Here is a 56,784-nt window from a genome sequence, read left to right as displayed (position 1 = left end):
GCCCGCCCGAATCTGCCAGACGACACTAGACCTGTGGGAGCGGGCTTGCCCGCGATGGCAGTGGGTCAGTCAGCACAGTATTGGCTGGCCTGACGCCTTCGCGAGCAGAGCTCCCTCCCACGGGTTTGTGGTGTCAGGTACATCTCGGCCCGGCACCGGCCCTGTAGGAGCGCGCTTGCCCGCGAAGGCGTCGGCTCAGTCAGCACAATATTGACTGGACTGACGCCATCGCGAGCAGGGCTCCCTCCCACAGGTTTTGTGGTGTCAGGCACATCTCAGCCCGGCACCGGCCCCGTAGGAGCGCGCTTGCCCGCGATGGCGGTGGATCAGTCAGCACAGCATTGGCTTGCCTGACGCCTTCGCGGGCAAGCCCGCTCCCACAAAATCGAAGTCATCCTGCTGATTTCGATACAGCACTTACCCCTGTAGCAGTCCGGCTTGCCGGCGGTGGCGTCCTTGAGGTCGCTGACGCTGGCAAGCCAGGCTGCTACGGAGGCGTCCTGCCCAGCCCGGATCTGCCAGACGACACCAGGCCTGTGGGAGGGAGCCCTGCTCGCGAAGGCGGTGGATCAATCAGCACGATGTCGGCTGAACGGACACCCTCACGAGCAGGTCCCCCTCCCCCGAATCATTCCGTCACGAATGTGGCGTCGCCTGACAAAACTGCTAACGTGTGCCGCCATCACCCCTCTCGATATCCGCAAGACACAAGGACAGTCATGTTTGAATTCATCTACCTGGCAGTGCTGATCGGCGCGGGCGGCACCGCGTTGCTGGACCTCTGGAACATTCTGCTCAACCGCGTACTCGGCCTGCCGACGCCACCCTGGCATCTGGTCGGACGCTGGTTCGCCGGGATGCGTGAAGGGCACTTCGTGCATCAACGCGGCATCGGCAATTCGCCGGAAGTGAAGGATGAGCTGCGCATCGGCTGGACCATGCATTACGTGGTCGGCATCGTCTTCGCCGCCGTGCTGTTGCTGATCTGGGGCAAGCAATGGGCGCACTCACCCACCTTTATGCCTGCGCTAATCGTCGGACTGGTCACCGTCGGCGCCGGCTGGTACCTCCTGCAACCGGGGATGGGCGTTGGTGTGGCCTGCAACAAGGCGCCCAACCCGGCCGTGGCTCGGTTGCAGAACATTGTCGGTCACGTGGTGTTTGCGATTGGCATGTATGTCGCGGCGGTGTGGGTGGGGTGAATCCTGTCAGCACTGTGCAAACCCATCTGTAGGAGTGAGCTTGCTCGCGATTGCGTTGTGTCAGATGGCGCTCCGGTGCACGGATAAATGCCATCGCGAGCAAGCTCACTCCTACAAGGATTCGATGTGGCAGAAAGAGTCAAACCGTCGCCACCAACCTCCCCACCTCGGCAATCACCGCGTTGATCTGCTCGGCGCTGGCCTTGGCGTGGGTGTAGTAAACCGTGGCGATCAGCGGCGGACGCGTGCTCGGCCAGATCACCGCGACGTCGTTGCTGGCGTTGTTGGACCCAGAACCGGTCTTGTCACCGACTCGCCAGTCCTTCGGCAGCCCGGCGCGCAGGCGCTGGTCGCCGGTCTTGTTGCTGACCAGCCAGGCGATCAACTGGTCCCGCGACGGCGGTGACAGCGCCGTGCCCAGCACCAGCGTGCGCAGGGTTTCCAGCATGGCCTGGGGCGTGGTGGTGTCCTGCAGATCGTCAGGACGGTTTTCGTTGAGCTCCGGTTCGCGGCGGTCAAGCCGGGTGACCTGATCGCCCAGGCTGCGCAGCCACGCGGTCAACCCGGCCGGGCCACCGAAGCTGTCGAGCATCAGGTTGCCGGCAGTGTTGTCGCTCAAGGTCACCGCCGCTTCGCAGATCGAGCCCATGCTCAGGCCGCCCTCGCCCGCATGCTTTTCGGTCACCGGCGAATACGGCACCAACTGCTCTTTGCCGTAGACGACCATCCGCGCCAAGTCGTCTTCCTTGCGGTCGACGCGGGCCAGCACATGGGCAGCCGCGAGGCATTTGAAGGTGCTGCACAGGGCGAAACGCTCATCGCCGCGATGGCTGATCAAGCGTTGATTGGCACTGTCGAAAATGGCCACGCCCAGACGTCCGCCATGACGACGTTCCAGCTCGGCGAGGGATTGGGTGAGACGGGTTTCAGCCGATTCGGCGAAGACCCTGAGACTGCAAAACGCGGGGACGATCAGCATTGATGCGCCGATCAGACTTCGACGGGTAATCACATGCACTTCCTTGTCTGGCAGAAAAACATCCGGTCGCCAACGGGCGCTGCCGAACCATGGCAGCGCGCCGTCAGCGCCTTGTACGTCAGGCAGGCACACCCAGAATGATGTGCGACGCCTTGATCACCGCCGTGGCGCTGACGCCCGGCTTCAAGCCCAGTTCGGTAACGGCTTCGCGGGTCACGATCGAGTAAACCTCGGTGCCGCCGGCCAGGGTCAGCACCACTTCAGCGTTGACCGCGCCATCGCTGACTTTGCTGACCTTGCCTTCCAGGCAGTTGCGCGCCGACAGGCGGAAGCCGCTGGAATCGGTCATCAGCATGACCCACGGCGCCTTGATCAGCGCGACCGCTTCCTTGCCCACCGCCAGGCCCAGGCTCTTGACGCTCTGCAGCGTGACCACGGACACCAGTTCCTCGCCACCCGGCAGGGTCAGCACCACTTCGGCGTTGACCGAACCGTCGGTAATCTTGCTGACGACACCTTTGAAGACGTTACGAGCACTGACTTTCATGTCTTGAATCCTTGTTATGAGTAGGAGAAATCGCCGCCCATAGTCGGAGTTGTCGTCATATGCTTACAACCATAGCGGATGATTCGTCAGGCAAGCAGGTCTTCGTAAAAAGCGCCGTACGCCTTGCTCGGGTGAGCGATCTGGATTTCCAGAATCCACAGCCCGGGGTTGGGAATCGCATCGAAATCACCGAGGTTGCCGCCCCGATAGATGGCGTGAGGGAAATCGCTGACGCGGTGGCCCTTGATCTCCAGATTGAGTTCCCAGCCCATGGCCTTGGCCTGTTCTTCGGCAAACCGATACAACGCCAGGCCATCGATCCGTTCTGTTCGCCAACGTTGCTCGACCCGATCGAACAGGGTTTTCGCAGCAGCGGCACAGGCCTGCATCTGTGGGTCATTGCCGGTGGTGAACGTCGCCCCGGCATCGCCTTCATGGCCTTGCCAGACGGCGCCCATGTCGATGAAGAAAATGTCGTCTTCGCCCAGCAGCGGATCGTCGTCGGAACGCTGCTTGAAGGTCTTCAGGGTATTGCCACCAAAACGCACCAGCACCGGGTGCCAGATACGCTGGCTGTCGAGCTCGGCCAGCACCTGCTTGCCCAAGGCCACGGCCTCAGACTCGCGCATGCCGGGCTTGATGCGCTCGGCCATCAGCTCGATGGCCTTCCAGGTCATGGCCTGGGCATGGCGCATGGCTTCAATGTCATAAATCGCCCCGACGGCTTCCTTCGCTACAGCGTTCATTGCATCCCTCTGTCATTGGCTGGCTAATCGCTATTCTGTTTACTACATAGCGAAACGCCGGGCAATCACTGATGCCGATGGAACGCGGAAACCGAACGCACCCAGGCGATCAGCCGCACGGTGGTGGTGCTGGCTTCATCTTCGCGGCTGGCCGCCAGCTCGCACGCCGGTGAAACCTGCGATTGCGGCAGCAGCCAGGACATTTCCTGCTCGCTGGACTCCAGACGATTAGGGTCGTCTTCTTTCTCGAAAGCTGGCCATTCACTCATCGCACACTCTCCTGCACAGGCATGAACATTCACAGATCGAGCACCAGCGGCCCTGTGGCCGGGACTGCGCAGCAGATCAGCACTTGGTCCGCCGGCGGCATTTCGGCCGGCGGGATCGGGTAATGCACCTGGCCGCTGATGAGCCGGGTCTTGCAGGTGCCGCAGGAACCGCCACGGCAACTGTATTCGGGGTTCAGGCCACGGCTTTCGGCCAAGTCCAGCAAACTGCCGCCGTCAGGTTGCCAGCGGGCCTCCTTGGTGGAACGTTCGAACAGCACCGGCACCGCAACCGTCGCGGCAGGCGGCTGCTGCACCCCTTCTTCCTGGTGATCGCGGGTGCGCTTGAGGGTCGAGGGTCCGAAGGTTTCGGCATGGATCCGCTCATCGCGGATGTGCATGGCCCGCAGACTGTCGTACAGCCCCTGGGTGAAGCTTGCCGGCCCGCAGACGTAAAAATCGAAATCGTCGAACGGCAACAGTGCCTTGAGCAGATGGAGGTCAATGCGACCTTCGAGGTGGAAGTCTTCGCCTGGACGGGCCGTACTCTCGGGCTGGCTCAGCAGGCTGATGGCGGTCAGTGTGTCACCGCCCATGGCCACCAGTGTGTCCAATTCTTCGCGAAATGCCAGATCCACCAGACGACGTGCACTCTGCACGAACCAGGTCGGGCGCATGCGGCGGATGCGTTTGCCCTCGTAAATCACCTCGCGCAGCATCGACAGCATGGGCGTGACACCGATCCCGGCGCCCAACAGCACCAGCGGGCGGCGCTCCTGGGTGTCGACCACGAAACTGCCCTGGGGCGCACGCCCTTCCAGCACATCGCCGACCTTGATCCGGTCGTGCAGGTAGTTCGACGCAAGGCCGTCACGCTTGACGCTGATGCGGAAAAAATCGTCGGACGGCGCGCTGGACAGGCTGTAGGTGCGAATCAGCGGCTTGGCCTGACCGTCTATCGCCAGACGCAGCGGCAGGTGCTGGCCGGCCTTGAACGGTGGCAGCCCGGCATCGTCGGCCGGCTCGAAATAGAACGAGCGAATGCCCTCGCTTTCGTCGGCGATACGCACCACCCGCAGCGGCCGCCACTGGTCGCGCAAGGCATCGGCCTGCAGACGCGCGGCGGCCTGCTCCCAACTGCCGGTCATCAGGCTGTTGGGCGAAAATTCCTCGAAACGCCAGCGCGAGCGCAGCGCCGCCGGGCGCCGCACCACGCCTTCCACCTGCACCTGCCAGAGCCGCTCGGCACCCTGAAACGCCGCGATCTCCGGACCTTCCAGAATCACCGTGACGCGGCCGATGACCTGCAACAGATCGCCGCTGGTGAAATCGATGAACAGCAGTCCGGCCCGCGGGTTGAGCAAAAAATTGCCGAGGGTGTTGAAGTGCAGGTTGCCGGCAAAATCCGGGATCGTCAGCAGATTGTCTTCAACGCGCACGAAACCGGCCTGGCCGCCCCGGTGCGAGACGTCCACTTCGCGGTGTGGCTGATCGCCCTCGCGGTCGACGTAACTGGCGACGAAAAAGGTGTCGGCGGCGCGGATGGTCGCTACCGCCGCCTCGTCCAGCGCGTCCAGACGCTCGGCAGGTGGATGCTGCAACGTCTGCGGGGCCGCGATCTGGCTGACCTGGCGCAACTGAATGTACTGCGGGCAATTACCGAAGCTGTGCTCGACAGCGATGGAAAAACCACCGTCGTTCATGGCCGAGACATGGCCATTCATGCGGTTACGACGGCGGGTGTACAGGTCGATGCCGAGCAGACCGATGGCGGTACCGACTTGAAACTGCCGGTTCATCGGGTCTTCGCTGTCGGGCAGGCGACCGAAATCCAGCTGTCTGGGATCGGGTGAATGGACGAAGCCGGGCTCGGCGTCCAGCACGCTCGCCCATGGCCAGCCCTGGTCGTCCACCGCACCCAGAAAAATGTAGGGCAGATGCCCGTAGAACTCGCGATGCTGATCGGGCATGTAGTCGCGAATGACCCTGCGGCCAGCGGACTCCATCCGTTCGGCAACGCCGACATGGGCCTGCAATTGCCGCTCACCCGCATGCCAGGGCGAGCCGTTGTTCGATGTGTCGTTCATGGCCGGGCTCCCATGTCAGGGACAAGCCCGGCCGACGAGGGTCGACCGGGCGGGTTCAGAGTTCGATCAAGCCTGCAGTCCCGCCTTGGTGCGTGGCATTGGCACGAAGCCTTTCAGGCCTTCGATACGTGCCAGCCAGGCCTTGACGTTCGGGTAGGCCTCCAGCGAAACGTTGCCTTCCGGCGCGTGGGCGATATAGCTGTAACCGGCGACGTCAGCGATGGTGGCGTGTTCGGTGACCAGAAAATCGCGACCTTCCAGGTGCTGCTCGATGACTTTCAGCACGCTGTGCGCACGCTCGATGGTGTCTTTCGGGTCAAAACCTGCGCCGAACACGGTGATCAGACGGGCACGGGCCGGGCCGAGGTTGATCGGACCCGATGCAGCCGACAGCCAGCGCTGGACTTGTGCGGCGGTCGCGGCGTCCTCTGGCAACCAGCGGCCGGAGGCGTCGTACTTCTTCGCCAGGTACACAAGGATAGCCGTGGAATCGGCGATGATCGTGCCGTTATCGTCCAGCACCGGCACCTGGCCGAATGCGTTCAGTTCAAGGAATTCAGGGGCCTTTTGCGCACCCTTGGCCAGATCGACGAAAACCAGTTCCGCGTCGACACCCAACAGGGACAGCATCAGTTCGGCACGGTGAGCGTGGCCGGACAGCGGGAAATGATAGAGCTTGATAGCGGTCATGGTGAGGCTCCTGAAACGATGGCTGGATGGATGGTCAGGTGGCTGTTGTCGGTCGTGGACCACCTGATGTTGGAGCCTATGCTGCGACCATCCGCAAAAAAGCGGAATAACCAGAAAAGTCAATCCACCGTTTCAGGAATTGCAATGACACTGGATGCGGTCGCCGGGATGGCTACCTGTAGCAGCCAGGCTTGTCAGCGGCTCTACCCTGTGGGAGCGGGCTTGCCCGCGAATGCTCCAGTCAGACACTGCTATGTCATCCGGACCACTGTTTTCGCGGACAAGCTCGCTCCCACAAGAGCCGGGCGCAGCCGCAGAAAAAGTAGCGCTGGGTGATCTGTAACATCCGGAAATATTCGCTTGACGAATAGCACTCCGGTGAGCGTTCATATTGGAGCACGATCATACTCCTGTTTCACTTATCTGCTCCCTGGGGAACACACATGGTTTCGTCCGTTCTGGCGGCGTCGCTGCACCGTCGCCGCATTCATTACAGCTGGGTCATTCTGGCCGTGACCTTCCTGACCATGCTGGTGATGGCCGGCGCGGTCGGGGCGCCTGGGGTGTTCATCAAGCCGCTGGAAGCCGAGTTCGGCTGGGACACCGCAGAGATTTCCTCGGCGTTGGCGGTGCGCTTCGCGCTTTACGGCCTGATCGGCCCGTTCGCTGCAGCGTTCATGAACCACTTCGGCGTGCGCCGCGTGGTGCTGTCGGCCCTGACGCTGGTGGCCGGCGGCATGATCCTGTCGCTGTTCATGACCCGCTTCTGGCAATTGGTCGTGTTGTGGGGTGTGGTGGTCGGCTTCGGCACCGGCCTGACCGCGATGGTGCTGGGCGCGACCGTCGCCACCCGCTGGTTCGCCCAGCGCCGGGGTCTGGCGATGGGCCTGCTGTCGGCGAGTTCTGCCACCGGGCAATTGGTGTTCATGCCGATGCTCGCCAACATGACCGAACATTTCGGCTGGCGTACCGCACTGACGGTGATCTGCACGGCCATCGTCATTGCCGGCGTCGCCGTGCTGGCGCTGATGCGCAACCGCCCTGCCGACCTGCAACTGCCGCTGTACGGTGACAAGGACGTGCAGCCGGTGGTCGCCAGCCAGCAGAGCTTTGCCCAACTTCTGCTGACACCGTTGAAAGTGTTGCGCGACGTCGCTGGCACCTGGACCTTCTGGGTGCTGTTCATGACGTTCTTTATCTGCGGCGCCAGCACCAACGGTCTGATCCAGACCCACTTCATCTCCTTGTGCGGCGACTACGGCCTGGCCGCCACGACCGCAGCGGGCATGCTGGCGCTGATGGGCATCTTCGACTTTTTCGGCACGATCGGTTCGGGCTGGCTGTCGGACCGTTTCGACAACCGCTGGCTGTTGTTCTGCTATTACGGCTTTCGCGGGATTTCGCTGATTCTGCTGCCGTACATGGACTTCACCGTGTTCGGCCTGTCGTTCTTCGCCCTGCTCTACGGCCTGGACTGGATCGCCACGGTACCGCCGACGGTCAAGCTGGCGGCACAACGCTTCGGCGCCGAGCGCGCCAACATCGTGTTTGGCTGGGTGTTTGCCGGCCACCAGTTGGGCGCAGCCTTTGCCGCGTTCGGCGCCGGCTGGACCCGGACCAACTTTGCCACTTACCTGCCGGCGTTTTTCATTGCCGGCCTGCTCTGCGTGATTGCTGCACTGATCGCACTGTCCATCGCGGCACCGGCAAAAGCCGGCGCCGCTCAGGCCCACTGATCCGTCAGAGCCACTGGCGGGCGGACAGCCACAGGCCGTAACCGACCGCCATCAAGCCCCAGGCCAGCAGCGGGTGGAACACCACCCGCCAGGCCAGCGCCCGCGGCTCGAAGCCGACACCGTGCACATAACCGCCGCCGACGCCCCACATCACCAGCATCAGCAGGCTGTGGGAGTAATGGCCGCTGGCATCGAGCATCGATGCCGGATGAATCAGCAGCACCAGGCTCATCGGCACCGCCATCAACAGGGACAAGACCCGGCTGATGGCGTGGCCGAACACTACGCCGCCGGCCTTGTGCGCGATCTCAGTCGTCACGGCCGCTCTCCAGCGCGCCGGCGTCCGACGACTCCAGCCACAGGGCGTTGATGATGCCGAAGCTGCAGGCCAGCAACACACCGAGAATCCAGGCGAAATACCACATGTTCAGGCTCCTTAGTACAGGCCGTGAGGGTTGTGTTCGATGTGCGCGGTGGTGACCTTGCCCCACATTCTGGCGTAGCACCACAGCGTGTAGCAGAGGATCAGCGGCACGAAGATCGCGGCGGCGACCAGCATGATCATCAGGGTGCGATGGCTGGACACGGCGTCCCACACAGTCAGGCTCGACGCAGGGTCCAGGCTCGACGGCATGACGAACGGAAACAGGGCGAAACCGGCGGTACACAGCGCCCCGACAATCGCCAGGCTGCTGCCAAGGAATGCCGTTCTGCCCTGCCCTGCACTGGCGCCCAACAGGGCCAGCAGGCCACCGAAAATACCCAGCAGCGGCGCGGCCACGGTCAGCGGATGGTCATGGTAGTTGTCCAGCCAGCCGTGGTTGCTGGCGACGACACTTTTCGCCAGCGGGTTGAGTGCCGATCCGGCGTCGAAAGCCGAACTGATCGTCAGCCCCTGAACACTGCCCAGCATCAGCCAGACACCGGCGAGGATAAAGGTCAGCAGAAACACCAGCGCCAGCCATTGCGCCGCACGCCGTGAGCGCGCCGCGATTGCGCCTTCGGTGCGCATCATCAGCCAGGTGCCGCCGTGCAGGCCAAGCATGCTCAGGCTGACCACGCCGGCCAGCAGGCCGAACGGGCTGAGCAATTGCCAGAAGTTGCCCTGATAGCTGACGCGCAGGGTGTCGTCGAACTGGAACGGCACGCCCAGCAGCAGGTTGCCGAACGCCACGCCGAACACCAGCGACGGCACCAGCCCGCCGATGAACAGGCCCCAGTCCCAACTTTGCCGCCAGCGGGTGTTGTCCAGTTTGCTGCGGTAGTCGAAGCCCACCGGGCGCACGAACAGCGCGAACAGCACCAGCAGCAGCGCCCAGTACAACCCGGAAAACGCCGCCGCGTAGACCAGCGGCCAGGCGGCGAACAGCGCACCGCCAGCGGTGATCAGCCACACCTGGTTGCCGTCCCAGTGCGGCGCGATGGTGTTGATCACCACCCGCCGCTCGTTGTCGTTGCGGCCGACGAAGGGCATCAGCATGGCCGCGCCGAGGTCGAAGCCGTCGGTCAGGGCGAAACCGATCAGCAGCACGCCGACCAATACCCACCAGATCAGTTTGAGTGTTTCGTAATCGATCATCTCGGATTCCTCAGGCCAGCGCCGGTTTTCTGGACGCAGCCGCCAGATCATGGGGCTGTTGTTCGAAGTGGTAACGACCGGTGTGCAGGCTGCTCGGGCCAAGCCGGGCAAACTTGATCATCAGGTACATCTCGATCACCAGCAGCACGGTGTAGAAGCCGACCAGCGCCAGGATCGAGCCCATGATGTCGCCGGTGGACAGGGTCGAAGCCGACAGGTGTACCGGCAGCACCTCACCGATGGACCACGGCTGACGGCCATGCTCGGCGACCCACCAGCCGGTCTGCGTGGCGATCCACGGCAGCGGCAGGCTGAACAGTGCCCATTTCAGCAGCCAGCGCTTCTTGCTTTCGTTCTTGCGCGCCGAGGCCCAGAACGCGCAGGCGAACAACAGCAGCATCAACACGCCGCTGAGCACCATCAGGCGGAAGGTCCAGAAGATCGATGCTACTTTCGGGATGGAATCCAGCGCCGCCTGCTTGATCTGCTGCTCGTTGGCATCGACCACTTTGTCGGTGTAGCGCTTGAGCAGCAGGCCGTAGCCGAGGTCTTTCTTCACCGCGTTGAACGCCGTAAGGGTCTGCTCGCTCTTGTCGCCGGCGCGCAGCTTGCCCAGCAGGTCGTAGGCCAGCATGCCGTTGCGGATGCGACCCTGGTGTTCGATCACCAGGTCCTTGATGCCGGTGACCTGCTTGTCCACCGAGCGCGTGGCGATGATGCCCATCACGTAGGGGATCTTCACCGCGTAGTCGGTGCGCTGCTCCGCCTGATTCGGCAAGCCGAACAGGGTGAACGCCGCCGGTGCCGGTTCGGTTTCCCACTCGGCTTCGATAGCGGCCAGCTTGGTTTTCTGTACGTCGCCGATCTCGTAGCCGGACTCGTCACCGAGGACGATCACCGACAGGATCGAGGCCATGCCGAAAGCCGAGGCGATGGCGAACGAGCGGCGGGCGAAGCCGGTGTCGCGGCCCTTGAGCAGGTACCAACTGGAAATCGCCAGAACGAAGATCGCCCCGGTGACATAACCGCCGGCCACGGTGTGGACGAACTTGACCTGAGCCACCGGGTTGAACACCAGGTCGCTGAAGCTGGTCAGTTCCATGCGCATGGTGGTGAAGTTGAACTCGGCGCCGACCGGGTTCTGCATCCAGCCGTTGGCGATGAGAATCCACAGCGCCGACATGTTCGAACCGATCGCCACCAGCCAGGTGACGGCCAGATGCTGCACGCGGCTCAGGCGGTCCCAGCCGAAGAAGAACAGGCCGATGAAGGTCGATTCGAGGAAGAACGCCATCATCCCTTCGATGGCCAGTGGCGCACCGAAGATGTCACCGACGTAGTGGCTGTAATAGGCCCAGTTGGTGCCGAACTGGAATTCCATGGTCAGCCCGGTGGTCACACCCAGGGCGAAGTTGATGCCGAACAGCTTGCCCCAGAAGCGGGTCATGTCCTTGTATACCTGCTTGCCGGTCATGACGTAGACCGACTCCATGATGGCGAGCAGGAAGGTCATGCCCAGGGTCAGCGGCACGAACAGGAAGTGGTACAGCGCGGTCATTGCGAACTGCAGCCGGGAGAGGTCGACGACTGATTCCGAAATCATTTTGGATTCTTCTCAGGGGGTACGGGAGTGGCGCCCAATACATGCAGGCCTGCTTGCACCCCGTCGTCCTTGACCTCGACCGGGGCGTCGAACCAGACGCTGCGGATGCCCATGAGCAGGATCAGTTTGATCAGGAGGATCAGGCCGATTTCTTTTGCCAATGGGTGTTTGAGGAATGCGAAAGGACCGGGCATGTGGAGGACTCGTCGGGGTGCAGGGTATTTTTCCTACAGCCCTTTCCCGGGGAGTTGATCCAGATCAAAAAAGGCGGATTGCCATCGTGTGGCGGAATGCCACAGGTGATCTTCGGCGCGTTCCGCGAACCTGTAGGAGCTGGCTTGCCCGCGATCGGCGACGCAGTCGTCGTAAAACCTGTGCACTCGGTGTGTCTGGCTGATCGCTGATCTGCTAACGCAGCCTGTTTCGCCAGGCGGCGAGTTACGCGGCCCTTTGTAGGAGCTGGCTTGTCCTGCGACCGGCGACGCAGTCGTCGTAAAACCTGCGCACGCGGTCTGTCTGATGTATTGCTGGTCTGCTAACGCAGCCCTGTTTCGCCTGACGGCGAGTTACTTGGAAAAGCCCCAAGTAAGCAAGGGCTCTCTACCCCGCCATACGGCACCTCGCTAATGCTCGGTGTTCCCTCACTCCGGCAATGCTCCGTGGGCCCGCCGCGAATGGGCCATCCATGGCCCACACGGCTCTCGCGACATCCTGTCGCTCGGCCCACTGCGCATCGCCTGCGTTCGGCCTTCTGGGACGGGGCCCCAAGATCAAAATCAAAAGCCAGATCAAAAGCCGGCGAAACCCAAACTCCTGTAGGAGCTGGCTTACCCTGCGACCGGCGACGAAGTCGTCGTAAATCCTGTGCACTCGGTGTGTCTGGCTGATCGCTGTAGCTGCTAACGCAGCCCTGTTTCGCCTGATGGCGAGTTACTTGGAAAAGCCCCAAGTAACCAAGGGCTTCTTTCCCCGCCATACGGTGCCTCGCCACAGGCTCGACATACCCGCACTCCGGCAATGCTCCGTGGGCCCGCCGCGAATGGGCCATCCATGGCCCACGCGGCTCTCGCGACATCCTGTCGCTCGGCCCACTGCGCATCGCCTGCGTTCGGCCTTCTGGGACGGGGCCCCAAGATCAAAATCAAAAACCAGATCAAAAGCCAGCGAAACACACACTCCTTGTGGGAGCGGGCTCGCCCGCGAAGGCGTCCTCAAGATCGCTACCGCCGGCATGCCGAACTGCTACGGAATGATCTTCGCCGTACTGTAGAAGCGGGCTTGGTCTGGGCCGTATCCCTGAATACACAAAAAATCCACTGTGGGAGCGAATTCATTCGCGATGTCCGTCCAGCCGAGACAAAACCATGGTCAGCAACACTGCATCGCGAATGAATTCGCTCCCACACGTTTTCTGTAGCACCCGGAGAGTTTGAGCACGCCACCAGACCCCGTAGCAGCACGGCTCGCCCGCGAAGGCGGCCTTGAGATCGCCTCCGCCGGCAAGCCGGACGGCTACGGGTCATGGGGACGGGTGCATCATCGCTTGGTCACCAGTTCCTTCGGCAGTTTGAAGGTCCAGAGCATGCCGCCCTGGTTGAAGTCTTTGACCCGTTTGGCGACTTCGCCGCCCCACAGGGGAACCGCCCCGCCCCAGCCGGAAAGTACGGAGATGTATTGTTCGCCGTCCATTTCCCAGGTGACCGGTGAGCCGAGTACGCCGGAGCCGGTCTGGAATTCCCAGACTTTCTCGCCGGTCTTCGCGTTGAAGGCCTGCAAGAAGCCCTCCGGCGTGCCGGTGAATACCAGGTTGCCTTTGGTCGCCAGTACCCCGCCCCATAGCGGCGCGTAGTTTTTGTGGCGCCAGACCTCTTTGCCGGTTTTCGGGTCGATGGCGCGCAGGACGCCGATGTAGTCCTCGTTCAACGGTTTGATGGTGAAACCGGCGCCGAGGAAGGCAGCGCCTTTTTTGTAGGCGATGCCTTCGTTCCAGATGTCCATGCCCCATTCATTGCCCGGCACGTAGAACAAGCCGGTGTCGGGGCTGTAGGCCATCGGCATCCAGTTTTTTGCACCGAGGAACGCCGGGGCGACGAACGCGGCGCTGCCCTTGGCTTCGCCATCTGGGGCGCCTGGGCGGCTGGCTTCGATGTAGATCGGCCGGCCATCTTTGTCCAGGCCGCTGGCCCAGGTGATCTTGTCGGCGAACGGGAAACCGCGGATGAATTTGCCGTCCTTGCGGTTGAGCACGTAGAAGAAGCCGTTGCGGTCGGCGGTGGCAGCAGCCTGGATGGTCTTGCCGTTTTCCTGGTAGTCGAAGGAGATCAGCTCGTTGACGCCGTCATAGTCCCAGCCGTCGTGCGGGGTGCTCTGGAAGTGCCACTTGATGCTGCCGTCGTCGGGGTTCAGCGACAGCCGCGACGAGGAATACAGGTTGTCGCCCGGGCGCATGTGCGAGTTCCACGGCGACGGGTTGCCGGTACCGATCAGGATCTGGTTGTTGCTTGGGTCGTAGTAGCCGCCCAGCCAAGGTGCGGCGCCGCCGGTCTTGTACAGATCACCCGGCCAGGTCTTGTTGGCTTCGCCACCGGAGATGCCGTTTTCCACGGCCTGGCCGTCCTTGTAGACGTAGCCCATGTTGCCTTCGACGGTGGGACGCGACCACAGCAGCGTGCCGTTTTTCGGATCGTAGGCCTCGACCTTGCCGACCACGCCGAATTCGCCACCGGCCACGCCGGTGATCAGCTTGCCGTTGACGATCATCGGCGCCGCGCTGATCGAGTAGCCGGCCTTGTGGTCGGCCACCTGCTTGCTCCACACCACCTTGCCGGTGTCTTTGTTCAGCGCCACCAGCTTGGCGTCGAGGGTGCCGAAATAGACCAGATCGCCGTACAGCGCCACGCCGCGGTTGATCACGTCGCAGCACGGGCGGATGTCATCGGGCAGGCGCGCGTCGTATTGCCAAAGCTTGCGCCCGGTGCGCGCATCCACGGCGAACACCCGCGAGTAGGAACCGGTGAGGTACAGGATGCCGTCCTTGACCACCGGCTGCGCCTGCTGGCCGCGCTGTTTTTCGCCGCCGAAGGAGAACGCCCAGACCGGACGCAAGTCCTTGACGTTCTGTGTGTTGATGATGTCCAGCGGGCTGAAGCGCTGCCCTTGCACGCCCAGGCCGTTGGTAACGATCTGGTTGGGGTTTTTCGGGTCCTGGAGGATGTCTTCATCGGTCACGGCCGCCAGGGCGCTGGCGGACAACAGCATGGCGCTGGCGAGCAGGCCCAGGGCGAATGACGGGCGACGAACAGGTTGCATCATGACGGCGGCCTCTGCGGATTATTGTTTTTCTTCCTTTCGGGATTTTTTCCCGATCCATGCCGATTGTTGGCGTCGCCGCCAACGCCAACAATTGCCCGCTGTGTGGAGGTTTCTAGTTCTTTGGTAGGTGGTGGCAACGCGGCACCGCCCTCTGTAGGAGCTGGCTTGTCCTGCGAGCGGCTGCGAAGCAGTCGTAGATCCATGCGCATTGGCCGTGTCAGGAACATCGAGTTCATAGGGTTTACGACGACTGCGGTCGGACGCGACCCCGGCGCGCTCGCAGGGCAAGCCAGCTCCTACAGAGGGCGGCGTTAACGCGGGCTATCCACTCGCACCATCCGCGCGCGTTCGTAGCCGGGATACAAGTGGCTGACGCTGCGGATCAACTCATAGCGACGACGACCTTGCAATCGCCACCGCCGGCAAGCCGGACTGCTACGGATTCAGCGTCATGCCCACATTCACCAGACACCACAGGACCCGTGGGAGGGAGCCCTGCTCGCGATGGCGTCTATCCAGTCAATGCTGCACTAGCTGACCCACCGCTTTCGCGAGCAGAGCTCCCTCCCACTTTCGCTCATTTGCCCGGCTTGTCAGTGTCGGTGTCCGTGAGACCACCACCGCCAGCAAGCCGGACTGCTACGGATTTAGCCTCACGCCAATATTCTCCAGACACCATAAGACCTGTGGGAGGGAGCCCTGCTCGCGAAGGCGTCTATCCAGTCAATGCTGCACTAGCTGACCCACCGCTTTCGCGAGCAGAGCTCCCTCCCACTTTTGCTCATTTGCCCGGCTCGTCAGTGTCGGTGTCCGTGAGACCACCACTGCCGGCAAGCCGGACTGCTACGGATTCAGCGTCATGCCCATATTCACCAGACACCGCAGGACCTGTGGGAGGGAGCCCGGCTTGTCAGTGTCGGTGTCCGTGAGACCACCACCGCCGGCAAGCCGGACTGCTACGGATTCAGCGTCATGCCCATATTCACCAGACACCACAGGACCTGTGGGAGGGAGCCCTGCTCGCGATGGCGTCTATCCAGCCAATGCTGCACTAGCTGACCCACCGCTTTCGCGAGCAGGGCTCCCTCCCACAAAATCCGCACCCGCCTCACCTTCAGCGAGCGCTATCCACCCGCACCATCCGCGCCCGTTCATAGGCCGGATACAGGTGGCTGACGCTGCGGATCAGTTCGTAGCGGCTCAGGTTGATGGCGGCGAAGCGCTCCGGGATCGGGCTGCGGATCAGTTCGGCCATGTCCAGCCCTTGCGCGGCGCCGTCACGCAGCAGGCCGTCGAGCCAGCCGAGGTAATCGCGCATCTGCACGAACGGTTTATCGTCGCTGGCCACCGGTCCGTGCCCCGGCACCAGCAGCTTCCAGGGCAATGCCTGCAAGGTGTCGAGATCACCTAGCCAGACCCGCAAACCGGGACTGTTCGGCGTGGTCAGCGCACGCTGGTAGAACACGATGTCACCGGGGAACAGCACACCGGTTTTTTCGTCGAGCACCGCCAGATCGGCGCCGGTATGCCCCGACAGCGCCAGCAGTCGCAGCGGGTGACCGCCGAGTTCCAGCGTGCCGGCCTGCAGCGTCTGGCTCGGCAGCAGCGTCTCGGTGCCGCGCATCCAGTCGCCGACCAAGCGGTACATATTCTCTGCCAGCGCATCGCCGTGCTGGTGCATCAGCTCGCGGGTGCCCGCCAGCGCGCCGATGGGCACGTCGGCGAAGGCCTGATTGCCCAGCACGTGGTCCGGGTGATGGTGAGTCAGCAGCACCTGAATCACCGGCTTGTCGGTTACCGTCGCGATCGCCTTGCGCAACGCCTCGCCGTAGCGCCGCGACGGGCCGGTGTCGATCACCACCACGCCGCTGTCGGTGACGATAAATCCACAGTTGACGATGTTGCCGCCGTTGCTTCGGGCGAAGTTCTCGGTGCTGCCTTCCAGCAGGTACGTGCCCTCGGCGATCTGCCGCGGTTGCAGGTGATAGTCCATGTCGGCGAAAGCCAGCGACGCCATCAGACTTAACCCGAACAGCCAAAGAAACCGGCTCATGGAATCACCGCACTGAATTGATTGCCGCTGATGTCGCGCAGGGTCAGTCGAGCTTCGCCGTCACCCTGAATGTCGAAGCCGAGACTGGGGTTTTCGCTGACCGCCGGAAAAAGCTCCAGATTCGCCAACAGCGTGCCGCTGGCGTCGCGCAGTTGCGCCTGATTCAGGTAGAACTCGGGAATGCCGCTGACCATGCCGTTATCCATCGGATGGGACACCTGCACACGCAGGCGGCTGAATTCGCCTTTGGGGTAACGCCCGCCGAGCACTTCGCCGATGTGCTCTTCCCAGCCCGGCTGGGTGCGTACCACGCTGGGCGCCGTGCAGCCGCCGCCGGCCGCTTCGATGCTGGTCGAGCCGATATGCCAGACGCCGTCGCGGGTCAGCACCGCCGCGCGCAACGGCGTGGCCTGCTCGACGCGGATGCGGATCGACAGCCACGGCAGCACCCGCTCGCCCGGCTGGAAATCGACGATCTGCGGCAGCGGGTTGAGCTCGGCCCAGGCCAGAATCCGCTCGACCTGCCCGGCGTAGGCGCGGGCATCGATTTCGATGGGCACCTGCCGGGCGTCCTCGGCGAACGGCGGCGCGCTGAGGATGACCCTGTCGTCGAACACATAGGGTTTGTCGCCGAGGAATTTCTGCTGAAAGTAGCTCCACATCACCGAGGTGACGGGATCACGGCCTGGATCCGGAAGTGGGTCTGCAGCCGCCATGGCCGGACTGCTCAGGCCGATCAGCAACGCCAGCCAGACGCGCTTCACTGGTACATCTCCGGCACGTCGTAGCGCAGGCCATAGGCGGCATAGATGCGCTGCACTTCGCCCTCGCGGATCAGGTTTTCCAGTGCCTCTTCCACGGCATAGGCCAGTTGCCGGTTGCTCTCATGCACGGCCATGCCGATTTCCCAGGTCTGCCGGCCCATGCTCGGGTAGGCGTTTTCGGCCAGCGTCCAGTGCGGATCGGCGGCCTGATGCAACTGCCAGTCGACCTCGCCGCGCATCGCCATTACCGCATCGACCTTGCCCTCGTGCATCGCCGCGAAAGCATCCTGCACCGCCGGAAAGTGGTGGGTGCTGCGGGCGAACTGGCCGTTGAAGATCGTGGTCAGGTAGAACGACGGTACGCTGTCGATCTCGACGCCGATCGGATGTTCCGTGAACACCGCCACGCTGGGCACGGCGTCCAGCCGACGGTTGTCGAACGCCACCTGCCAGCGCTCGGTCTGGTACGGCGCGAACATCACCACGTGGTCGTTTTCCAGTTCGCCGACATCGTTGCGCTTCTGGGTGAAATCCTTGTCGTAGGGAACGCGCATCATCAGGTCGGCCAGTTGCTGATTGCGCAGTTGGCTGCCGCGCCAGATCAAGTCACGCAGGTCGTCGTCGAGCTTTTCGCCGGGCGGCGCCCACATCAGTTCCAGGCGCACGCCGAGGGCCTTGGCCAGCGCCGTCGCCAGGTCGACATCGACGCCCTTGTCCTGACCGTCGACCTGAAAACTGTAAGGCGCGAAGTTCTGGTACACCGCCACCCGGATCACCCCGGCGGCGATGATGCTGTCGTAGTTGCGGATCTGTGCGACCGCAGGCTGGCTCATCCACCACAGGCAGCCGCACAGGACGAGCAACGCACGCATGTACGCCCTCATGGCGTTCACTCCTCGGTGTGAACGCTGTCCAGATAGGTGCGCACCGCCCACAAGGCCTCCTGGCTCAGGTAATCGGCCATCTTCGGCATGTACACCCGACCGTCGCGCACGGCGCCGTTGCGCACCCGTTCGACAAACCACTCGTCACCGCTGGCACCGACGTCCAGATGCCGCAGGTCAGGGGCAATGCCGCCGGAGATCGCTTCGAGGCCATGGCAGGCCGCGCAGTTCTGGGTGTAGGCCGACTTGCCGATTTCCAGCGCCTTGTCGTGATCTTTCGAGTCGCGATACGGGTTTTCCGCACGCCATTCGCCGCCCAGTTGTTCAAGGCCGTCGGTAGCGACGGCATGGGGCACCACGTCACCGTGGGCCTGAACCAGGTTGCTGAGCAGCAGGCCGCCAAGCAGGAGCGCGCCGGTCAGCAGGGCGCGTTTTCCGGTGCGGGTAGAGAGATCGGGCGACGTCACGGTTGTTGTCATTGTTATGTCCTCGAAGGTGCACGCTAAAGCCGTGTCGCCATCTTAGAAAGCGCCGCCCCGCCACCGAATGCTGCTTTGGTGGCCGCGCCCTACTACCTTGGTACTGGCCGCCTCGTACCATCTGCATATTCCCGCCCACGGCGCGCATTCCTATGCTGGCAGCCTCTGTAAGGAGTGCCTTATGCGCCAGCTCGTTTGTCATGGATTGCTTTACCTTGCGCTGATCGCAGGATCGGTTTCGACCCATGCGGCGGATGAACCGTTGCAAGTGCGCATCGGCTACCTGGCGTATATCCCCGACACCGGCCCGATCCTGTCCAACGTGATTCCCGAACCCAGGGATGCCGGCCTGCGCGGCGCCGAGCTGGCGATCGTCGACAGCAACAGCACCGGGCGCTTTCTCAAGCACAGTTACATCCTGACCAGCGCCAGCGCCGACAGCCCCGAAGCGTTGCTGGAACAGGCGAAAATCCAGCACGAACAAGGGCTGCGCCTGTTCGTGGTCAACGCGCCGGCCGACACCCTGCGCCAGCTCAGCGCCGCCCTGCCCGACAGCCTGCTGTTCAACGCCGGCAGCCCCGACGACAGCCTGCGCACCACGGCCTGTCTGCACAATGTGCTGCACACCTTGCCCAGTCGGGCCATGCTCGCTGACGCCCTGGCGCAATACCTCACCGTGCGGCGCTGGCAGCGCTGGCTGCTGATCGTCGGCCAGACCCCGGACGACGAAGCCTACGCCGCCGCCCTGCGCCGGGCAGCCAAGCGCTTCGGCCACAAGATCGTCGCCGAGAAGTCGTGGAGCTTCGACAACGACCAGCGCCGCAGCGCCCAGGCCGACATGCCGCTGTTCACCCAGACCGCCGAATACGACGTGGTGCTGGTGGCAGACGAACGCGGCGATTTCGGCGAATACGTGCCCTACCAGACCTGGTACCCGCGCCCGGTCGCCGGCACTCAGGGGCTGACCCCGACCGGCTGGCACAAGACCGTGGAAACCTACGGCGCGGCACAGTTGCAGAAACGCTTCGAAGCCGCCGCCGGGCGCTGGATGAACGACCGCGATTTCGCCGCGTGGATGGCCGTGCGCAGCGTCGCCAGCGCCGTGACCCGCCTGCGCGGCACCGACGCCATGCAGATCCGCGAACTGGAACTGAGCGAGACTCTGCCGCTGGACGGCTTCAAGGGCAGCAAACTCAGCTACCGGCCGTGGAACGGCGAGCTGCGCCAACCGATTCCGCTGGTGCAGCCACGGGCGCTGGTGAGCACCTCGCCGCAGGACGGCTTTCTGCATCCCGGCACCGAGCTGGACAGCCTCGGATACGACAAACCGGAGGTCAGTTGCACCTTCTGACCCGCGCACCCGCCCCGACAACTTCAATAACAAGGATCCCACCATGCGCCGCTCACTTTTCTCTGCCAGCCTGATCGCCACCGCCCTGCTTGCGGCTACCGGCCCGAGCTTGGCCGCTACCGCGTTCGTATCCAACGAGAAGGACAACACCCTCAGCCTGATCGACATGGACACGCTACAGGTCACCGACACCCTGAAGGTCGGCATGCGCCCGCGCGGGCTGTTGCTGTCCCACGACCACAAGCTGCTGTACATCTGCGCCAGCGATTCGGACCGGGTGCAGGTGATGGACGTCGCCACGCGCAAGATCATCAAGGAGTTGCCGTCCGGCAAGGACCCCGAGCAGTTCGCCCTGCACCCCAACGACCGCTGGTTGTACGTCTCCAACGAGGACGATTCGCTGGTCACGGTGATCGACACTGATTCGTCCAAGGTGCTGGCTCAGGTCGATGTCGGCGTCGAGCCGGAAGGCATGGCGGTCAGCCCCGACGGCAAGTGGGCGGTCAACACCAGCGAAACCACCAACATGTTGCACTGGATCGACACCGCCACGCAGAAGCTGGTCGACAACACCCTGGTCGATCAGCGCCCGCGCTTCGTCGAGTTCAGCAAGGACGGCACGCAGCTGTGGGCGTCGGCAGAAATCGGCGGCACGGTGAGCGTGCTCGATGTGAACAACCGACAGATCCTCAAGACGCTGAAATTCGCCATCAAGGGCGTACACCCGGACAAGGTGCAGCCGGTGGGCATCAAGATCACCGATGACGGCCGATATGCGTTCGTCGCCCTCGGCCCGGCCAACCATGTGGCGGTGATCGACGTGAAAACTCTGGAAGTGATCGATTACCTGCTGGTCGGCCGGCGCGTGTGGCAGCTGGCGTTCACCCCGGATCAGAGCCAGTTGCTCGCCACCAACGGCGTCAGCGGTGACGTGTCGGTGATCGATGTCGCCAGCCGCAAGGTGCTGAAATCGGTCAAGGTCGGCCGCTATCCGTGGGGCGTGGCGGTGGCGCCATGAACGCGCTGCAGGTCGACGAACTGAGCTTTGCCTATGGCGCCCGCGAGGCGCTGCGCCAGGTGTCGTTCAGCCTGGAGGCGGGACGTTTTGCGGCGTTGCTCGGGCCTAACGGCGCCGGTAAATCCACCCTGATCGCCCTGCTGACCCGGCTGTACGACCTGCAAAAAGGTCAGATCCACATCGGCGGCTGTTCGCTGCGCCAGTCGCCACGCCCTGCGCTGCGGCAGATGGGCGTGGTGTTTCAGCAAAGCACGCTGGATCTGGATTTGAGCGTGGAGCAGAACCTGCGCTACCACGCCGCGCTGCACGGTCTTTCGCGGCGTGACGCCGGCGAGCGCGTGGAACAGGAACTGGCCCGCCAGGATCTCGCCGAGCGACGGCGCGAGCGAGTTCGTGAACTCAATGGTGGCCATCGACGGCGGGTGGAAATTGCCCGCGCCCTGCTCCATCGTCCGCGCCTGTTGCTGCTCGACGAAGCCAGTGTCGGTCTCGATCCGGCCAGCCGCCAGGCGCTGAACCGGCATGTGCGCAGTCTGTGTCGCGATCAGGGCATCAGCGTGTTGTGGACCACCCATTTGCTCGACGAGGTCCACAGCGACGATGACCTGTTGATTCTGCATCAGGGCCGTCTGGTCGCCCGTGGCGAGGCTGCGGCGGTCAGCGCCGAACACGGCGGTGGGCTCGACGCCGCTTTCAGCCGTTTGACCACCTCGGGAGCGGCTGCACGATGAACGCTTACTGGCAGTGTTTCAGCGGCATCGTATTGCGCGAATGGCTGCGTTTCGTCCTGCAGCGCACGCGTTTTCTCAGCGCGCTGGTGCGGCCGTTGTTGTGGCTGCTGGTGTTCGCTGCCGGTTTTCGCGCGGCGCTGGGCATCGCGATCATCGAGCCGTACGACACCTACATTCCCTACGAGGTGTACATCATCCCGGGCCTGGCCTGCATGATCCTGCTGTTCAACGGCATGCAGGGTTCGCTGTCGATGGTCTACGACCGTGAGATGGGCAGCATGCGCGTGCTCCTGACCAGCCCGCTGCCACGGACGTTTCTGCTGGTCAGCAAGCTGCTGGCGACCTCGCTGATTTCGCTGTTGCAGGTGTATGCATTTCTCGCCGTGGCCTGGGTGTATGGCGTGCAGCCGCCAGCGCCTGGCTTGCTGATTGCTTTGCCGGCGTTGCTGCTGGTGGCGCTGATGCTCAGTGCGCTGGGGCTGCTGCTGTCCAACGCGATCCGCCAGCTGGAGAACTTCGCCGGGGTGATGAATTTCGTGATCTTCCCGCTGTTTTTCATGTCGTCGGCGCTGTACCCGCTGTGGAAGATGCGCGAGGCCAGCGAATGGCTGTACTGGCTGTGCGCGGTCAACCCGTTCAGCCACGCGGTGGAGCTGGTGCGTTTTGCCTTGTACGAACGCTTCAATCCAATGGCGCTGGCGGTGTGCGCGGCGCTGACCCTGGTGTTCGCCTGGCTGGCGGTGCTGACCTTCAACCCGCAGCATGCGGCGGTGCGCAAGGGGGCATGATCAGTAACGATCACCCGGCCAGGTGTGCTCCTACAAAGGTAAGCGACCGGACGAAATGGAAGCTCCCACAGTGATGGGTGACAGACAGTGGAAATGCAATCCCCCTTGTAGGAGCTGGCTTGCCCTGCGACCGGCGGGGAACCCGTCGTAAAACCATGCGCATTGGCCGTGTCAGGTATACCGCGTGGGCAGGGTTTACGACGGGTTCCCCGCCGGTCGCGGGACAAGCCACGCTCCTACAAGGGATTGCGGTGAAATTACGACTTTAGTACTGGTTTTCCGCTCTATTGGTCGCATTCACAAAGCAGCAGGTCTGCCTTGTAATGGCGGTACAAGAAGAAAGGAATCCCCGTCATGCCCCGTGCCTTGTTGTTTCTCGGTCTGCTCGGCTGTGTGTTGCTGAGCCCGGCGCAGGCCGCCGCCCCTGCGGACACGCCGCTGTTCAATGCCGACGGCTATCGCATCAGCCTCTACCGCAGCCCGACGCCGGAACAGGTCAGCGGCGCGCACATCATCGACACCGCTCAACTGCAAGCCCTGCTCGAACAACCGCAAAAACCGCTGCTGATCGACGTCTATCGCCGCCAATGGCTGCAAGGCCGCTTCATCGAAGACGAGCCCCACGCCAATCTGCCCGGCAGCCACTGGCTGGCCAACACCGGCGACGGCGAACTGGCGCCGCAATGGATGGAGTACCTGACCCTCAACCTGCGCCGCCTCAGCGACGGTCATCAGGACAGGCCGCTGGTCTTCTACTGCCGCTCAGATTGCTGGTTGAGCTGGAACGCGATCAAACGCGCCAGCGCACTGGGCTACAGTCAGCTGTATTGGTACCGTGACGGCCTCGACGCCTGGCTCGCCGCCGGTCTGCCCGTGGAAACCGCCCAACCCGAACCGCTGCGCTGAACGGCACCGACAATAAGAAAGGTGAAAAACCATGTACAAGATTCTCATCGCCGACGATCACCCGCTGTTTCGCGAGGCCATTCACAACGTCATCAGCGACGGCTTTCCCGGCAGCGATGTCATGGAAACCGAGGATCTGGACAGCGCTCTGGCCCTGACCCGGGACAACGACGATCTGGACCTGATCCTGCTCGACCTGAACATGCCCGGCATGCACGGCCTCAACGGCCTGATGAACCTGCGCAACGAAGCGCCGACCATTCCAGTGGTGATCGTTTCCGCCGAGCAGGACAAGCAGGTGGTGTTACAGGCCATCACCTACGGCGCGGTGGGTTTCATCACCAAATCGTCGCCGCGCAAGCAGATGACCGAGGCCATCGAGCAGATTCTCAACGGCAATGTCTATTTGCCGTCGGACATCATCCGCAGCCAGAAAACCACCAGCCGCCGCAGTGGCAGCAACACCCCGTCGTTCGCCCCCGAGCTGTTGCAGGCGCTGACCCGCAAACAGCTGCTGGTGCTCGAACGCATGACCAAGGGCGACTCCAACAAGCAGATCGCGTTCAGCCTGGCGATTGCTGAAACCACGGTGAAGGCCCATGTGTCGGCGATCCTGCGCAAGCTCAACGTGCACAACCGGGTGCAGGCGATTCTGAGTGCCGGGGATATCGATTTTGCGGCGTATCTGCGCCGCTGAACGATCAATGAAACCCATTCATTGTGGGAGCGGGCTTGCCCGCGAATGAATCGGGTCAGATGTATCGTTTTCGTCTGACACTACGCTTTCGCGGGCAAGCCCGCTCCCACAATAAACCTGTCCAGATCCGTTATTCGGCCCTCACCCCTGCTGCGCCAGCACCTCGAACGCCTCTTCGATGTAACTGACCTTGGTCGGCCGTACCAGCCGCGCCACTTCCTGGCCGTCGCGCATGAACACCAGCGTCGGCCACAATTTCACCCCGAATGAACGGCCCAGCCGCCGCCCGCTGCCGTCTTTGACTTTCAGTCGACGGACCTGCGGGTATTCGGCGTGCACTTCGCCAATCAGCGGCTGCGCGGCGTTGCAGTGGCCGCACCAGTTGGTGCCGAACTCGATGACGCTGGCGCCGCTCAAGGCATCGACCTCGGCGCGGGTCAGGGTTTCGGCGACGTAAGGCTCGCTTGTCATGGGCAATCTCCAGTCAGGAATTCGGCAGTGTAGCGCTCCTCTCCCCGGATGACGCAACGCGCCGGGTTCAACACCACTCATCACTTTTATAAAAATAGTGACTTGCATAATGAAAGTCACAGTTTTAAATTACACCCATCATTTACGCGCCAACCTGCTTCCGAGAGCCTGGTCATGAAGAAGAAAAGCTTCGCCGACATGCCCTGCCCGATTGCCCTGAGCCTTGAACACGTGGGCGACTGGTGGAACATCCTGATCCTGCGCGACCTGGCCTATGGCCTGAGCCGCTTCGACGAATTCGAGAAAAGCCTGGGCATCGCGCCGAGCACCCTGACCCGCCGCCTCAACGGCCTGATCGAGTCCGGCCTGGTCGAACGTCGCGCCTACACCGACAAGCCGCCGCGCTACGACTACCTGCTCACCGAGCGCGGTCGTGATTTCCGTCCGGTGGTGCTGACTCTGATGAAGTTCGGCAACAAGCACTTCTCGCCCAACGGCATAAAGATCCAGCTGTTCGACGAGGCCAGCAATCAGCCGGTCGACCTGACCCTGAGCGACGGCAACACCGGCAAACGCATCAACCTGCACGAACACAGCCTGCGCTACATCGGTCCGGCCAACAGCCTGTCGGCCTGGCGCGTCGAAGCCGGCCGCGCGCGCCGCGAGGCGTATCGCAGCACCCAGACACCTTCCCAGCCACTGCAGACCCACAGGTAATCCGCGATGAACCAACCACAAACCGTCACCGAGCCCGCTGCCACTACCGCTGCGGCCAAACCTGCTCGGGGCAAGCGCCTGGTCCTGTTGTCGCTGGGCAGTGCCGCTGTCATCGGCGCCGTGTTGTTCGGCATGCACTGGTGGAGCACCGGCCGTTTTCTGGAATCCACCGATGACGCCTATGTCGGTGGCGACGTGACCGTGATCGGGCCGAAAGTCCCCGGCTACATCACTGAACTCAAGGTGGTCGACAACCAGTTCGTCCACGCCGGTGACCTGTTGGTGAAGATCGACGACCGCGATTACGTCGCCGCGCTGAACAAGGCCGAAGGCGCCGTAGCCGCGGAAGAAGCGCTGCTGGCTAACCTCGATGCCACCGAGCAGTTGCAACACGCGGTGGTCAGCCAGAACAAGGCCGGCATCGATGCCGCCAACGCGGAAACCGTACGTTCCCGTGACGATCAAGTGCGTTATCAGACCCTGTCCAGCCGCTCGGCGGTGTCGGTGGAAAGCTTCCAGCGCGCCGACGCCACCTACAAGACCGCGCAGGCCAACAGCGCCAAGGCCCAGGCGTCGATGCAGGCCGCGCAACGACAGCTGGACGTGATCGCGACCCAGAAACAACAGGCGCGTGCTGCGCTGATCCAGGCCAAGGCCGAACGCGACATGGCCCGCCTCAACGTCGGCTACACCGAACTGCGCGCGCCGGTCGATGGCGTGATCGGCAACCGCCGCGCCCGTGTCGGTGCCTACGCCGCAGCCGGTACGCAACTGATCTCCGTGGTGCCGGCCAAGGGCCTGTGGGTCGACGCCAACTTCAAGGAAGACCAGTTGACCCACATGCAACCGGGCCAACCGGTGACCATCGAAGCCGACGTGCTGCCGGGCCAGGTGTTCCACGGGCATCTGGACAGCCTGGCGCCGGCCACCGGCTCGCAGTTCAGCGTGCTGCCGCCGGAAAACGCCACCGGTAACTTCACCAAGATCGTCCAGCGCGTACCGGTGCGGGTCTACCTGGATGGCGAAGACGGCAACCTCGGCAAGCTGCGTCCGGGCCTGTCGGTGATCGCCGAAGTCGACACCAAGGGCCGCGACGCTCAGCGCAACGATCAAACCCACCACGTCGCCAGCGCCGCTGACGGGAAGAACGCGCAATGAGCGCCGCCACCGCCCATGCCGCCGCACCGGCGGCCAGACCCAAGGGGCTGGTAGACGCCGCGTCCATGGCCACCGCTGCCAAGGTCTTCGCCTTCGCCAGCATGTGTCTGGGGATGTTCATCGCGCTGCTGGACATCCAGATCGTCTCCGCGTCGCTGCGCGACATCGGCGGTGGCCTGTCGGCTGGCTCCGACGAAACCGCTTGGGTGCAGACCAGTTACCTGATCGCCGAGATCGTGGTCATCCCGCTGTCCGGCTGGCTGGCCCGGGTGTTCTCCACCCGCTGGCTGTTCTGTGCCTCGGCCGTGGGCTTCACCCTCGCCAGCCTGCTCTGTGGTCTGGCCTGGAACATCCAGAGCATGATCGCCTTCCGCGCGCTGCAGGGTTTTCTCGGCGGCTCGATGATCCCGATGGTGTTCACCTCGGCGTTCATGTTCTTCGGCGGCAAACAGCGGGTCATCGCCGCCTCGACCATCGGCGCCATCGCCTCGCTGGCACCGACCCTGGGCCCGGTCATCGGCGGCTGGATCACCGACGTGTCGTCGTGGCACTGGCTGTTCTACATCAACCTGGTGCCCGGTATTTTCGTCGCCATCGCCGTGCCGATCCTGGTCAACATCGACTCGATGGACCTCAAGCTGCTCAAGGGCGCCGACTACATCAGCATGGTCTTCCTCGCGCTGTTCCTCGGCTGCCTGGAATACACCCTGGAGGAAGGCCCGCGCTGGAACTGGTTCAGCGACCAGACCATCCTCACCACCGCGTGGATTTCCGGCCTGTCCGCCGTCGCCTTCATCACCCGCACGTTGATGGTGAAAAACCCGGTGGTCGACCTGCGCGCCCTCAGCGACCGCAACTTTGCCCTCGGTTGTTTCTTCTCCTTCGTCACCGGTATCGGCCTGTTCGCCACCATTTACCTGACTCCGCTGTTTCTCGGCCGGGTCCGTGGCTACAGCGCACTGGACATCGGTGAAGCGATCTTCTCCACCGGCGTGTTCCAAATGGCGGCGATTCCGGTCTATGGCTTTCTCGCCAACCGCGTCGATCTGCGCTGGATCATGATGTTCGGCCTGGCGCTGTTCGCCCTGTCGATGTGGGACTTCTCGCCGATCACCCACGATTGGGGCGGTCACGAACTATTGCTGCCGCAAGCCATTCGCGGTTTCGCCCAGCAGATGGCGGTGCCTCCGACCGTGACCCTGACCCTCGGCGGCCTGCACCCGTCGCGGCTCAAGCAGGCCTCGGGACTGTTCAACCTGATGCGCAACCTCGGTGGTGCCATCGGTATTGCCGCCTGTGCGACGATCCTCAACGACCGCACCAACCTGCATTTCACCCACCTGGCCGAGCACCTGAACTACAGCAACGAAGCCATGAACAACTGGCTCGCCACCGTCACCGGCAACTTCGCAAGCCTCGGTCAGAACGCCGCCGACGCCAGCAGTTCGGCGCTGCATCAGCTGTGGCTACTGACCTACCGCGAAGCGCAGACCCAGACCTATTCCGATGCCTTTCTGGCGATCATGGTCTGCTTCATCGTCGCCGTGGCCATGGTGCCGCTGATGCGCAAGGTCGCACCGCCTGCCGCGCCGTCCGCCGACGCGCATTGATCCGCCATGAACCTTTTTCTCTCACTTTCAGCACCCCGTTTCGAGGACAGCCCCATGACCACCCTGGCGACTCGTTTCAAACGCACCGGCCTTTTCGCGCTCAGCGCGCTGTTCGTGGCATTGGCAGGCTGTACCGTCGGCCCCGACTACCAGCAGCCGACCAACACCCTGACCGCCGACTACCACAACCAGACCCTGTTGCAGCAGCGCGTCGGCGACACCCCGGCGCCGGCGCTGGACAGCTGGTGGACCGGTTTCAATGACGCCGAACTGAACCGCATCATCCAGCGCGTGCTGGAGCAAAACCTCGATCTGGCGAAGTCTTTCGCCCGTGTCGAACAGGCCCGCGCCGTGGCGCAACAGGCCGGTGCGATACGCTTGCCGCAGGGTTCGCTGGACGGCAAGGCCGTGCGTCAACGGCAGTCCACGGAAAGCGCACAAGGCCAGATCGGCAGCGCGTTCCCCGGCTATGACCGCAACCAGACCCTGGAAACCCTCGGCGTCGGTGCCAGTTGGGAAGCCGACCTGGCCGGTGGCCTGAAGCGCGGCGAAGAAGCGGCCGTCGACGAAGCCCAGGCCGCCGAAGCCAGCCATGTCGGCGTGCGGATTTCCGTGGCCGCCGAAGCGGCGGATGCCTATTTCCGCATCCGTGGCGCGCAGCAGCGGCTCAAGGTCGCGCAGGAACAGGTCGACACCCAGAACAACCTGCTGGATTTGATCAAGGACCGGATGGGCAGCGGCCTGTCCACCAATCGCGAACAGGCCCAGGCCGAAGCGCTGGTGCTGCAGGCCCGCGCCACCCTGCCGCCACTGCGCACTGAACTGGCGACCCAGCTCAACCGCCTCGACGTGTTGATGGGCGCGCAGCCCGGCACCTATGCCAAGGAACTCACGGACAGCCCGCAGCAATACAGCGTGCCGACCATCAGCGATTCCGAAGGCCCGGCCAGCCTGCTGCGCCGTCGCCCTGACGTGATTGCCGCCGAACGCAAGCTGGCGGCGTCCAATGCGCGGATCGGTGCGGCGATCTCCGAGTACTACCCGAAAGTGTCGCTGTCCGGCCTGCTCGGTTTCGACACCGCCCACAGCGGGCAATTGTTTACTTCGGCAGCGTTCCAGCCGCAAGCCATCCTCGGCCTGCACTGGCGGCTGTTCGACTTTGGCCGTGTCGATGCTGAAGTCGCCCAGGCCAAAGGCGCCAACGCCGAAGCCCTGGCTGAATATCGCCAAGTGATGTTGAAAGCCACCGAAGACGTCGAGAACGCCATCGTGACCCTGGTGGAGTTGGAGCAGCAGCGTCAGACCGTGAACGACGAAGTCGCCGCCCACCAGACCGCCCGCGATGCCGCGCAGGATGCCTACAAAGGCGGTGCGGTGAGCCTGGTGGAAGTGCTGGACGAGGACCGTCAGCTGCTGGTATCGCGAGATCAACTGGCGCAACTGCATGCCAATGATGCCCGGGCGGCGGTATCGACCTTCCGCGCGTTAGGTGGGGGTTGGCCGCAGGCAGCTTCGGCCAACGCCAATATGGCGAAACGCTAAGGCTGTACCTGTGGGAGAGAGCTCTGCTCGCGATAGCGGTGGATCTATAACCTATGTGGCGACTGACACTCTGCAATCGCGAGCAGAGCTCCCTCCCACTTTGTTTTGCGGTGTGCCAGCCTAATCTCTGTAGCAGTCCGGCTGCCGTTGATTCTGGCCGCAGGCCGTGGGAGGGATCCGAGTTTACGAGGGTCGCGAAGGCGTCGGTCCAGACAGTCTTGTGTTGACTGAACCGCCGCTTTCGCGAGCAGGGCTCCCTCCCACAGGTTTGGTGGTGTCTACCGGGTTTTGAGCAGACATCACAACCTGTAGCAGTCCGGCTTGCCGGCGGTGAGGACCTTGAAATCGCCACCGCCGGCAAGCCGGACTGCTACGGATCGGTGAATGCCGGCTGCTGTTGATTCTGGCCGCAGGCCGTAGGAGCCGGCTTGCTGGCGAATCGGTAGGGTCAATCACCCTCCATGTCACTGACCCGACGCTTTCGCCAGCAAGCCGGCTCCTACAGGATCGCAGCCAGCCGCAAGTGATATTAACGGCGCGCCCCGTGGGAGGGAGCTCTGCTCGCGAAGGCGGTTTGCCTGTGAAGAATGCGGCGACTGACACAATGCGATATGTGGATGCGGCCCAGAACAAGCGCACCCCTACACGTGTTACAGCGCGTCAAACCACCATCCCGTCCCGTGCTACCGACACATGCTCCGGCAACTCCCCGACATGTTCGATCAACCACCCATCGAGGGTATGGCCGACATGGGTCAGCACTGCCCGCCCCGGTTGCAGCTGCTCGATGATCTGCAACGCCAGGTTGAGGTCGTTATGGTTGCGTGGCACCTGCGGTTGCGGCGGCATGGAGCAGTCGAGGACCAACAGATCCAGCCCCCGCTTTTGCAAATACTCCGTGGTGTCTTGCGGCAGGCCAACGGTATCGGTGAGGTACGCCACCCGCCGTCCTCCACCTTCCAGCAGATAACCCAACGTCAACTTTGAATGCAGCAGCGGCAAGGCGGTGACCATCAGCTCCCCCAGCGCACGGCTTTCAAAGGCGGCAAACGGCTGGCTGAAATCGAGAATCCCCGGGTGCTTGTACAAATCCGACAGCCCTTCTGGATCCGCCGGGCCGTGCACCGGAATCACCAGCCCCTGCCCCCAGCGCAGGTGCAACAGGCCCTGGGCGTGGTCAGCGTGGTAGTGGGTCTGCAGAATGCCGCTGAGGCTGTGCGGCGGGAAGCGTTCGGTGAGGTCCGGCAGGCCGCTGTCGATCAACCAGCGCTGATCGCCCAGTTCCACCAGGGCGCAGCACGGTCGTCGGCGCAGGCGTGGGTCGGCGTGGGCCGCTGCACACGCCTGACACTGACAACCGTAAACCGGCACCTGCCGCGCATCACCCGTCCCCAACAAGGTCAGGCGCATGCGTGCTCCCGGTCGATGCGTTGCAACAGGCGGCTGACGGTTTGCTCCAGCGCACCGGAGTTGTCCAGCAGCATTGCCGAGGGATGATCGGCCAGCAGGTCGTTGGCGAACTGGGCATTGCGCGCCAGCCGCGCCTCGATCTCGCCGGAGGTTTCCCGGTTGCGCGCCAGCAGGCGCCGACGCAACACCACCTGCTCGACATCGAGCAACACCACCAGCAGATCGGGATAACGTGCCCGGGCCTGGGCCAGATGGCCGCGCGACCCGTTGATCAGCACGTCATGCCCGTCCGCGAGCCACAGGTCGATCTCTTGCGGAATGCCGTAATGCAGGCCGTTGGCCGACCAGCTCAGGGCAAACGCGCCCTGAGCCTGCATTTCATTGAAGCGCTCGACGCTGACCGCCTGCGCCGCCTCGCCCACCGCCTCGGCCGAGCGGGTGATGACCCGCCGCACGATACGCACGCCACGCGCGGCCAGAGGCTCGCGCGCAGCATCCAGCAGGCTGTCCTTGCCCGAACCGGAAGGTCCGATGAGATAGATCAACCTGCCTGCCATCAAAACACCCTCTTCGCTTGTCGCCAGACCTGTTGGATGACCGGCAACGTGCCCACGGCACGGGCGTGGATCAGGTCGCCGCGCAGGCCGACGCGGATCTCGCCACGGTCATGCAGCCCCGCCGAACGCGCCGGCGCCAGGCTCACGGTGGTCAGCGCCCGGGCCAGGCCCGCGCCCGTCGTCTGTGAGTTATCGTCTCGCTGCGCGCGTTCCTGTTCAAGCTGTTCACCCAGAGTGAACGCCGCCTGCAGCAGACTGGCGGGATAATAATCGCTGGAGAGGATATCCAGTAGCCCTTCTTTCGCCAGACTGGCCGCCGCGATGTTGCCAGAGTGCGAACCGCCACGGACGATGTTCGGCGCACCCATCAGCACGCTCATGCCCAGACGGCGGCAGGCCTGCGCCGCTTCCAGGGTGGTCGGGAACTCGGCGATGGTCATGCCGTAGCCCGCCGATTCCTCGACGTGGGCGACGGTAGCGTCGTCGTGGCTGGCCACCGACAGACCGCGCTCCAGGCAGATGTCGACGATGGCGCGGCGGTAGCGGTCGCTGTAGATCTTCGAGTTGGCCACCTGTTCAACGATGAACTCGTCCATTTGCTCGGTGCTCAGGTGGTATTTGCCCATGTAGTACTCGCGGTACTTGGACTCCAGGGCGAACTGACGCTGGCCCGGCGAGTGGTCCATGGTCGACACCAGTTGCACCAGCGGTTGTTCCACCAGGTCGCGGAAAACGCTGAGGGTGTCCGGGTGGCAGACTTCGCAGCGCAAGTGCAGGCGGTGCTCGGCACGGGTCATGTCGGCGGCATTGGCCTTGGCGATGGCTTCGACCATGCCCGGCAGTTGCTGCATGCGCTTGCCCTTGGGGTTGACGTCGCCGATGGACAGCGCGTCGAACACCGTGGTGATCCCGGCGGCAATGATCTGCGCGTCATGGCTCATCACCGCCGACGCCGACGGCCAGTCCACACCCGGACGCGGACTGAGGTGTTTTTCCAGGTTATCGGTGTGCAACTCGACCAGCCCCGGCAGCAGATAATCGCCATCCAGATTCTGCGCCTGCGGCAGGTAGCTGACGCCGCGTTGCACGTCACTGATCAGGCCGTCGCGCAGGACCACGGTGCCGGTGAAGACCTGATCGGCGGTGACGACGCGGGCATTGGTCAGGATCTGTTCGTTCAGCATTGCTGCAACTCCTTGGCGGTCAGGTGCTTGTCGTTCTGGGCTTGCGGGGTCATGTCCAGCATGCGGTCGGCGACCGCTTCACGGGCCAGACGGTCGTGGAAGATGCCGATCAGGGCGGCACCGGCCTGTTTCGCTTCGTTGATCAGTTCCAGCACCACCTGGCGGTTGCTGTCGTCCAGCGATGCGGTGGGTTCGTCGAGCAGCATCACCGGCCACGGCACCATGAAGCCGCGGGCGATGTTGACGCGCTGTTGCTCACCGCCGGAGAAGGTGCCCGGCGCCAGTTGCCACAGGCGTTGCGGAATGTTCAGACGGCTCAGCAGGTGTTCGGCACGGGCCTGGGCATCGTCGCGGCTCCAGCCACGGGCCAGCGCCGGCTCCATCACCACGTCCAGGGTCGAGACACGGGGAATCACCCGCAGAAACTGGCTGACGTAGCCCAGGGTCTGCTGACGCACCGCCAGCACATCGCGCGGCACGGCGCCGACCATTTCCAGCCAGTCGCCCTGATGCTGGACGCGAATGCTGCCGCCCGCCGGCAGGTAGTTGCCGTACAGGGTGCGCAGCAAGGTGCTCTTGCCTGCGCCGGAATGTCCGTGCAGCACCAGACACTCGCCGCCGCGCACCGAGAAGTTCAGGCCGCGCAGCACATTCAGCACCACCCCGTTCTGCTGATGCAGGGTGAAGGTTTTCGAGAGGTCACGGACCTCGATCAGCGTGTTCATCAAGCCACTCCAGAAAGTCAGCTTCAAAGTCGGATCAGGGCTGCAAGACCGAGGACACCAGCAGCTGCGAATACGGATGCTGCGGGTCGTCGAGGATCTGGTCGGTCAAGCCGCTTTCCACCACGCGGGAACGGCGCATGACCATCAGGCGGTCGGCCAGCAGACGGGCCACGGCCAGGTCGTGGGTGACGATCACCACCGCCAGGTCCAGCTCGCGGACCAGGCCGCGCATCAGGTCGAGCAGGCGCGCCTGCACCGACACGTCGAGGCCACCGGTGGGCTCGTCCATGAACACCAGACGCGGACCGGACACCAGATTGCGGGCGATCTGCAGACGCTGTTGCATGCCGCCGGAAAAGGTCCGTGGCAGGTCATCGATACGCGCCGGATCGATTTCCACCTGGCTCAGCCAGTCCAGACCGGCCGCACGCAGCTGGCTGTAGTTGCGCATGCCCTGGGCCATCAGCCGCTCGCCGATGTTGGCGCCGGCCGACACCGCCATGCGCAGACCGTCGCGGGGGTTCTGTTCGACGAAACCCCACTCGGTGCGCAACAGGGTGCGGCGCTCGGCTTCACTGGCGCTGTACAAGTCGAGCCAGTGGCCGTCCTTGCCGCGATAATCGATGACGCCGCTGTCCGGCGGGCAACGGCCGCTGAGCAGCGACAGCAGGGTCGACTTGCCCGAGCCGGACTCGCCGACGATGCCCAGCACTTCACCGGGGTACAGCTCGAAACTGACGTCCTGACAGCCCTTTTCCGGGCCGTACAGCTTGCTCAGGCCGTTGACCTTGAGCAGCGGCTGGCTGCGGTCGCTGGCGGTTTCCGGTTGCGCTTTGAAAGCAGCGTTCATTGCCCGTCCCTCCCCTCGTTGACCCGTTGTGCGCAGTAATCGGTGTCCGAGCAGACAAAGCTCTGAGTGCCCTGATCGTCGAGAATCAGCTCGTCGAGGAACGAGTCGTGGCTGCCGCAGATGGCGCAGTTGTGTTCCCATTTCTGCACTTCGAAGGGGTGATCCTCGAAATCCAGGCTGGTCACGCGGGTGTACGGCGGCACCGCATACAGGCGTTTTTCGCGACCGGCGCCGAACAGCATCAGCGCCGGGCTCATGTCCAGTTTCGGGTTGTCGAATTTGGGGATCGGCGACGGGTCCATCACGTAGCGCTCGTCCACCGTCACCGGGTAGGCGTAGGCCGTTGCGATGTGGCCGAAAGTGGCGATGTCTTCGTACAGCTTGACGTGCATCACCCCGTAGTCGTTGAGCGCGTGCATGGTGCGGGTTTCGGTTTCCGACGGCTCGATGAAGCGCAGCGGCTCGGGAATCGGCACCTGAAAGACCATGATCTGGTCCGCATGCAGCGGCGTTTCCGGGATCCGGTGACGGGTCTGGATGATGGTCGCGTCGGGGGTGCGCTCGGTAGTTTCGACGCCGGCAGTGCGGGCGAAGAAACGGCGGATCGACACCGCGTTGGTGGTGTCGTCGGCGCCCTGGTCAATGACCTTGAGCACATCTTCGGCCCCGAGAATCGCCGCGGTCAGTTGCATGCCGCCAGTGCCCCAGCCATACGGCAGTGGCATTTCACGGCCGCCGAAAGGCACCTGATAACCGGGAATCGCCACCGCCTTGAGCAGGCCGCGACGGATCATGCGTTTGGTCTGTTCGTCCAGATAGGCAAAGTTGTACGCCTCATCCCGGGCTGGGCGAGGTTGCAGTGCGGCATTCATTGGGCCTGCTCCTTGGAGGGCTTGCGCAGTTTGCGGATCAGTTCCAGTTCGGCCTGGAAGTCGACGTAGTGCGGCAGTTTCAGGTGCGAGACAAAGCCCGAGGCTTCGACGTTGTCGCAGTGGGCCAGGACGAATTCTTCCTGCTGCGCCGGCGAAGTGATCTCTTCGGCGTACTCGTCGGCACGCAGCGAACGGTCGACCAGCGCCATGCCCATGGCCTTGCGCTCGGCGTGGCCGAACGCCAGGCCGTAGCCGCGGGTGAACTGCGGCAGCTCGGTGGCGGAACCGACGAACTGGTTGACCATTTCGCATTCGGTGACTTCGATGGCGCCGATGGCAATCGGGAAACCCAGCTCTTCCGGCTCGATCCACACCTCGACGTTGCCGACGCGGATTTCCCCGGCGAACGGGTGGTTGCGGCCATAACCGCGCTGGGTCGAATAACCCAGCGCCAGCAGGAAACCTTCGTCGCCACGGGCCAGCGCCTGCAGGCGTTCGGCACGGCTGGCCGGGTACTCCAGCGGCTCGCGGGTGATGTCGGCGACCGGCGCGCCGATGTCGGCTTCTTCCTTGATCAAGCCTTCTTTTGCCAGCAAGCCGAGGACACGGGGGCAGGCTTCGACGGCGGCTTCAGGGTTGCCCTGCGGCCCCGGAAACTCGCCTTCGGCCAGCAGGGTGAAATCCAGCAGGCGGTGGGTGTAGTCAAACGTCGGGCCGAGCAACTGGCCACCGGGCACGTCCTTGAAGGTCGCCGACAGCCGGCGGCTGAGCTGCATGGCCTGGGTGTCGACCGGCAGGCTGGCGCTGAAACGCGGCAGCGTGGTGCGGTAGGCGCGCAGCAGGAAGATCGCTTCGACCAGATCACCGGCCGCCTGCTTGATCGCCAGCGCGGCCAGCTGTTCGTCGTACAGCGAGCCTTCGGTCATGACCCGGGCGACTGCCAGCGGCAATTGCTGACGGATCTGCTCGACGTCGAGTTCGGCCACCGAGGTATCGCCCCGACGTTTCTTCGCCAGCAGCTTGTGAGCGTTGTCGATGGCCTGTTCGCCACCCTTGACGGCAACGTACATCAGACACCTCCCTTGTAGGCGACCTGGGTGCTGCGCGGCAGCCCGATCAGTTCGCTGCCGGCGACAAAGAACACGTCGATGCCGCGTGGAAAGTCGTTGCGCGATTCGCGCTCGTCCCAGAACGCCTCCTGCAGCGGCAGGCTGACGTGGTTCTGGCTTTCGATGCCGGGGCCGCGCCAGGCCAGTTGCCGGCCACCTTGCAGGCTCGGCAGCTGGACCAGCAGCGTGCAGGACTGATCGGGGTAGCGGTCGTTGCCCAGATCGAAGCCGCTGAGGTCATGCAACTGGCTGTCATCGAGCAAGGCGAAACGGGCGTTCTGCCGGTCGCTGACAATCGGGCAGCCGCAGTGAAAGGTCAGGTTGGCGCGAATCGCCTGGGTGTCGAACGCCGGGGCGAGCCACACCGGGGTGTCGATGTCCAGCAGCGCCAGGCACAGGGCGTGGGCCGCCGAGGCCAGGCCTTGCAGGTGCGGCGGGGTCTGCGCCGACGACAGGCTCTGGGCAACACCGGGGCCGGCCAGGGCCTTGAGGGCGGCGCGGAAACTGCGCTGTGAGTCCAGCACCGGGTCGGCGAAGGCAGGCTGCAACAAGGATGCGGATACGAGAGTCGTGCTCATCAGTTTTCTCCTCTGACCAGCGTGAAGAACTCCACTTTGGTCGCGGCGGTTTCGGCTTGTTGTTGGGCCCGGCGCAGGGCCTGATTGCGCGCCAGCGGTTCGATCAATTCGTTGAGCCAGTGCGCTTGCTGGGCGCCCTGCAGGTGAGCGTCGGCCAAGGCGGCCAGTTCGGCGTGGGCCTTGTCGCGCCCGGCCAGGTAGCTGTAGCCGGTGCGACCGTCGGCCAGGCGCACCACGCAACGGGTCACGCTCATTTCGCCGAGGTTGAACGGCGCACCGCTGCCACCCATGCGGCCACGGACCAGGGCCATGCCGATTTCCGGGGCGCGGATCAGCTGGTATTCGGCGTCGCGCAGGGCGGCTTCGTGGGCTTGCAGTTCGTCGCGCTGGCTGTGCGCCAGGACGCCGATCCAGCGCTGGCGAGCGGCCTGTTCGGCCGGCAGTGAGGTTGCGGATGTAGCAGTCATCGAAGACATCTCCATCAGGTCACGATCTGGTACTGGAAGCGGTCCGAACGGCTGGTGGAATGGGCAATCTCCACCGGGCGGCCGTCGGCATCGCGGGAAAGGGTCAGCACGGTCAGCGCCGGCAGATGGCGGGGCATCAGCAGCACGCTGGCCTCTTCCCGGCTGGGCAGGCGCGCGCCGATCAGGCTGAAGGTGCGGGTCAGCGGCAGGTCGCGGGCCGACAGGTACTGGCGCACCGAACCGCTCTTGTAGTCGGCGAGGATCGGCGCGCGGCTGGCGCAATAGCGGTGGCGGATCAGGCTCACCGGCTGGCCGTCGAGGCGGCGCAGGGTCTGCAGTTCGATCAACGGCGCGTGTTCTTCCAGGCCCAGGTGCTCGGCCTCTTCGCGGGTGGCGGTGCACTGGCGGCGTTGCAGCAGCACCGCCTCGACACCGTGGCCCAGGGCCGACAGCGACTGGCTGTAGGCGCTTTCGGCGGCCACCGGGTAGACCAGCGGCCGGCCCAGCACCTGAGTGCCCTTGCCCTGCCGACGCAGCAGGCTGCCTTCACGCACCAGTTCGTCGATGGCACGGCGCACGGTGTGGCGGTTGACTTCAAAACGCGCCGCCAGTTGGGTTTCCGCGGGCAGGTACTCGCCGGCGGTGTAGCGGATCAGCTCGTTGCGCAGGGTATCCGCCAGTTCGCGGTATACGGGTTCGGCTTGTCTAGACAACTGCATGGCTAAAAAAAGGGTTTGCACCCTCTCCTGTCAAAGTCAGATGAACTGCTTGCGCAGACGCTGGGAGAAGATGTCGATGACGCTCACCACCACGATGATCACCAGCAACACCGAGCAGGTCTGGGTGAACTGGAAGGCGCGGATGTTTTCCCAGAGGATCACGCCGATGCCGCCGGCTCCGACCATGCCGACCACCGTGGCCGAACGGACGTTGGACTCGAAGCGGTACAGCGCATAGGAAATCCACAGCGGCATGACTTGCGGGATGACCCCGAAGATCACTTCCTGCATCGCGCTGGCACCGGTGGCACGCACACCTTCGACCGGACCTGGATCGATGGCTTCCACCGCTTCGGCGAACAGCTTGGAGAGCACGCCGGTGGTGCTGATCCACAACGCCAGGACACCGGCGAACGGGCCCAGGCCGACAGCCACCACGAACAGCATGGCGAAAACCATTTCGTTGATGGAGCGGAAGGCGTCCATGCAGCGACGCAGCGGTTGATGAATCCACCACGGGGTGATGTTTTCAGCGCAGAGGATGCCCAGCGGCACCGAGCAGACGATAGCCAGCAGCGTGCCCCACAGGGCGATCTGCACGGTGACGACCATTTCCTTGAGGTAGGCGCGCCATTCGTGGAAATCAGGCGGGAAGAAATCGGCGGCGAAGGTGGCCATGTTGCCGGCGTCACGGTACAGCGCCAGCGGGTTCATCTCGGCGCCATGCCAGGCCCAGGCCATCATGGCGAGGAACAGGCCCCAGCCCATGTACTGCGGCCAGGTGCGTTTGCCGACGGCGTCGGCGTAGACAGCTTGAGTGCTCATCACAGGTTCCCGATATCGCTACGTGAAGGACAGGCGCGGTGCAGGCAGTGCACCGCGCCCTGTCAGTCGGTCAGCCCGCCTTGGCGGTGTTCTGCTTTTCCAGCTCCGAGATGCGGTCCTGCAGCTTGGTCAGGCCGGCCTCGATCTCTTTGAGCTTCGCCGCTTTTTCGTCAGCGCTGAGGCTGGTGCTGGCAGTGGTTTCGGTCTTCTGCTTGAACAGTTCCAGTTGGCGGATGGTCAGCAGTTGGTCATCCGAGGACTTGAGGAACTTGCCCATCTGCATGTTCTTCAGCACGGTCTTTTCTTCGTCGGTGTCGCCGTAGTTGGCGAAGAAATCGCGGATCTTGTTCTTGGTCGCGTCAGACATGCCCTTGCGCCAGACCATCGGGTCGGCCGGGATGATCGGCGACTTCCAGATCACCTTGAGCATGGCCGCCTTGTCCGGCTGGGTGACTTCCAGACGGTCCCAGCTTTCGGTGTTGAAGGTGGCGACGTCCAGCTGGCCCTTGGCGACGCTCAGCGCGTTGACTTCGTGGCTGGAGTTCAGGGTGCGCTTGAAAGCGGTGGCAGCGTCGACGTTGTTCTTGGCGAACACGTAGTAGCCCGGCACCAGGTAGCCGGAGGTGGAGTTCGGGTCACCGTTGCCGAAGGTCAGTTCCTTGGCGTGTTTGAACATGTCGTCGATGTTGTTGATCGGACTGTCCTTGCGCGCAATGATCACGCTCCAGTAACCCGGCGCGCCGTTGGCGGCGGCAGTTTGGGCGAAGATTTCGCCGCCGGAACGGTCCACCGCTTCCATGGCGGCCTTGTTGCCCAGCCAGGCCACGTCGACCTTGTTGAAGCGCATGCCCTGGATCAGGCCGGCGTAGTCGGAAGCGAATGTGGCGTTGACTTTCAGGCCGGTCTTTTTCGACATGTCGTCGATGAACGGTTGCCAGATGCTTTTCAGGTTCTGCGACGACTCGGTGGACATGATGCCGAAGTTGATGGCGTTGTCGTCTGCCTGCGCGGTGCCCGTCAGGCAACCGGCGATTACAGCGGCGGACGCGAACACGCGACCGATACGGTTCAACATGGAGAGCTCCTGGAACTGAGGTGGGTTGTGTTGTCTGGGGTAGCCGAGCGGTCGAGCACTCAGGCTCGCGCCATGACCAGTTGAGTCGGCCGGGCGGCGCTGCGGCCCTGATCGGCGAACATCAGGCTGGCGTCGGCATCGGCGCCGTAGAGGTCGTTGAGGAACTGGCTGCTGAGGTCGGCGCCCTGCCCGTCGAAATGAATGCGGCCACCCTTGAGGGCCACGGCACGCGGGCAATAACGCACGGCGTAATCAACCTGATGCAGGGTGACGACCACGGTCTTGCCGTCGCGGCGGTTGATGTCGGCGAGGATTTCCATGACCTTGCGCGCCGATTCCGGGTCCAGCGAGGCAATCGGCTCGTCGGCCAGGATCACTTCGGCCTGCTGGGTCAAGGCACGGGCAATCGCCACGCGCTGCTGCTGGCCGCCGGACAGGGTCGAAGCGCGCTGCTGGGCGAAGTCGGCCAGGCCGACTCGGTCCAGGTTGACCATGGCGCGGGCTTTTTCTTCGGCACTGAACATGCCCAGGCTGCCACGCCAGCGCGGCATGCGACCCAGGCAACCGAGCAGGACGTTGTCCAGCACGCTGAGGCGGTTGACCAGATTGAATTGCTGAAAGATGTAGCCGATGTCGGCGCGCAGACGGCGCACTTCGCCGTTGAGACGGCCCGAGGCCTGCACTTCGCGGCCCAGTACGCGGACGCTCCCGCCATTGCTGCGGTCGCAGCAGGCCAGGCCCGCCAGATGACGCAACAGGGTGGATTTACCCGAACCGGATGCGCCGATCAGCGCCACCATTTCTCCGGGTTGTATAGACAATGCAAGGTCAACCAGAGCGGTTTTGCGTGCAAACGTCTTGTTCAAACGGTCGACTTGGATGGCTGCGTTCATGGGCTTCTCTAATCGTCTGATTCCGGCGTCCTGCCAGGGGTGAATGTTCGGCCGCACGACCGTCCATGGCCGCCGGGTTGCGAGTGACATTAGAGAGCGGGTGTGGCAGTTCGATGAATCGAAAGTGAACGTGCGATAACAGTTCGTTGACGGTTTGAAGGCCTATTTTTCGCTGATTTTGTCGACATGTTTGCCGAAAACGCCGGTTTAGGGCGGGTGCAGGATAGACAAGTTCAACGGGGTGATGCGAGAGGTGTAACGCGGGTGAAACGGTGGAACTGAGCGATGCACTTGATCGCGGTCATTCAGGTAACGATGCAGTGCCCGGGCTGACGCCATCGCGAGCAGAGCTCCCTCCCACAGGATGTGTGTCGTTTGACGGATGTCGGCCAGACGCCACCTCCCTTGTAGGAGCCAGCTTGCCTGCGATGGCGGTCACTCAGGTAACGATGCAGTGCCCGGGCTGACGCCTTCGCGAGCAGGGCTCCCTCCCACAGGATGTGTGTCGTCTGGTGGATTTCGGCCAGACAACACAAGCCCTATAGGAGCTGGCTTGCCTGCGATGGCGGTTGTTCAGGCAATGTGCAGTGTCCGGGCTGACGCCTTCGCGAGCAGGGCTCCCTCCCACAGGATGCGTGTCGTCTGGTGGATTTCGGGCAGACGCCACCTCCCTTGTAGGAGCTGGCTTGCCTGCGATGGCGGTCGTTCAGGTAACGATGCAGTGTCAGGACGGACGCCTTCGCGAGCAGGGCTCCCTCCCACAGGATGTGTGTCGTCTGGTGGATTTCGGCCAGACAACACAAGCCCCTGTAGGAGCTGGCTTGCCTGCGATGGCGGTCGTTCAGGCAACGATGCAGTGTCAGGACGGACGCCTTCGCGAGCAGGGCTCCCTCCCACAGGGCTTGCGTCGCTTGATGGATTTCGGCCAGACAACACAAGCCCCTGTAGGAGCTGGCTTGCCTGCGATGGCGGTCGTTCAGGCAATGTGCAGTGTCCGGGCTGACGCCTTCGCGAGCAGGGCTCCCTCCCACAGGATGTGTGTCGTCTGGTGGATTTCGGGCAGACGCCACCTCCCTTGTAAGAGCTGGCTTGTCCTGCGAGCGGCTGCGCAGCAGTCGTAAAATCGGTAAACGCGGTTTATCAGGCAAACCGCGTGCACAGGTTTTACGACGACTCCGTCGTCGGTCGCAGGACAAGCCAGCTCCTACAGGGGATCGCGTCTGTCCAGGGGCGGTGGCAGCCTTTTGGCCACCACCGCCGGGAACGCATTAAATGCGGAAGGTGCCGACCAGATGCTGCAGGCGTGCTGTCTGGTGTTCGAGGTGGGAGCAGGCGTCCAGGGTCGAGCGCAGGTTGTCGACGCCTTCCTGGTTGAGGGTGTTGATTTCGGTGATGTCGACGTTGATCGACTCGACCACGGCGGTCTGTTCTTCGGTGGCGGTGGCGACCGACTGGTTCATGCCGTCGATTTCGCCGATGCGCCGGGTCACGCTGTTCAGGCGTTCACCCGCCTGGTTGGCAATGGTCACGCTGCTTTCGCTCTGGCGTTGGCTTTCGGTCATGTTGGCCACCGCATCGCGGGCACCGACCTGCAACTCTTCGATCATGCCCTGTACTTGCTGCGCCGAGTCCTGGGTACGGTGCGCCAGGTTGCGCACTTCGTCGGCGACCACGGCAAACCCGCGCCCCGCCTCGCCAGCGCGCGCGGCCTCGATGGCGGCGTTGAGCGCCAGCAGGTTGGTCTGCTGGGAAATGCCGCTGATCACTTCGAGGATCTGACCGATATTGGCGGTCTTGGCGTTCAGGGTTTCGATGTTCAGGCACGATTCGCTGATCTTGTCCGACAGCTGATTCATCGCCTTGATGGTCTGGGTGACCACGCCCTGCCCTTCGCTGGCAAGCTGGGTCGCTTCGCTGGAGTGCTGCGAAGCCAGCGCAGCGTTCTGGGCGATTTCCTGCGCGGCGGCGCCCAGTTGATTGATCGCTGCAGCCACGCTGCTGGTACGGCTGCTCTGCTGATCGGAGTTGCCCATCGACGAGTTCGAGGCGCCGACCACACGGGCCGCCACTTCGCCAAGCTGACCGGCGGTGGACGCCACTTCGCGGATCGAACCGTGAATACGCTCGACGAAGCGGTTGAACGACAGCGCCAGCGCGCCGAACTCGTCGCGGGAGACGACCGACAGACGCTTGGTCAGGTCGCCTTCGCCGTCGGCGATGTCCTGCATGGCACGGCCCATCTGGTGCAGCGGCTGCATCAGCACGCGGATCAACAGACCGAGCAGCAGCATGATGATCGCCACCGCGATGACCATGGCGGTGATCGCAGAGGAGCGGAATTCACTGAGCATCGAGTACGCCGCGTCGCGGTCCAGCACCAGCGCCACGTACCAGTTGGCGGAGGACAGGCCGTCGACCTTGGTGAAGGAGATGAACTGCGCCTTGCCGCCAGACTCGATCTCGCTCACGCCCGGCGCGATTTTCGGCGCACCATTGGGGTAAGCCTCGCTGACGTTCTTGAGGATCAGTTTGCTGTCCGGGTGAATCAGGATCTTGCCGTCGGCACTGACGATGTACGCATAGCCGTGGCCGCCGAAGTTCAGCGAGTTGATGGTTTTGGTGATGACGTCCAGCGCCATGTCTGCGCCGGCCACGCCGATCATCTGGCCCTGCTGGCGCACTGGCGTGGCGAGGGTCACCACCAGTTTGCCGGAGGACGCCGAGATATACGGCTCGGTCACGATGGTGCCCTGGGCGGCGTCCACGGCCTTGTACCAACCGCGGGCACGCGGGTCGTAGTCAGCGGCGCGGTTACCCGTCGGCACCGAGAACATGAAGCCGTCCTTGCCGCCGAAGTAGCTCAGTTGAAAATTGTCGGCATACACCGGCAGGCCGATGGCGTGCTGCAGGCTGGTCGGTGCCGGGCCGTCGACGGCGATCTGTTGCGCCATCGAATGCAGCAACTGGGTGCGGCTGTCCAGCCAGGTCTGAATGTTCTGCGTGGTCAGACTGCCCAACTGTTGCAGTTCGGTGTCGACGTTGCTCTTCAGCGTTTGCCGTTGACGCACATCGTTGACCAGAATGAAACAGGAGAAAGCAACTACAACTATCAATGCAGCGGCCAGCAGGATCTTTCTGCTGAAGCCCAGACTTTTGATCATACGATTGTGTCCATAACCAATGATGACAGCGACGGAGATGCGTAGCCGGTAGGCGCGCGCTGCGCTTTGTACGGATTCGTACGAAGAAAGGGAAGACGCGGGCCGAAATATACTTCGGCCGCGCTTGAGGATTGTTTAGACCGATTATCGGTAAAAAGCCTTTACCGATTTGGACAAGCAGTTAGTTGATGAGAAATGTTTAAACATTCATCTAAGCATGTTTAACCGGGATCCAATTATTAAACGTTTTATACGCACACCCGGCCCTCAGCGAAAATTGGTCTTTGCCAGCTCCAGCACCTGATCGGCCTTGCCATTCATCACCGCCTTGAGCATAAACAGACTGAAGCCCTTGGCTTGGGCCAGCTTGATTTTAGGTGGCAGGCCCAGTTCCTGTTTCGCCGTGACCACGTCCAGCAGCACGGGGCCCGGGTGATCGAAGGCTTTTTTCAGAGCGTTGGGCAACTCGGCCGAGTCTTCCACACGGATGCCCAGAATCCCCGCGCCGATGGCGATGTTGGCGAAACTGGTGCTGTGCAGGTCGGTGTCATGGGGCACGTAGCCGCCGGCCTGCATTTCCATGGCGACGAAGCCCAGCGAGCTGTTGTTAAACACCACCAGTTTGATCGGCAGGTTGAGCTGGCGAATGGTCAAGAGATCGCCCAGCAGCATCGACAGGCCGCCATCGCCGCACAGCGCCACCACCTGACGCTGGGGAAATGCCGCCTTGGCGCCGAGAGCCTGGGGCATGGCGTTGGCCATCGAGCCGTGGTTGAACGAACCCAGCAGCGAACGCTGGCCGTTCATGGTCAGGTAACGCGCCGCCCACAGGGTCGGCGTGCCGACATCGACGGTGAAGATCGCATCCGGGTCGGCATAGGCATCGACCATGCGCGTCAGGTATTGCGGGTGGATCGGCTCGCCATGGGCCGAGGGTGTGGCCAGTTCGTCCAGTTCTTCACGGGTTTTCGCGTAGTGATCCAGCGCCTTGTCGAGGAACTTGCGGTCGGTGCGGCCCTTGAGCCGTGGCAATAGCGCGATCAGGGTTTCGGCGATGCCGCCAGTCAGGCCCAGGGTCAGCGGTACGCGCCGGCCCAGCGCCGCCGGGTCGATGTCGATCTGGATGACCTTGGCTTTGTCCGGGTAGAAATTGCGGTAGGGAAAGCTACTGCCAAGGATCAGCAGCGTGTCGCAGTTGAGCATCGCGTAATAGCCAGAGCTGAAGCCGATCAATCCGGTCATGCCGACGTCGAACGGGTTGGCGTATTCGATGTACTGCTTGCCGCGCAGGGCGTGGACCACCGGCGCTGCGAGCTTTTCCGCCAGCGCCACCACCTGATCGTGGGCATCGGCGCAGCCGGCGCCGCAGAGCAGCGTCACCGATTTCGACTTGTCGAGAATCTCGACCAGCTTGAGCAAGTCCGCCTCGGCCGGAATCACCCGTGCCGGCACAGGTTCGACCCAGGCCGGTTTGGCTTCGGGTGCCGGGCTCAAGGCGACATCGCCGGGAATCACGATCACCGCCACGCCGCGCTGGCTGATGGCGGCGCGCATCGCCCGCTCCAGCACGCGGGGAAACTGCTCGGCGCTGCTGATGGCCTCGACGAAGTGGCTGCACTCCTTGAACAGGTCGGTGGGATGGGTTTCCTGGAAGTAGTTCAGGCCGATCTCGGACGAGGGAATCTGTGCGGCGATCGCCAACACCGGCACGCGGCTGCGGTGGCAATCGTACAGACCGTTGATCAAGTGCAGGTTGCCCGGCCCGCAGCTGCCGGCGCACACCGCCAGCTTGCCGGTGGATGCCGCTTCGGCGCCGGCGGCAAAGGCCGCAACCTCTTCGTGGCGGGTGTGCATCCAGCGGATCGTGCCCAACCGCTCCAGGCTGTCGGTCAGGCCGTTGAGGCTGTCGCCACTGACGCCCCATATTTTCGAGACGCCTGCGGCGGCGAGGGTGTGCGCAAGGTAGTCGGCAAGGGTTCTGCTGGACATGGGCGGTTTCCTGGTCGATTCAAAAGTCGCGCACGCCACTTTGACGATGACGCGCATGGTTTCAAATCGACCCGTGTCGCCGGGGACAGTTCAGTGCATGTGTCGCACAGTCTGGCAACTGTCCGGCTGACGCCGCCATTGGCAGGCCGAGCGTATTACCCTGTGGGAGGGAGCTCTGCTCGCGAAGGCGTCAGATCAGACCATTCAGCATCGACTGACCCACCGCTTTCGCGAGCAGAGCTCCCTCCCACAGGTATCGTAGGCCTCACACCGACGGCTGCACCACCGGCTTGCTTGGCGCGGCGATCTGCACTTTCGGATTGACCGGTGGCGCATTCGGCGTGGCGTATTGCTGCTTCAGGTGGCCGTTTTCATCCAGCAGCCAGGCATCAAGAATCTGCCGCACCACAGGACCGGCCACGCGCCCGCCCGCCTCGCCGTTTTCGATCATCACCGCCACGGCGATCTTCGGGTTGGCGGCCGGGGCAAAGCCGACGAACAAGGCGTTGTCGCGATGGCGTTCGAGGGTCTTGTCACGGTTGTAGCGCTCGCCCTGCTTGATCGCCACCACCTGCGCGGTACCACTCTTGCCGGCGATGCGGTATTGCGCGCCTTCCGCCGCCGCACGGGCGATGCCGCGCGGGTCGTGCATCACCGACTGCATGCCACTGTTGACCTGATCCCACTCGCGCGGGTCGCGCAGCACGATGTTGGGCATCGGATGCTCGTCGACGGGTGCGACCCCGCCGATGTCCCGGGCCAGGTGCGGACGGTTCCACACGCCCTTGTTGGCGATCAGCGCGGTGGCCTGGGCCAGTTGCAGCGGCGTGACCTGCATGTAGCCCTGGCCGATGCCGAGAATCACCGTTTCGCCGGGGAACCACGCCTGACGGCGAGTAATGCGCTTCCATTCCTTGGACGGCATCAGACCCGCGGACTCCTCAAACATGTCCAGCGAGACCTTCTGGCCGATGCCGAACATGGTCAGGTAATCGTGCAGACGGTCGATGCCCAGCTTGTGCGCCAAATCATAGAAATAGGTGTCGTTGGAACGCATGATCGCCGCGTTGAGATCGACCCAGCCGTCACCGCTGTGGTTCCAGTTGCGGTATTTGTGGTCGAAGTCCGGCAGTTGGAAGTAACCGGGGTCAAAGACGCGGGTGGACGGAGTGATGATGCCGCTGTCGAGCCCGGCAATCGCCACTTCCGGCTTGATCGTCGAACCCGGCGCATACAACCCGCGCAGCACACGGTTGAACAGCGGCCGGTCGACCGAATCGCGCAGCGCCGAATATTCCTTGAAGCTGATGCCGGTGACGAACAGGTTGGGGTCGAAGCTCGGCTTGCTGACCATCGCCAGCACTTCGCCGGTGGCCGGGTCGATGGCGACCACCGAACCACGACGGTCGCCGAGGGCGTTTTCGGCGGCCTCTTGCAGTTTGATGTCCAGGCTCAAGGTGATGCTTTTGCCCGCCACCGGATCGGTGTGTTTGAGCACACGCAGGACGCGGCCCTGGGCGTTGGTTTCCACTTCTTCGTAGCCAACGTGGCCGTGCAGTTCGTTTTCGTAGAAGCGTTCGATGCCGGTCTTGCCGATGGACTGGGTGCCGCGGTATTCGACCTGGTCCAGCTGGGTCGCTTCTTTTTCGTTGATCCGCCCGACGTAACCGATGGAATGGGCGAAATGTTCGGCCAGCGGGTAATGCCGGACGAATTGCGCCTCGACGTCCAGCCCCGGCAGACGGAACTGGTTCACCGCCAGCAGGGCGATCTGTTCTTCGGTCAGTTCGTAGAGCAGCGTTACCGGCACGAAACGGTGCGGCGAGTTCTTCATCGCCTTGTCGAAGATGATGCGGTCTTCATCGGGCAGGTTGAGGATCTGCATCAAGGTGTCGATGACTGCATGCCAGTCGCCGGCACGTTCGCGGGTCATGGTCAGGTTGAAGCTGGGCCGGTTGTCGGCGAGGATCACGCCGTTGCGGTCGTAGATCAGCCCGCGTTCGGGCGGAATCGGCAAGACATGGACGCGGTTGTTTTCGGAGATGGTCGAGTGATAGGCGAATTCGACGACCTGCAGGATGTACAGCCGGGAGACCAGCGCGATGCTGAGCAGAATCACGAACAAGGCGCAGGCAATCAAGCGTCGATTGACCAGCCGGGTTTCTTTTTCGTGATCCTTCAAGGGTATGGGATCGGGCATTTCTACAGCTACTCGGTGAAGATGTGAACGGTGCAGATAGCGTCCGCGTGAGGTGATCAGGACGCAAATGGCGTGCACGATACCAACGTTCGGCACCGGGTCTTCATGAAAATCCTGTCATGTTGCTGGAAACCGACCGATAGCAGGCTGGAGATTGCGTGTCACACGCGATGCCTGCGGGAGCTGGCGGCACGTTGCGCGGACCTTGTAGGAGCTGGCTTGCCCTGCGACCGGCGACGAAGTCGTCGTAAAACCTGTGTCCTTGGCTTGTCTGACACTCCGCCCAGTCTGCTAACGCAGCCCCGTTTCGCCTGGCGGCGAGTTACTTGGAAAAGCCCCAAGTAACCAAGGGCTCTTATCCCCGCCATACGGCATCTCGCCTAGGCTCGATGTACCCGCACTCCGGCAATGCTCCGTGGGCCCGCCGCGAATGGGCCATCCATGGCCCACGCGGCTCTCGCGGCATCCATGCCGCTCGGCGCCACTCCACATCGCCTGCGTTCGGCCTTCTGGAACGGGGCCCCAGATCAAAATCAAAAACCAGATCAAAAGCCGGCGAAACACACACTCCCTGTGGGAGCGGGCTCGCCCGCGAAGGCGTCCTCAAGATCGCCACCGCCAGTAAGCCGGACTGCTACGAATCTGTGAGCACCACCTGCTTTTGCTTCTGGCCAAAGGCCGTGGGAGGGAGCTCTGCTCGCGATAGCGTCAGTCCGGTCAATACAGTGCCAACTGACACACCGCCATCGCGAGCAGAACGCCTATCTCCCGCAATGTTAACTTGTACGATGTCTTATCACGATGTATTACTGACACCCCGTAAAAAAACAATACAACGGAGAAAGTCAGATGGATGCACCCCTGCCCCAGTCGTTTGAAGGCAATAGCCGCAGAAGCTTTCTGAAAAAATCCCTGGCCGTTTCGGCCACGCTCGCTGCCGCTGGCAGTCTGCCTTTGCCACGTCTTGTCGAGGCTGCAGAGCCTTTGAGCCAACGCTATCCCGACCCGCTGATTCATGTCCTCGACGACAGTTTTCTCGACTTGCGCATTTTCAATGCGGGGGTGGAGAAGCTCGCCACCGGCATGCGCTGGGCGGAGGGTCCGGTGTGGATCGGTGACGGGCGTTATCTGCTGGTCAGCGACATTCCCAACAACCGCATCATGCGTTGGGACGAAATCACTGAAACGTTCTCTGTCTATCGCGAGCACTCCAACTTCTCCAACGGCATGTGCCGCGACCGCCAGGGTCGGTTGATCGTCTGCGAAGGCTCGACCACCACCAACGAAGGCCGGCGGATCACCCGCACCGAACCCAACGGCCGCATCACCGTGCTGGCCGACAGCTTTGACGGCAAGCCCTTCAACTCGCCCAACGACATCGTCTGCAAGAGCGACGGCTCGATCTGGTTCAGCGACCCGCCGTTCCAGACCGGCAACAATTACGAAGGCCACAAGATCGCTCCGACGCAACCCCACGCTGTGTACCGGATCGACGGTGCAAGCGGCAAGGTCACGCGGGTCATCGACGACCTCAACGGCCCTAACGGTCTGTGTTTCTCGCCAGACGAGAAGATCCTCTATGTGGTCGAAGGCCGGGCCAAACCCAATCGGCTGATCTGGGCGATCACGGTCAACGACGACGGCACCCTCGGCGCACGACGCAAGCACATCGAAGGGCTGGATTACGCCGCCATCGACGGCATGAAGTGCGACGAGGCCGGCAATCTGTGGTGTGGCTGGGGCAGTAACGGCGACCCGAAGGCCGATCTGGAAAAGCTCGACGGCGTGCGCGTGTTCAACCCGCAAGGCAAGGCCATCGGCCATATTTCCCTGCCGGAACGCTGCCCGAACCTGTGCTTCGGCGGTCGTGAAGGCAACCGACTGTTCATGGCCAGCAGCCATTCGATCTATTCGCTGTTCGTGAATACCCGCGACGCCACCTTTGCCTGACGCGATCAGGTAAACACCGACAACATGGCTTGCCCCGCAACACGCGGGACGAGCCATGCCGCACGACCGGGCTCAGGCCGGCATCCGCTCCTGCGCCAGCGCGTTGCGGATGATCACCATCACCGACTCGATGTCCTGGCTCCAGTCCACCGCACCGCTCAGACGCAGATTCTGCGGGTGCAGGCCGCGCGCGCTGAACAACTCGCCGGGAGCAATGACGATGCGCTGCTCAAGCAACCGGTCGAACACCCGCCCCATGTCGACCCGATGGCTGCTCTCCAGCCATAACGTGGCACCGCCCTGCGCGCGCTTGAAACGCACGTCCTCGCCCAAGTACTGATCGATGTACATCGACAGGCTGCCGAGCCGCTCCTGCAAGTTGAAACGCAGGCTTTCCAGATGTCGCTCCAGTTGCCCCGAACTGTACAGACGGGCAATCGCCTTCTGCCGGATCGGCGGCAGGCGGAACGAGCGCAGCAGCAATTGTTGATGCCACAGCGTGCGCGAATGGCGGCTGAGCAGGTAACCGAACGGCGCTTCCAGGCCAATGGTCTTGTCGAACGAACCTATGATCAACAGGCGCTCGGGGTCGATCAGGTCACGCATGGCCGGCGTCTGCGGGTCGAAACACAGCGCACTGTGGCTGTCATCTTCCAGCACCGGCACCTCATGGCGGTTGAGTACATCGGCCAGTCGCTGGCGTTGTTCCGGCGCCAGCACCTGACCCAGTACCGGGTTGAGCTGCGAAGACAGCATCACCATGCCGACCCCGCCTTGTTGCAGCAGCCCCTCAAGCGCGCCGGTATCGATGACGCCCTCGGCGTCGGCGCTGAACTCCAGCACGCGAATCCCGAACGACTGCAACGTGCGCAAGGTACCCCAGCTGCACGGCGACTCCACCAGCACCGTGCTGTCGCGCAGTTGCAGGGCCTTGAGCACGGTTTTCAGCACGCCGGTCTTGTCCGGACCGATAAATACATTGTCCGGGTGCCAGCAGTGGTCGGTGGACGACGTGTAGCTCGCCGCCAGCGCCGAACGCAGCTCGATGTCGCCGAAGGGTTGAAAGCGCGGGTCCGGCTGGCAGGGGTAATGGCGCATCAGGTCGCGTTCCAGGTTGAGCAGCGCGCCATCAAGGGACTGCAACAGCGTCGGCTCATCGGCGGCGAACACGAACATGCCCGGACGACGGGCACTGGCCTGGTAACGCTCAAGCAGATCGTCGCCCTCGCACGGGGCGTCGTTGCAGGGATGTGGCAGCGCGAAATACCCGGATTTGGGCACCGAACAGATGCGCCCTTCCTTCTCCAGCAACGCATAGGCGTTCTGCACCGTGGAAATCGACACCCGCAGGCGCCGCGCCAACAGACGCAACGACGGCAGCCTGACCGCCGGCCCGCTGGGCATTTCGTTGGTCAGTCTGACCAGGTAGCGGTAGACCATTTGATAGGCGAAATCGGCTTTATTGTTATTCATCGGACACACCTCATCCTTGCGCCGGGCGCAGGAGTCATTGAGAAAAACCTATGGATCAGCGCCCTGCCCGCTGCACACGCCTTCGTGACGGACAGTGCGACAGACAGCGCGTCAGCGGCCGGAAATCAGTTCCGACATCGCTTCACCGGTCTGCGGATGCACCGTCATTACGTGGCGTTTGTCCGGGTCGCTGGCGCGGGCCCGGGCAATGATCGAACTGTCATCGGTGAAGTCGACGCGGCGCTTGGCATACAGATGCTGCAGACCCTTGAGGCTGAGCCCGCTGACATCCACCAGCCACTGCATCACCTGGTCCGGCGCAGTGCCACCGGACAGCGCGTTGTGCAAATCAGCCTGGGCCACCAGCATGCCGGGGTGGCAGCGGCGCAAAAATTCCTCCAGTTGTGCCGCGCCGTCGACAAAGGGCGCGAACACCAGACACACCAGTTGCATCTCGCTCAGGCCAAAGGCTTCCTGGGCGTAGCCGGCCGCCAGCTCGCGCCGCGCTGCGAGTTTGTCCGGGTGGTCGTAGGCCGCCATCGCCTGATCGATCAGGCGCTTGGGCATATCCTTGCAGCGCATCATGCTTTGCGCCAGTTGCAGGTACTCGGCGATGCCATCGGCATACTCGCGCCCCTGCACGAACTGGGTCTTGAGCCCGCGCATGTGCGCCATCAGCAACGGGTTGGCGCAGTCGGATTCGCTGAAACTGAAGGCCAGATCGTCGAAGCGGAAGCCGAGAAAATCGGTGAGCAACGCCCAGTGTTCCTCCAACCGGAAACCGATCAGATCGGCCGCGGTGATAAAGGCCGGCGTCGCTGGTTTGCTCGCCCCGCCCGGCGGACGCGGCAGGAAGCCGCTGATCTGTGCGTCCTCACCATACAGCTCGCGGTAGTACGCGCGACCGATGCTGTCGATGGCTTTCAGCGCAGTGCTCAGGCTTTGCGTGTGCCAGTTGTCGACCTGCTGGCCGCTGCGCCGCGCCAGGCGCATGACCCACGTCGCGTATTGCTTCTGCTCCTTGAGCGAGTCGCCGCAGATCAGCGCATCCACACCATCGCCCCAGCATGCCGCTCGCCCGAGAAACTCGGCGACACCGAGGTAGCAGCTGTTGCAGAAAGTCGCGCGGGCATCGCCGGCCGTCAGGTGTCCGGCCAGCAGCATGTCGGAGCGGTTCTGTTCACGCCCGGCGGTGGAAAACGGCAGGTCGGGCTCGAAGGTCTGCACATACTGGTGATCGATCACCAGCAGCTCCACCCGCGGGTCGTCATGCATGAACAGCGCGGAATAGCAGCGGTGAATGTTGCTCATTACCGCCGACGTCATGCCGGCGTGCCGCATGTTGGCGATGCGCAGGCTGAACGTCGTCGGCGCGCGCCCGGCAATGCTCAGCTGCGCGGCGCGCAACAGCGCCACGGTGTAGGCACTGTCCTTGCCGCCGCTAAAAGCGACCAGCACTTTGAAATGCCCGATCTGTTCGATACCGCCGGCGGCAACAATCAGTCGTTGTATCAATAATTGCAGCGCTGTTCGTTCGGCACGATTGAAATAACTCAACAAGCGCTGAAGCACTTGCTGGTACACATAGTTCATGGCCTGTTCATGAATGGATCGCATCACTTTAATACCTGACTGCATGATTCAGCGACGACATCGATTCGACGGCAGACATCAGCACTTTTCGAACTCGATGTATAACGACATGCTGTCGGCGACAACACGTCCCGGAGAATGGCGGGCATCAACAACTGTCAGGGGTCGGCACGCGATCCGCCACGTAGCACGGGCCACAGCGCAGTAAGTGCAGGCTACAGGCGTTGGCGAAAAAGCCGGTGAAGGCAGGCATGGAGTGCCGAGTGAGTATCGGCCACGGCAATAATGCGGGCATGACTCATTCCTTGAGTATTGATGACGCCGCCATTATCGAGAGTTGAAAAACAATTACAAGATACAGATTGTCGACAGATCACCCATCAGCTTTCTGCAAAATCACCACTCATTTAAACAACTTCGTTTAGCTCACTTGCGCCCAGACTGTTTGTTTGTCTTTTGCGGACAAATGTTTAATCGGCATCGTTGATTCAATAAACAAAAAAGCCTTCCTGAATGATCGGGAAGGCTTTGTCGGGAGCAGCGTGGCCTGTACCTAACGGGGGGACATCCATGAACCGATGTCCTGATCCTCAACGTCGACGCCTGGCCAGGGGCGTCGAACTCTCAACAAGCGCGGTCAATTGCGCTCAGTTGGTGTCGACTTCGACCACCACGCGGCCGCCTACCGGGCAACCATCCATCAAACGGTGTGCTTCAACGATCTGATCGAACGCGAACACCTTGGTGACCTGTGGCAGCAGGACGCGGTCGGCGGTCAGCTGGTTGATGTCACGCAGGGCACGCGCCACGGCTTCTTCATCCTGCTCGATACCCAGTTCGGGTTTACCGGTGAAGTTGCCAACGCAATGCACGAAGAACTGGATGTTTTTCTGGAACGCGGCACAGGCCGGGAACTGCACCTGGTTGCCACCTTGCAGACCGTACAGAATCAGACTGCCACGAGGCGCCAGCGCATCACCCAGAATCGACATCTGAGGGCCACCCAGGCCATCGAGAATCACGTTGACACCGCGTTTCTCGGTGAACTTGTTGATCGCCATGAGCAGATCCTGCTCCTCGGTGACCACCACTTTGTCGGCGCCCAGAGAGGTCAGGTACTTGCGGGAAGTGCCTTCTTCGTCATCGGTCTTGATCGCGGCGATGACTTTCAGACCCAGCGCCTTGCCCAGTTGCAGGAATGCAGGACCTGCGCAGTGACCGGCGTCGGTAATCAGGGCAACCTGCCCCTCTTTGACCCGCGCCAGTTCCATGTACGCAAAGTAAGCCACCAGCAGCGGCGTGTAATGCACGGCAGCCTGGTTGGGGGTCAGGATATCCGGGTATTTGGTCACGGACGTACGCGGCAGCACGATGTGCTCACCGTAGACCGGATGCGTGTTGGGGTTGGCGGACGGAAAGCTGGCAACCTTGTCGCCGACTTTCAAGTCAGTCACACCATCGCCGACGGCGGTAACCACGCCGGCCATTTCCGAACCCAGGCCCGCAGGCAGATGCGCCTGGGACGATGCCAGATTTTGTCGCCACAGGACGTCGTACCAGGTAACGCCGATCGCCTGGACGCGCACTTGCACCTCGCCGGGTGCCGGCAGCGCCACCGGCTGCTCTTCTACCTTGAGCACCTCGGCAGGGCCAAACTGATGAAAACGGATCGTGCGGGACATTTCGAACCTCGCCTTATGAACCTTGATGCCATGAACTCTATCCGGGCGCTGCCGGTAACACTATCAGTGGCTATTAATAGTCGACATGCCTGTCATCGATTCTATTGTTGAAAGGCGATCATTAGATAACCATCGAATGCTCACGGATTCAAGGCGGTCATTGTTCTTTTCTCGCCCGGACATTGCAACCCGACCGCCAATTTCCGGATGAACGTCACGCCACATGGCACGCAAACCGCCCGGCGGCGCAGGCTGCACGACACGCGGGCACCTATGGGTTTGGTCAGAATTCCGCCCATAAGGTTTCATCGACTTTCATCGACTTTCATCGACGGGCGTGATGATTAGCACGTTTGTATGCTTGCGGATGAATTTCCCGGTGCGGACAATCGGCTTTTACCCGTAATATCCACGCATGCTGTCACGTGGCCGGTCGTTCTGACCGTCGACGTATCGAACAATGCCTCGAGATCCTCTGCCATGAATCGCAACGACCTGCGTCGCGTCGACCTCAACCTGCTTATCGTGTTCGAAACCCTCATGCATGAGCGCAGTGTCACCCGCGCTGCGGAAAAACTGTTTCTCGGCCAGCCCGCCATCAGTGCGGCGCTGTCGCGCCTGCGCGGGCTGTTCGACGACCCGCTGTTCGTGCGCACCGGTCGCAGCATGGAGCCCACCGCCCGGGCCGTGGAAATCTTCGGTCTGCTCTCCCCTGCGCTGGACTCCATTTCCACCGCCGTGAGCCGTGCCGCCGACTTCGACCCGGCTACCAGCACCGCCGTGTTCCGTATCGGCCTGTCGGACGACGCCGAATTCGCCCTGCTGCCGTCGCTGCTCAAACGCCTGCGCTCGGAAGCCCCCGGCATCGTGCTGGTGGTGCGCCGCACCAACTACATCCTGATGCCGGCGCTGCTGTCATCGGGGGAAATCTCCATCGGCGTCAGTTACACCGACGACCTGCCGGCCAACGCCAAGCGCAAGGTGCTGCGCCGCAGCCGGCCGAAGCTGCTGCGTGCCGACTCCATGCCCGGCGCCATCACCCTCGACGACTTCTGCGCCCGCCCCCATGCGCTGGTATCGTTCGCCGGCGACCTCGGCGGTTTCATCGATGAGTATCTGGAAAAGATCGGACGCAAGCGCCACGTCGTGCTGGCCGTACCGCAGTTCAACGGACTGGCGACGCTGATCGCCGGCACCGACATCGTCGCCACCGTGCCCGACTACGCCGCCGAAGTGCTGACCGCCGCCGGTGGCGTACGCTCGGAAGAACTGCCGCTGGAGTCTCGCACCTTCGAACTGCACATGGCCTGGCGCGGATCCCAAGACAACGATCCGGGCGAGCGCTGGCTGCGTTCGCGGATTCAGATGTTTTTTGGCGACCCTGACAGTCTCTAGGTTTCGCCGGGCAGGCTGTTCACCTGATCATTTCTGCCTTTCTACAAACCGTGGAGCTTCGATCACTATCGGTCGGTTACTAAATTGGTGGCACATCTGAGGGCATGCTTTGGAGGGTTTGAAAAGCATGCCCCCAGCTTGTGCTCCAGCAGTTCTCTTCT

The 56,784-nt window shown here is 63.0% G+C and carries 50 protein-coding genes and 1 pseudogene; 14 read left to right on the top strand and 37 right to left on the bottom strand.

The window, feature by feature from the left end; all coding sequences use genetic code 11:
- Positions 1-719 precede the first annotated feature (719 nt).
- Entirely contained in the window at positions 720-1,202 is a 483-nt protein-coding gene (locus ACIPL0_RS15500; protein WP_400598377.1) for a DUF2938 domain-containing protein, read from the top strand.
- A 139-nt stretch (positions 1,203-1,341) separates the two neighbouring features.
- Here the strand turns inward: ACIPL0_RS15500 and bla are convergent, their stop codons facing one another.
- The 6 genes from bla to ACIPL0_RS15470 all read right to left on the bottom strand — a co-directional run bounded on the left by bla (position 1,342) and on the right by ACIPL0_RS15470 (position 6,517).
- Positions 1,342-2,214: a class A beta-lactamase gene (bla, locus tag ACIPL0_RS15495; protein ID WP_400598374.1), complete on the bottom strand. Its 873-nt coding sequence runs from the start codon at positions 2,212-2,214 to the stop codon at positions 1,342-1,344.
- Between the two features lie 85 nt (positions 2,215-2,299).
- Positions 2,300-2,728, bottom strand: a complete 429-nt coding sequence (locus tag ACIPL0_RS15490) for a molybdopterin-binding protein (protein ID WP_400598372.1) — start codon at positions 2,726-2,728, stop codon at positions 2,300-2,302.
- Positions 2,729-2,814: 86 nt separating this feature from the next.
- Positions 2,815-3,474 (bottom strand): M24 family metallopeptidase, encoded by a 660-nt coding sequence (locus ACIPL0_RS15485; RefSeq protein ID WP_400598370.1) that lies wholly within the window; start codon positions 3,472-3,474, stop codon positions 2,815-2,817.
- A 65-nt stretch (positions 3,475-3,539) separates the two neighbouring features.
- Positions 3,540-3,743 carry a hypothetical protein gene (locus ACIPL0_RS15480; RefSeq protein WP_400598368.1) on the bottom strand — a complete coding sequence of 68 codons (204 nt, stop codon included), beginning with the start codon at positions 3,741-3,743 and terminating at the stop codon, positions 3,540-3,542.
- 29 nt (positions 3,744-3,772) lie between these two features.
- Positions 3,773-5,827: a pyridoxamine 5'-phosphate oxidase family protein gene (locus tag ACIPL0_RS15475; RefSeq protein WP_400598366.1), complete on the bottom strand. Its 2,055-nt coding sequence runs from the start codon at positions 5,825-5,827 to the stop codon at positions 3,773-3,775.
- 66 nt (positions 5,828-5,893) lie between these two features.
- Positions 5,894-6,517: a glutathione S-transferase family protein gene (locus ACIPL0_RS15470; RefSeq protein WP_400598364.1), complete on the bottom strand. Its 624-nt coding sequence runs from the start codon at positions 6,515-6,517 to the stop codon at positions 5,894-5,896.
- Between the two features lie 443 nt (positions 6,518-6,960).
- On the opposite strand from ACIPL0_RS15470, the gene ACIPL0_RS15465 reads away from it, so the two are divergent.
- On the top strand, positions 6,961-8,253 hold the full coding sequence (locus tag ACIPL0_RS15465; RefSeq protein WP_400598362.1) for an MFS transporter: 1,293 nt from the start codon (positions 6,961-6,963) through the stop codon (positions 8,251-8,253).
- A 4-nt stretch (positions 8,254-8,257) separates the two neighbouring features.
- Here ACIPL0_RS15465 and ACIPL0_RS15460 read toward each other — a convergent pair whose 3' ends face one another.
- From ACIPL0_RS15460 to pedF, 10 genes are all read right to left on the bottom strand, one after another.
- Positions 8,258-8,572, bottom strand: coding sequence for a cyd operon YbgE family protein (locus tag ACIPL0_RS15460; protein WP_400598361.1), 315 nt, complete (start codon positions 8,570-8,572; stop codon positions 8,258-8,260).
- Positions 8,562-8,678 (bottom strand): cytochrome bd-I oxidase subunit CydX, encoded by a 117-nt coding sequence (cydX, locus tag ACIPL0_RS15455; protein WP_400598360.1) that lies wholly within the window; start codon positions 8,676-8,678, stop codon positions 8,562-8,564. The genes ACIPL0_RS15460 and cydX overlap by 11 nt, the downstream gene beginning before the upstream one ends.
- Before the next feature lie 11 nt (positions 8,679-8,689).
- Positions 8,690-9,832, bottom strand: a complete 1,143-nt coding sequence (gene cydB / locus ACIPL0_RS15450) for a cytochrome d ubiquinol oxidase subunit II (protein ID WP_400598359.1) — start codon at positions 9,830-9,832, stop codon at positions 8,690-8,692.
- A gap of 10 nt (positions 9,833-9,842) precedes the next feature.
- Positions 9,843-11,435, bottom strand: coding sequence for a cytochrome ubiquinol oxidase subunit I (locus ACIPL0_RS15445; protein WP_400598358.1), 1,593 nt, complete (start codon positions 11,433-11,435; stop codon positions 9,843-9,845).
- The gene (gene cydP, locus ACIPL0_RS15440; RefSeq protein ID WP_400598357.1) at positions 11,432-11,629 is read right to left on the bottom strand and encodes a cytochrome oxidase putative small subunit CydP; all 198 of its coding nucleotides are present in this window, start codon (positions 11,627-11,629) and stop codon (positions 11,432-11,434) included. The genes ACIPL0_RS15445 and cydP overlap by 4 nt, the downstream gene beginning before the upstream one ends.
- Positions 11,630-12,971: 1,342 nt before the next feature.
- Positions 12,972-14,747 carry a PQQ-dependent methanol/ethanol family dehydrogenase gene (locus tag ACIPL0_RS15435; protein WP_400598356.1) on the bottom strand — a complete coding sequence of 592 codons (1,776 nt, stop codon included), beginning with the start codon at positions 14,745-14,747 and terminating at the stop codon, positions 12,972-12,974.
- A 1,114-nt stretch (positions 14,748-15,861) separates the two neighbouring features.
- Entirely contained in the window at positions 15,862-16,800 is a 939-nt protein-coding gene (locus ACIPL0_RS15430; RefSeq protein ID WP_400598355.1) for a quinoprotein relay system zinc metallohydrolase 1, read from the bottom strand.
- Positions 16,797-17,516 carry a quinoprotein dehydrogenase-associated SoxYZ-like carrier gene (locus ACIPL0_RS15425; RefSeq protein ID WP_400598477.1) on the bottom strand — a complete coding sequence of 240 codons (720 nt, stop codon included), beginning with the start codon at positions 17,514-17,516 and terminating at the stop codon, positions 16,797-16,799. Before ACIPL0_RS15425 ends, ACIPL0_RS15430 begins: the two co-directional genes overlap by 4 nt.
- Before the next feature lie 44 nt (positions 17,517-17,560).
- Positions 17,561-18,448 (bottom strand): substrate-binding periplasmic protein, encoded by an 888-nt coding sequence (locus ACIPL0_RS15420; RefSeq protein WP_400598354.1) that lies wholly within the window; start codon positions 18,446-18,448, stop codon positions 17,561-17,563.
- 5 nt (positions 18,449-18,453) lie between these two features.
- Positions 18,454-18,927, bottom strand: a complete 474-nt coding sequence (gene pedF, locus ACIPL0_RS15415) for a cytochrome c-550 PedF (RefSeq protein ID WP_400598353.1) — start codon at positions 18,925-18,927, stop codon at positions 18,454-18,456.
- 181 nt (positions 18,928-19,108) lie between these two features.
- Between pedF and ACIPL0_RS15410 the strand changes: the two genes are divergently transcribed.
- The 6 genes from ACIPL0_RS15410 (at position 19,109) to ACIPL0_RS15385 (ending at position 24,418) form a co-directional block, all read left to right on the top strand.
- The gene (locus ACIPL0_RS15410) at positions 19,109-20,278 is read left to right on the top strand and encodes an ABC transporter substrate-binding protein (RefSeq protein WP_400598352.1); all 1,170 of its coding nucleotides are present in this window, start codon (positions 19,109-19,111) and stop codon (positions 20,276-20,278) included.
- A 43-nt stretch (positions 20,279-20,321) separates the two neighbouring features.
- Positions 20,322-21,296, top strand: coding sequence for a YVTN family beta-propeller repeat protein (locus ACIPL0_RS15405; protein WP_400598351.1), 975 nt, complete (start codon positions 20,322-20,324; stop codon positions 21,294-21,296).
- Positions 21,293-22,027 (top strand): ATP-binding cassette domain-containing protein, encoded by a 735-nt coding sequence (locus ACIPL0_RS15400; protein WP_400598350.1) that lies wholly within the window; start codon positions 21,293-21,295, stop codon positions 22,025-22,027. The genes ACIPL0_RS15405 and ACIPL0_RS15400 overlap by 4 nt, the downstream gene beginning before the upstream one ends.
- Positions 22,024-22,815: an ABC transporter permease gene (locus ACIPL0_RS15395; protein WP_400598349.1), complete on the top strand. Its 792-nt coding sequence runs from the start codon at positions 22,024-22,026 to the stop codon at positions 22,813-22,815. The genes ACIPL0_RS15400 and ACIPL0_RS15395 overlap by 4 nt, the downstream gene beginning before the upstream one ends.
- A 354-nt stretch (positions 22,816-23,169) precedes the next feature.
- On the top strand, positions 23,170-23,721 hold the full coding sequence (locus tag ACIPL0_RS15390; protein ID WP_400598348.1) for a PQQ-dependent catabolism-associated CXXCW motif protein: 552 nt from the start codon (positions 23,170-23,172) through the stop codon (positions 23,719-23,721).
- Between the two features lie 31 nt (positions 23,722-23,752).
- Positions 23,753-24,418 (top strand): response regulator, encoded by a 666-nt coding sequence (locus tag ACIPL0_RS15385; protein WP_400598347.1) that lies wholly within the window; start codon positions 23,753-23,755, stop codon positions 24,416-24,418.
- 141 nt (positions 24,419-24,559) lie between these two features.
- Here the strand turns inward: ACIPL0_RS15385 and ACIPL0_RS15380 are convergent, their stop codons facing one another.
- Entirely contained in the window at positions 24,560-24,889 is a 330-nt protein-coding gene (locus tag ACIPL0_RS15380) for a thioredoxin family protein (RefSeq protein ID WP_400598346.1), read from the bottom strand.
- Positions 24,890-25,063: 174 nt separating this feature from the next.
- Here ACIPL0_RS15380 and ACIPL0_RS15375 point away from each other — a divergent pair, with 174 nt between their 5' ends.
- From ACIPL0_RS15375 to ACIPL0_RS15360, 4 genes are read left to right on the top strand one after another with little or no spacing between them, the layout of a single operon-like run.
- Positions 25,064-25,606 (top strand): winged helix-turn-helix transcriptional regulator, encoded by a 543-nt coding sequence (locus ACIPL0_RS15375; protein ID WP_400598345.1) that lies wholly within the window; start codon positions 25,064-25,066, stop codon positions 25,604-25,606.
- Between the two features lie 6 nt (positions 25,607-25,612).
- Positions 25,613-26,764, top strand: a complete 1,152-nt coding sequence (locus ACIPL0_RS15370; protein ID WP_400598344.1) for an HlyD family secretion protein — start codon at positions 25,613-25,615, stop codon at positions 26,762-26,764.
- The gene (locus ACIPL0_RS15365) at positions 26,761-28,374 is read left to right on the top strand and encodes a DHA2 family efflux MFS transporter permease subunit (protein ID WP_400731549.1); all 1,614 of its coding nucleotides are present in this window, start codon (positions 26,761-26,763) and stop codon (positions 28,372-28,374) included. Before ACIPL0_RS15370 ends, ACIPL0_RS15365 begins: the two co-directional genes overlap by 4 nt.
- 54 nt (positions 28,375-28,428) lie before the next feature.
- Complete coding sequence (locus ACIPL0_RS15360; protein ID WP_400598341.1) at positions 28,429-29,916, top strand: efflux transporter outer membrane subunit; 1,488 nt, start codon at positions 28,429-28,431, stop codon at positions 29,914-29,916.
- 660 nt (positions 29,917-30,576) lie between these two features.
- Here ACIPL0_RS15360 and phnP read toward each other — a convergent pair.
- The 17 genes and pseudogenes from phnP to mrdA all read right to left on the bottom strand — a co-directional run bounded on the left by phnP (position 30,577) and on the right by mrdA (position 48,530).
- Entirely contained in the window at positions 30,577-31,326 is a 750-nt protein-coding gene (gene phnP / locus ACIPL0_RS15355; RefSeq protein ID WP_400598339.1) for a phosphonate metabolism protein PhnP, read from the bottom strand.
- Complete coding sequence (gene phnN / locus ACIPL0_RS15350) at positions 31,317-31,883, bottom strand: phosphonate metabolism protein/1,5-bisphosphokinase (PRPP-forming) PhnN (RefSeq protein WP_400598338.1); 567 nt, start codon at positions 31,881-31,883, stop codon at positions 31,317-31,319. The genes phnP and phnN overlap by 10 nt, the downstream gene beginning before the upstream one ends.
- Complete coding sequence (locus ACIPL0_RS15345; RefSeq protein WP_400598337.1) at positions 31,883-33,067, bottom strand: alpha-D-ribose 1-methylphosphonate 5-triphosphate diphosphatase; 1,185 nt, start codon at positions 33,065-33,067, stop codon at positions 31,883-31,885. The genes phnN and ACIPL0_RS15345 overlap by 1 nt, the downstream gene beginning before the upstream one ends.
- Positions 33,061-33,792 carry a phosphonate C-P lyase system protein PhnL gene (gene phnL / locus ACIPL0_RS15340; RefSeq protein WP_400598336.1) on the bottom strand — a complete coding sequence of 244 codons (732 nt, stop codon included), beginning with the start codon at positions 33,790-33,792 and terminating at the stop codon, positions 33,061-33,063. Before phnL ends, ACIPL0_RS15345 begins: the two co-directional genes overlap by 7 nt.
- Before the next feature lie 34 nt (positions 33,793-33,826).
- Positions 33,827-34,642 carry a phosphonate C-P lyase system protein PhnK gene (phnK, locus tag ACIPL0_RS15335; protein WP_400598335.1) on the bottom strand — a complete coding sequence of 272 codons (816 nt, stop codon included), beginning with the start codon at positions 34,640-34,642 and terminating at the stop codon, positions 33,827-33,829.
- Positions 34,639-35,514, bottom strand: coding sequence for an alpha-D-ribose 1-methylphosphonate 5-phosphate C-P-lyase PhnJ (locus tag ACIPL0_RS15330; protein ID WP_400598333.1), 876 nt, complete (start codon positions 35,512-35,514; stop codon positions 34,639-34,641). Before ACIPL0_RS15330 ends, phnK begins: the two co-directional genes overlap by 4 nt.
- Positions 35,511-36,584: a carbon-phosphorus lyase complex subunit PhnI gene (locus ACIPL0_RS15325; protein WP_400598331.1), complete on the bottom strand. Its 1,074-nt coding sequence runs from the start codon at positions 36,582-36,584 to the stop codon at positions 35,511-35,513. Before ACIPL0_RS15325 ends, ACIPL0_RS15330 begins: the two co-directional genes overlap by 4 nt.
- A complete protein-coding gene (phnH, locus tag ACIPL0_RS15320) occupies positions 36,584-37,201 on the bottom strand; it encodes a phosphonate C-P lyase system protein PhnH (protein WP_400598330.1) in 618 nt (205 codons plus the stop codon). Before phnH ends, ACIPL0_RS15325 begins: the two co-directional genes overlap by 1 nt.
- A complete protein-coding gene (gene phnG, locus ACIPL0_RS15315; protein ID WP_400598328.1) occupies positions 37,201-37,668 on the bottom strand; it encodes a phosphonate C-P lyase system protein PhnG in 468 nt (155 codons plus the stop codon). Before phnG ends, phnH begins: the two co-directional genes overlap by 1 nt.
- Before the next feature lie 14 nt (positions 37,669-37,682).
- On the bottom strand, positions 37,683-38,387 hold the full coding sequence (phnF, locus tag ACIPL0_RS15310; RefSeq protein WP_400598476.1) for a phosphonate metabolism transcriptional regulator PhnF: 705 nt from the start codon (positions 38,385-38,387) through the stop codon (positions 37,683-37,685).
- 36 nt (positions 38,388-38,423) lie between these two features.
- Positions 38,424-39,212: a phosphonate ABC transporter, permease protein PhnE gene (gene phnE / locus ACIPL0_RS15305; protein ID WP_400598327.1), complete on the bottom strand. Its 789-nt coding sequence runs from the start codon at positions 39,210-39,212 to the stop codon at positions 38,424-38,426.
- Between the two features lie 70 nt (positions 39,213-39,282).
- Complete coding sequence (gene phnD, locus ACIPL0_RS15300) at positions 39,283-40,287, bottom strand: phosphonate ABC transporter substrate-binding protein (protein ID WP_400598326.1); 1,005 nt, start codon at positions 40,285-40,287, stop codon at positions 39,283-39,285.
- A gap of 59 nt (positions 40,288-40,346) precedes the next feature.
- Positions 40,347-41,180, bottom strand: a complete 834-nt coding sequence (gene phnC, locus ACIPL0_RS15295; RefSeq protein WP_400598325.1) for a phosphonate ABC transporter ATP-binding protein — start codon at positions 41,178-41,180, stop codon at positions 40,347-40,349.
- 1,268 nt (positions 41,181-42,448) lie between these two features.
- Positions 42,449-43,213, bottom strand: coding sequence for a methyl-accepting chemotaxis protein (locus ACIPL0_RS15290; RefSeq protein WP_400598474.1), 765 nt, complete (start codon positions 43,211-43,213; stop codon positions 42,449-42,451).
- 93 nt (positions 43,214-43,306) lie between these two features.
- Positions 43,307-44,341, bottom strand: a pseudogene (locus ACIPL0_RS15285) (cache domain-containing protein); the annotation flags it as partial.
- Positions 44,342-44,608: 267 nt separating this feature from the next.
- Positions 44,609-46,330, bottom strand: a complete 1,722-nt coding sequence (gene poxB / locus ACIPL0_RS15280) for a ubiquinone-dependent pyruvate dehydrogenase (RefSeq protein WP_400598324.1) — start codon at positions 46,328-46,330, stop codon at positions 44,609-44,611.
- 265 nt (positions 46,331-46,595) lie between these two features.
- Complete coding sequence (gene mrdA / locus ACIPL0_RS15275) at positions 46,596-48,530, bottom strand: penicillin-binding protein 2 (protein ID WP_400598323.1); 1,935 nt, start codon at positions 48,528-48,530, stop codon at positions 46,596-46,598.
- Between the two features lie 849 nt (positions 48,531-49,379).
- On the opposite strand from mrdA, the gene ACIPL0_RS15270 reads away from it, so the two are divergent.
- On the top strand, positions 49,380-50,480 hold the full coding sequence (locus ACIPL0_RS15270; protein WP_400598321.1) for an SMP-30/gluconolactonase/LRE family protein: 1,101 nt from the start codon (positions 49,380-49,382) through the stop codon (positions 50,478-50,480).
- Between the two features lie 72 nt (positions 50,481-50,552).
- On the opposite strand, the gene ACIPL0_RS15265 is transcribed toward ACIPL0_RS15270, so the two are convergent.
- The 3 genes from ACIPL0_RS15265 to ACIPL0_RS15255 form a co-directional block, all read right to left on the bottom strand.
- Positions 50,553-51,953, bottom strand: a complete 1,401-nt coding sequence (locus tag ACIPL0_RS15265) for a PLP-dependent aminotransferase family protein (protein WP_400598319.1) — start codon at positions 51,951-51,953, stop codon at positions 50,553-50,555.
- Positions 51,954-52,064: 111 nt separating this feature from the next.
- On the bottom strand, positions 52,065-53,570 hold the full coding sequence (locus ACIPL0_RS15260; RefSeq protein WP_400731548.1) for a hypothetical protein: 1,506 nt from the start codon (positions 53,568-53,570) through the stop codon (positions 52,065-52,067).
- A gap of 623 nt (positions 53,571-54,193) precedes the next feature.
- Positions 54,194-55,228 (bottom strand): zinc-dependent alcohol dehydrogenase family protein, encoded by a 1,035-nt coding sequence (locus ACIPL0_RS15255; RefSeq protein WP_400598315.1) that lies wholly within the window; start codon positions 55,226-55,228, stop codon positions 54,194-54,196.
- Positions 55,229-55,708: 480 nt separating this feature from the next.
- On the opposite strand from ACIPL0_RS15255, the gene ACIPL0_RS15250 reads away from it, so the two are divergent.
- A complete protein-coding gene (locus ACIPL0_RS15250; protein WP_400598313.1) occupies positions 55,709-56,623 on the top strand; it encodes a LysR family transcriptional regulator in 915 nt (304 codons plus the stop codon).
- Positions 56,624-56,784 lie beyond the last annotated feature (161 nt).

This window comes from Pseudomonas sp. NPDC090208 (genome assembly GCF_044746785.1).
Taxonomy (GTDB): Bacteria; Pseudomonadota; Gammaproteobacteria; order Pseudomonadales; family Pseudomonadaceae; genus Aquipseudomonas.
Note: the sequence above shows the minus strand (reverse complement) of the source record. Positions and strands in the feature narration are given on the sequence as shown.

What these genes read in the sequence shown, in the direction of transcription:
- phnD (WP_400598326.1), bottom strand. Translation starts at nt 40,287, where the DNA reads ATGTTGAACCGTATCGGTCGCGTGTTCGCGTCCGCCGCTGTAATCGCC.
- phnC (WP_400598325.1), bottom strand. Translation starts at nt 41,180, where the DNA reads ATGAACGCAGCCATCCAAGTCGACCGTTTGAACAAGACGTTTGCACGC.
- ACIPL0_RS15330 (WP_400598333.1), bottom strand. Translation starts at nt 35,514, where the DNA reads ATGAATGCCGCACTGCAACCTCGCCCAGCCCGGGATGAGGCGTACAAC.
- cydB (WP_400598359.1), bottom strand. Translation starts at nt 9,832, where the DNA reads ATGATCGATTACGAAACACTCAAACTGATCTGGTGGGTATTGGTCGGC.
- ACIPL0_RS15345 (WP_400598337.1), bottom strand. Translation starts at nt 33,067, where the DNA reads ATGCTGAACGAACAGATCCTGACCAATGCCCGCGTCGTCACCGCCGAT.
- ACIPL0_RS15500 (WP_400598377.1), top strand. Translation starts at nt 720, where the DNA reads ATGTTTGAATTCATCTACCTGGCAGTGCTGATCGGCGCGGGCGGCACC.
- ACIPL0_RS15260 (WP_400731548.1), bottom strand. Translation starts at nt 53,570, where the DNA reads ATGCGATCCATTCATGAACAGGCCATGAACTATGTGTACCAGCAAGTG.
- ACIPL0_RS15405 (WP_400598351.1), top strand. Translation starts at nt 20,322, where the DNA reads ATGCGCCGCTCACTTTTCTCTGCCAGCCTGATCGCCACCGCCCTGCTT.
- cydX (WP_400598360.1), bottom strand. Translation starts at nt 8,678, where the DNA reads ATGTGGTATTTCGCCTGGATTCTCGGTGTGTTGCTGGCCTGCAGCTTC.
- ACIPL0_RS15365 (WP_400731549.1), top strand. Translation starts at nt 26,761, where the DNA reads ATGAGCGCCGCCACCGCCCATGCCGCCGCACCGGCGGCCAGACCCAAG.
- ACIPL0_RS15265 (WP_400598319.1), bottom strand. Translation starts at nt 51,953, where the DNA reads ATGAATAACAATAAAGCCGATTTCGCCTATCAAATGGTCTACCGCTAC.
- ACIPL0_RS15485 (WP_400598370.1), bottom strand. Translation starts at nt 3,474, where the DNA reads ATGAACGCTGTAGCGAAGGAAGCCGTCGGGGCGATTTATGACATTGAA.
- ACIPL0_RS15400 (WP_400598350.1), top strand. Translation starts at nt 21,293, where the DNA reads ATGAACGCGCTGCAGGTCGACGAACTGAGCTTTGCCTATGGCGCCCGC.
- ACIPL0_RS15360 (WP_400598341.1), top strand. Translation starts at nt 28,429, where the DNA reads ATGACCACCCTGGCGACTCGTTTCAAACGCACCGGCCTTTTCGCGCTC.
- ACIPL0_RS15395 (WP_400598349.1), top strand. Translation starts at nt 22,024, where the DNA reads ATGAACGCTTACTGGCAGTGTTTCAGCGGCATCGTATTGCGCGAATGG.
- phnF (WP_400598476.1), bottom strand. Translation starts at nt 38,387, where the DNA reads ATGCAGTTGTCTAGACAAGCCGAACCCGTATACCGCGAACTGGCGGAT.
- phnH (WP_400598330.1), bottom strand. Translation starts at nt 37,201, where the DNA reads ATGAGCACGACTCTCGTATCCGCATCCTTGTTGCAGCCTGCCTTCGCC.
- phnP (WP_400598339.1), bottom strand. Translation starts at nt 31,326, where the DNA reads ATGCGCCTGACCTTGTTGGGGACGGGTGATGCGCGGCAGGTGCCGGTT.
- phnK (WP_400598335.1), bottom strand. Translation starts at nt 34,642, where the DNA reads ATGAACGCTGCTTTCAAAGCGCAACCGGAAACCGCCAGCGACCGCAGC.
- ACIPL0_RS15380 (WP_400598346.1), bottom strand. Translation starts at nt 24,889, where the DNA reads ATGACAAGCGAGCCTTACGTCGCCGAAACCCTGACCCGCGCCGAGGTC.
- cydP (WP_400598357.1), bottom strand. Translation starts at nt 11,629, where the DNA reads ATGCCCGGTCCTTTCGCATTCCTCAAACACCCATTGGCAAAAGAAATC.
- ACIPL0_RS15420 (WP_400598354.1), bottom strand. Translation starts at nt 18,448, where the DNA reads ATGAGGGCGTACATGCGTGCGTTGCTCGTCCTGTGCGGCTGCCTGTGG.
- ACIPL0_RS15375 (WP_400598345.1), top strand. Translation starts at nt 25,064, where the DNA reads ATGAAGAAGAAAAGCTTCGCCGACATGCCCTGCCCGATTGCCCTGAGC.
- ACIPL0_RS15425 (WP_400598477.1), bottom strand. Translation starts at nt 17,516, where the DNA reads ATGGCGGCTGCAGACCCACTTCCGGATCCAGGCCGTGATCCCGTCACC.
- ACIPL0_RS15475 (WP_400598366.1), bottom strand. Translation starts at nt 5,827, where the DNA reads ATGAACGACACATCGAACAACGGCTCGCCCTGGCATGCGGGTGAGCGG.
- phnN (WP_400598338.1), bottom strand. Translation starts at nt 31,883, where the DNA reads ATGGCAGGCAGGTTGATCTATCTCATCGGACCTTCCGGTTCGGGCAAG.
- ACIPL0_RS15445 (WP_400598358.1), bottom strand. Translation starts at nt 11,435, where the DNA reads ATGATTTCGGAATCAGTCGTCGACCTCTCCCGGCTGCAGTTCGCAATG.
- ACIPL0_RS15470 (WP_400598364.1), bottom strand. Translation starts at nt 6,517, where the DNA reads ATGACCGCTATCAAGCTCTATCATTTCCCGCTGTCCGGCCACGCTCAC.
- phnE (WP_400598327.1), bottom strand. Translation starts at nt 39,212, where the DNA reads ATGAGCACTCAAGCTGTCTACGCCGACGCCGTCGGCAAACGCACCTGG.
- ACIPL0_RS15465 (WP_400598362.1), top strand. Translation starts at nt 6,961, where the DNA reads ATGGTTTCGTCCGTTCTGGCGGCGTCGCTGCACCGTCGCCGCATTCAT.
- ACIPL0_RS15255 (WP_400598315.1), bottom strand. Translation starts at nt 55,228, where the DNA reads ATGTCCCGCACGATCCGTTTTCATCAGTTTGGCCCTGCCGAGGTGCTC.
- ACIPL0_RS15410 (WP_400598352.1), top strand. Translation starts at nt 19,109, where the DNA reads ATGCGCCAGCTCGTTTGTCATGGATTGCTTTACCTTGCGCTGATCGCA.
- phnG (WP_400598328.1), bottom strand. Translation starts at nt 37,668, where the DNA reads ATGACTGCTACATCCGCAACCTCACTGCCGGCCGAACAGGCCGCTCGC.
- mrdA (WP_400598323.1), bottom strand. Translation starts at nt 48,530, where the DNA reads ATGCCCGATCCCATACCCTTGAAGGATCACGAAAAAGAAACCCGGCTG.
- ACIPL0_RS15390 (WP_400598348.1), top strand. Translation starts at nt 23,170, where the DNA reads ATGCCCCGTGCCTTGTTGTTTCTCGGTCTGCTCGGCTGTGTGTTGCTG.
- ACIPL0_RS15435 (WP_400598356.1), bottom strand. Translation starts at nt 14,747, where the DNA reads ATGATGCAACCTGTTCGTCGCCCGTCATTCGCCCTGGGCCTGCTCGCC.
- ACIPL0_RS15490 (WP_400598372.1), bottom strand. Translation starts at nt 2,728, where the DNA reads ATGAAAGTCAGTGCTCGTAACGTCTTCAAAGGTGTCGTCAGCAAGATT.
- ACIPL0_RS15270 (WP_400598321.1), top strand. Translation starts at nt 49,380, where the DNA reads ATGGATGCACCCCTGCCCCAGTCGTTTGAAGGCAATAGCCGCAGAAGC.
- ACIPL0_RS15325 (WP_400598331.1), bottom strand. Translation starts at nt 36,584, where the DNA reads ATGTACGTTGCCGTCAAGGGTGGCGAACAGGCCATCGACAACGCTCAC.
- ACIPL0_RS15250 (WP_400598313.1), top strand. Translation starts at nt 55,709, where the DNA reads ATGAATCGCAACGACCTGCGTCGCGTCGACCTCAACCTGCTTATCGTG.
- phnL (WP_400598336.1), bottom strand. Translation starts at nt 33,792, where the DNA reads ATGAACACGCTGATCGAGGTCCGTGACCTCTCGAAAACCTTCACCCTG.
- ACIPL0_RS15430 (WP_400598355.1), bottom strand. Translation starts at nt 16,800, where the DNA reads ATGAGCCGGTTTCTTTGGCTGTTCGGGTTAAGTCTGATGGCGTCGCTG.
- ACIPL0_RS15385 (WP_400598347.1), top strand. Translation starts at nt 23,753, where the DNA reads ATGTACAAGATTCTCATCGCCGACGATCACCCGCTGTTTCGCGAGGCC.
- poxB (WP_400598324.1), bottom strand. Translation starts at nt 46,330, where the DNA reads ATGTCCAGCAGAACCCTTGCCGACTACCTTGCGCACACCCTCGCCGCC.
- ACIPL0_RS15370 (WP_400598344.1), top strand. Translation starts at nt 25,613, where the DNA reads ATGAACCAACCACAAACCGTCACCGAGCCCGCTGCCACTACCGCTGCG.
- pedF (WP_400598353.1), bottom strand. Translation starts at nt 18,927, where the DNA reads ATGACAACAACCGTGACGTCGCCCGATCTCTCTACCCGCACCGGAAAA.
- ACIPL0_RS15290 (WP_400598474.1), bottom strand. Translation starts at nt 43,213, where the DNA reads ATGGGCAACTCCGATCAGCAGAGCAGCCGTACCAGCAGCGTGGCTGCA.
- ACIPL0_RS15480 (WP_400598368.1), bottom strand. Translation starts at nt 3,743, where the DNA reads ATGAGTGAATGGCCAGCTTTCGAGAAAGAAGACGACCCTAATCGTCTG.